Origin of the sequence: Enterococcus eurekensis, from assembly GCF_042654605.1 — a bacterium.
GTDB classification, from domain to species: Bacteria; Bacillota; Bacilli; order Lactobacillales; family Enterococcaceae; genus Enterococcus_I; species Enterococcus_I eurekensis.
The window spans coordinates 1-57,671 of sequence record NZ_JBHSGT010000014.1 but is presented as its reverse complement, the minus strand read 5'-3'; the positions used below and the strand labels follow the sequence as shown (position 1 = coordinate 57,671).

Sequence of the window (57,671 nt, the reverse complement as noted above, 5' to 3'; positions counted from 1 at the left end):
ATCTGCCATCTCGTGAGCCATTTTCATCAGTTCCTGAATAACCTCTTCGTTTGAAAGCATTCCATTTAAATAAGCTTTCATAGCACTAGAAAGCAAATCAGAAAATTTTTCTGATTTTACAAGATTAGTTCTCTTATACAGAGAAACTTGTTCAGCGATTAGTTTTTTTAACAACTCAACGGCAATATTTTTTTCCTTCATTTTGGCAATTTCATCAAGGAAATTAGGATCAAAAAGAGAGAATCCTGTATCTATATCAGAAAATAAATTGATAACGCCTTCACTTTTAATACTAGATTTCAGTAAATCGTTAATCCGTTGATTTATTTCTTTTAGAGATAAAGGCTTGCCATCACTAGTTATTCGGGTAAGAAGTGTTCTAACTGCTTCAAAATAAGCAGCTTCAAATCGTTGTTCAGGATTTAATAGAGATCGACAAAGTGAAAGAGCTTGACGAAGCAATAATGCCTGTTTAATATACTCTTCTTTTTGCTTCTCTTTTCTAACATCCGATAAAAAATTAACCCCCGCACTGATTGTTTTTGCTCTTATTAAGTCTGTAGCAGTCTCATTCATAAACGTTGAATAATTAAAACCGTGAAAAATATCGCGACAGACCTCTAACTTCTCTATAAACTTAGGTAATGCTGTTTCGGCGATGTTAGGATTTCCAAAATTCCCCTTGTCTCGTTTAGTATAGTCATTCATCGCTTGTCGAAGTGCACCTGCAATACCAACATAGTCGACAACTAAACCGCCTTCTTTGTCTTTATATACACGATTAACACGCGCGATAGCTTGCATCAAATTATGGCCGCTCATCGGCTTATAAACATACATTGTCGCAAGACTCGGGACATCAAAACCTGTCAGCCACATATCGACAACAATCGCAATTTTAAATGGATCAGTATCATCTTTAAATTTTTTTGCCATTTCATCTTTATGTCTTTTATTTCCAATAATATCATGCCAGTCTTCAGGGTCATTATTCCCAGACGTCATCACAACTCCAAGTTTCTCTGTCCAATTCGGTCTCTTCACAAGTATTTTACGATATATTTTTATTGCAATAGCTCGAGAATAGGCAACAATCATCGCTTTTCCTGTTAATTCTTGCTCTCGGTTTTCTTCGTAATGCTGAATAATATCATCAACTAAAGCCTCCAGTGTTTGATCAGCTCCAAGAATTGATTCCATCCGGCCGAGCTCTTTTTTACTCTTTTCAATCGCATAATTATCTGCATTTTCTGCCATAACTTCGTATTCTTCATCAATTATTTTCAGAACATTGTTATCCAACCTTAGATGAATTACTCGGCTTTCATAATAGACTGGACGCGTTGCACCGTCTTCGACTGCCTGTGTCATATCATATATATCGATATAATTACCAAAGACTTCCGTCGTTGATTTATCTTTACTTGAAATCGGGGTACCAGTAAAACCAATATAGGTAGCATTCGGTAAACTATCCCGAATTTTACGGGCAGCACCTATTTTAATTTGTCCTGTATTGGCATCGACCTTCTCTTCTAGTCCATATTGACCTCGATGAGCTTCATCCGCCATCACGACGATATTTCTACGTTGAGATAAAGGTTCAGCTGACTCTTCAAATTTCTGCATTGTAGTAAAGATAATACCATTGGATTCACGACCATCAAGTAAGAATTTCAAATTAGCACGATCTGTCGCTCGAATAGGACTTTGACGTAAAAAATCCTTACACTTAAAAAACTGGCTAAAAAGCTGCTCATCTAAATCATTTCTATCTGTTATTACGACAATTGTCGGAGAACTTAATACTTGCTGAAGCATATGAGCATAAAATACCATTGATAAAGATTTCCCACTTCCTTGCGTATGCCAAAAAACACCACCCCTACCATCGCTTTGAGTTGCTGAAAATGTAGTATTAACCGCCTTACGCACCGCGAAATATTGATGATATGCTGCAAGAATTTTCGCCTCACCTGAAAAACAGATAAAATTTTTTAAAATATCTAAAAATCGATTCTTTTCAAAAATCCCTTCAATGAAAGTATCCCACTGAGCATATTGAGTATTTTCGTAACTACCATCCACAGTCTTCCACTCCATAAAACGGTCTTCACCTGCTGTAATGGTCCCTGCTTTGGAAATCGCTAAATCACTCATAACATTAAATGCATTGTAATTAAATAAACTAGGTATCTCTTTTTGATACATTTTTAATTGTAAATAGGCATCCGAAGCATTTGTTTCTTCACGAGATGGGCTTTTCAGCTCAAATACAACAACTGGAATACCATTTAGGAAAATAATGACATCTGGACGTTTTTCACTGTGTTCAATTACTGTCCACTGATTAATAACTGTAAAAATATTTTTTTCAACGTTATCAAAATCAACCAACTTTACAATATCATTATTTTGTTTCTCTTTATAATAATACGAAACTTCAATACCATTTTGTAAATAGTCCATAAATACTTCATTCTTTTGAATTAAGGATGCATTGTCAAATCTCATTAACTTACTTACTGCTTCCGTAATCGCTAAAGATGGTAAAGATGGGTTTATATGTGATAGAGCAGGTACTAATTCATCAAAATAGAGTGATTCTGTATAGTCTCGTTGGACATCCGGACCATAGACATGAATATAGCCCAACTCTTCTAAAAGTTGAATGACTGCATTTTCAAAATTATCCTCTGCAAATGCCATAGGTTACACCTCCTGTTTTCTTAATTATTGGAGTACAATTTCTTCTTAATTTTATTGGATATAAACAAATCTAACTAGGAATAGCTGTATTTTTTGTTACAAATGGTTATGAAATTTTTGATTAATATATTTAGCATAATGGTAAATCATCATTTAATTGAGCTTGCAGTCAGTCTTTGGAAAGAACGTTTTTCAGAACAGGAACCTAATGGACAGTTAGGTGAGATTATTGAATTATTTGATTCAAAGCGTATCCCACTATCTAGCAAACAACGAGAAAAGATGGAAAAAGTGTACCCTTACTATGGAGCTACTAGTTTAATGGATTACGTAGACGACTTTCTATTTGAAGGCACATATCTTCTTTTAGGTGAAGATGGTACTGTGATTGATCCAGAAGGATACCCAATACTACAATATATTTGGGGAAAGTTTTGGGTCAATAATCACGCTCACGTTCTTCAAGGTAAGAATGGCTTTAATGTTGAAAGTCTTTATGTCCTTTTAAAGACTACATACGTTTCTTCAATTGTTACTGGAGCGGTTCAGTTAAAAATAAATCAAACAAACCTTAAGTCGATAAAAATTTTTATTCCTCCCATAGATGAAATTTCTAGCTTTAATGAAACAATTGAACCAATATTTAAAAAAATACGTAATTCAACAGATGAGATAGCATCATTAACAGAACTAAGAAACTCATTACTGACAAAACTAATGTCAGGAGAAATACCAGTGGCTGATTAAGCTACTAAATGATGATTTAACTTCTTGTTATTTTCAATTTTATTATCTAAAACTCTTAAAATTCGAGCTATTTTTCTTTGAGTATCTAATCTAGGTAAAATAATTTCTAGATTTTCTATATCACTTGGTTTTATAGAAGGATAGGCAGATGTACTTTGCTCTCCAATTGAATGGAGTATTTCTGTCACTTTATTTTGAGTTAAAAAATAATAAACAAACTCACTATCTGCTTTCAGTTCATCAACTGTTATCACTGTAAATCCAGTAGATACTAACATATTAGGTACAATATTTTTAACAATTCCATAATGTAATTGATTAGGCCTCACTGTTGAATACAAAATATCGTTTAATTTAACTTTTCTTCTAGCTCGACTCGGTAATTTATTCTTTTCCACTATAATATGTTGATATTCATCCACCTCATCCTCTGTAAGATTTCCTGTATCTAAATAATTTACAAAATCCCACTTTTCAGCTAACGAATAAGTATTCACATTTGTCTGAATTATATCTTTCAATTTAATTCTTTCCCACTGTTCCGTCATTCAATCTCTCCCTATCCTATGAACTTACGATGTGAATTTTTCACATTCGTTTGATTAACCATCGCATAATGCATGGTCGTATCTATTTTTACATGCCCCAGCAAGTGTTGTACTTGCTCGATAGGCATTCCTTTATCAATCGCTCGCGTAGCAAGTGTTCTTCTAAACTTATGAGGATGGATTTTATTCAAGTCCGCTCTCTTGCCAATTTCTCTTAGTCTTGTTTCAACGCCACCTATCATGAGTCGATTAAAAGGATTTGATAAAGTAACAAATAATGCTGGATTACTGTCTGTCCGACTGTCGAGATAATTAAGTAAATGTATTTTTGTTCTGGCATCAAAGTAAACAATACGTTCACTACCACCTTTACCTAAAACAACACATTCTCGTTCGAAAAAATTTATGTCTTCTCGATTAAGTCCAACTAGCTCCCCCACACGCATACCCGTTGAAGCTAGTAAATCAATCATCGACAAATCTCGAATTTCATCACAGGTATCCCTTAATAATTCCAATCCTTCATCAGATATAGTCTCTTTTATTGGTTTATCAGTCTTTATTTTATGAATCCTACGAACAGGACTTTTCAAAATATAATCTTCATCCTCTAACCATCCAAAAAAACTGCTAAAAATTCGACGCATATTATCTATTGTTACTTTACTTGATTTGCGTATTTTTTGATAATTTGCAAGGTATCCTCGTAAATTATCAGTAGTAATTTCTCTAATAGGTTGATCTATTTGCTCAATCATCTTGCAAACAGTCATCTCATAGTATTTTAAAGACTTTTCAGAACATCCTTCTACACGCTTGGCCGAGATAAACATATCTAATAAACATCGATTATCCAGTTCTTCTTGATTTAATGATGTTACCATTGTAATTTCCAATGAATTGAAGCTATTTGTCAGCACTATTCTTAGTTTTTCCAACTGTTGATATGATAAACAATTCGCCATTTCATTTTGAATTTTTGTAATTAACTTATCTTTCATGTTTTCGACCTCTTTTTTATAAATTTTAGCAATAATTAGAGGCAGAAGACAAGTAAATCATCATTTAGTCGCTTAGCTGGTCGCTGAGATTTTGCCAGACATCAATTTTGGAAGTAAATAATCTTTAATTTCAATTAACTTCAAATTTTCTTCGGTTATTGACTGAATTGTTGAAAAGATTGGACCAATCACCTTGTTGAATTCTTCAATGACATTTTTTTCTGGCATGTAAAATTCATATTTTTTTAAGATATCCGTCTTTAAATTTGTAAATACACTCCCGTTTCCAAGCTGTATTAGATTCGGTCTAATTGCTTGGAAAAATAAGTATAGGAACTCATTCGGAAGTTCAGATTCGGGAAAATATAACCATCCATCATGTATACAACTTTCAACAGATAAAATTTTTGGAATTCCTGGTGTAGCACTGTTAGATAATACTAAGGAACCCGGCTTTAAAAGTATAGTTTTTTTCAAGCCTTCCTCACGAATACGTTCCCTTATGTTATAAATAAATGGAGAGTCTAAAGAACTTACGTCGGATATTTTTAGCCATCGGTATCCTTCTTTTGATAGAAAATTTTGAATGGGTCTGGGTGATCCGCCTCTTTTTATCTGTACAAAGTCTCCAAGCACACCTTTTTTCCAATTACTGGGTATTTTCCCATTAAATTGTTTCAAATTAATAAACCTATCATTAAAAATAGAAGTGGCTATCTGTTCTAAATGATGATTTATCTTCTCGTTTTCAGCAATTAGATTATCCAAACTTAGAAATAATCTTGCAATTTCGTCTTGTTTAACACTTTCATCCGGAAATGAAATTTCAATTTCATCAAGTAGCCGTTGTCTGTTTAATTCTGTCTGGCCTGTTGACCCTTCTTGTAAACTTTCAATGACTTTTTGCTGTGCTTTTAAAGCATAACCCAGATATATTGGGTTTATTTTATTAGAATCAGCTCTAACAATAATCATATGTCCATCTACTGTCGTAGCCTCAGGAACAGAAAAAATCTGCGCAATTCGTCCTGCAGTACCAACCCCTGTTGAGTTTATAAGTACATCATTGCTTATAATCATTTTGTCTACAGGCACTTTTTTCTTCAATAAATCATTTAATCGAGATAATTTATAATCAATTTTAAAATTACGATTTGTCTTTTGGTTCAAAACAACAATGGTATCTTCCGTTTTATTTTGAGCATATTTAGGTGGAATACCTTTTCCCACGAATTTTACTAATTCTCGAAGCGGTGCTTTTTCATAATTAGAAATCAAACCCTATCGCCCCCAATCGTTCTTTAATTTCTTTCTCTAATTCATGAGAACGTAAAAACATCTCAGATAATTCTGATGTCAACCGTTCCATTTTTTCTTCAAAAGGTTCCCCATCATCTGCTTGCTCTTCAATCCCTACATAACGACCTGGAGTTAGAATATAATCTTGTTTTTCAATATCTGCTGTCTCTACAACCGCACAAAAACCCTTAACATCCTCAAGAGTTCCATTTTGAAACGCTTCAAAAGTATCCGCAATCTTCTTAATATCGTCATCACTAAAATCACGATGTTTTCGGTCAACCAATTCACCCATTTTTCGTGCATCAATAAACACTGTTTTGCCAGTCTGCTTTTTATCACGTGAGATAAACCATAAGCAAGCTGGAATTGTGACACTATAGAAAAGATTTGCTGGTAAAGCTACAATTCCTTCAATTAAATCTGCTTCAATAATATTTTTACGGATGTCCCCTTCCCCACTTGTTGCTGTTGAAAGCGAGCCGTTAGCTAAGACTAATCCAATTTTACCACCAGGCGCTAGATGAGAAATCATATGTTGAATCCACGCATAGTTCGCATTCCCTTTTGGCGGTGTTCCATATGTCCACCGTCTATCACCTTCCAATGAAGACTCCCACCAATCAGAAATATTAAACGGTGGGTTAGCCATAATATAATCTGCCTTTAATGTTGGATGTAAGTCTTTCAGAAATGTATTGGCGTGATATGGACCGAAATTTGCTTCTAATCCACGAATAGCCATATTCATTTTTGCCATTTTCCATGTATCTGGATTAGACTCTTGTCCATAAATTGAGAGATCATTTATATTGCCACTATGTTCTGTAATAAATTTTGCAGACTGTACGAACATTCCACCAGAGCCACATGCCGGGTCGTATACACGTCCTTTATACGGCTTTAGAATCTCAACAATTGTTTTAACAATTGAAGTTGGTGTGTAGAACTCCCCTCCGCCTTTGCCTTCTTGCGCCGCAAACTGTTCAATGAAATATTCATATGCTCGTCCTAGTAAATCTTTCTCTTCATTTGCATCATGCATGTTGATATTTGTAAAAATATCAACTACATTACCAAGTACTCGTTTATCAAGATCCGGATTAGCATAGATTATGGGTAATACGTTCTTTAGTGTTTTGTTTTCCTTTTCAATTGCTCTCATGGCATCATCAAGTACAATGCCAATCTCTGGCGTGTATGATTTTTCAGCGATTAGTTTCCAACGAGCGTTTTCTGGAACGAAGAAAACATTTTTTTCCATGTATGCATCACGATCTTCTTCGTCACCATATCCTTCTTCAATTAATTCTTGATAACGATGCTCAAATGCATCTGAAACATACTTCAAAAATATTAAACCAACTACAACTTTCCTATATTCTGATGATGAGACATGATTACGCATCGCATCCGCAGCTGCCCATAATTCTTTTTCAAACCCTATTTTTGCATTTGTTTGTTTTGCCATTATCACTTATTCCCCTATTTAAATTATTTTTGTAATTAATGATTTAAAAAATAGATAAATATCATAAATTTCTTCTTGTTTTAACAAAAATATCACATGATAAAACCCTCACTTATATAGATATTGGAAAAAAACAAATCAAATAGACATTTTGACTTGTTTCCCACTTTTTTCTTCAGCTATTTTACATAAAAAGCTATTACTTTTATCATATACTACTTAGTCTTTAAAGGAAATCTTTATTTCATCAAGAAAAAAAGACTATTCTAAAAATCCAATAAAATAATTGTCGTTACAAAAAAAGAACCACACAAGCACATATCTACTCACATGGTTCTCTCTTCTCTATTTCGCTTCTGTCACTTGTCCTGTCGCATAATCAATGATATAGCCTTCTTGTACATTATATAAAAAGACGTTATACGTCACTTCTTCATCTTCGACACATTGAACTTCCATTTGCACACCACGAGCGGTTAATTCTTGATCTTTAAAATATGGCGTCACACGGTAGCGTACGTAATGATTGGTTTCTCTTAAGTGAGCTGCAATTTGTTGTTCAATGTCTTTCATTTCTACTTGGTTAAAATATTCGGTCCCGGTCATCAAGTTTTTCCAGTTAGCATTTTCGCCCGTGAATTGATGGCCGATTAAATGTGAGCGGTTATAGATCATATTACCGTTTTTCATTTTCTTTTGTTTCCAACCACTTGGATAAACGTTTGAGATACTTTCTCTGTCTTCTGTCGGCATAAAGTCTTTATGCAATAATGCATTTGCTTGTCCTACACGGTTTAAAGCATCTAAATTGGTAAATGTTTGCCAGTATCCTTTTTCAGTTGATAAATCATTTAAAGTAAATTCTGGGACGTTTTGATTTAATTCTACGACCGCATGTTTGCCGTCATAGTCTGGTAAGACTTCTAAGCTTGCATAGTTTAATGGTTTTTCTGGGTTAAATTTAAAAATATTCGCAATCGACTCTAAATTATTTGGATCAAACTGATTTAAATCAATTTGCCCTGCCGTTGCTGTAAAAATAATTAGGGCCACAATACCAAATAAAACCCCTTTTGTTTTTGTTACGTTTCTTTGTTTCTTTTTTGCCATTTATTTCATTCCTTTTTTGTTCATAGAAAAAGCGAGAATCCAAGATGAACTCTCGCCGATTTTACTTTTTTAATTATTCGAACTCTTTACCATACACGTCATCGACTGTTTGATTTGGGTCGATTACGATGTATAAACTTTTTGTTTTTTCGCTAACGCGTGTTGATTGATAAACGTTATCTAGGCCTTCAGTTGATTTGTCTTTGTATGGGAAGTAAACCAAATCTGCTTTACCAGTTTGATAAATGATTTCCATACGTTCGATATCTTCATATTTTAGCGCACGGCTGAACATTCCTAGCTCTAAACCACCTAAATTAATATCGTGTGTTTTAACATGATCACCTTCAGAGTAGATTTCAATTTTGAAACCTTCACATGGGTGAATCTCAACGAAGTCACTGCCTTTAATTCGGCCAAAACTTGTGCTAATTTGTTTGATCCATAGATCGCCAATATAACGACGGTCGATTGTCCATGTTTCCCCATTACGGAATAATAATTTTAAAGCTTTCATTTCTCTTGACATATTGAACGCTCCTTACTTATTCATAATCATTTACTACACACTTAGTGTACCATACAAAAGAGTGGGGGTAAACAGTTCTAGTGCGAATTAGTGAAATTTTTAACAAATTATTTATTCTTTTATTAATTGACTGAAATGCGTGTCTAGATAGTCAAATAGCGCTTGTGTATCATTAACAGTTTCTCCATTTAATACAGCTGTTTCACAGACTTCTAACGCTTCTTTTAACCACTTTCCACCTTTTTTTTGGTAGTGAGTCATCAAATCATTACCGTTGACTGCGAGATCGGCTAACGCATGAATCGGTAATTGATTGTAGGCCTCAATATAAAGAGTTGCTTCATCTTCTAATTGATAATAAGGCAACAGGCTTTCAACAATTGAAATGGTTTCTTTTTGTAATTCATATAATAATGCTTTTGAGTAGCCTTGTTCTTTACGCCATTGTAAACCTTTAAAAGCTTGTTGGACTTGACGTATGGTTTGATTTGAACATTTCCAAGCTTTTAAAAACTGACGAATATCTTGTTCTTCAAGCAGTAAATGATCGATTAATAAAACCCACGCTTGAACTTCACTCGTTAATTGCATCGCTGGCAATTCTGAAAATACTCGAAGTTGTCCAGAACGGCCTTTTAATTCTGGGCAATATTCAAAGCATTTTGTTTCGATAAACATTTCGATGCCTAGTTTTCGATTTTTTCCTAACAGCAATTTAACAAATTCAATTGTCACCCGTTCAACTGAAATTTTTTCTAGCAGTGCATGATTTTCGATAATGGACTCTTTGGTTCTTTCTTCAAAAGCAAAACCAAGTTGACTAACAAATCGTAGGCCGCGCATCATTCTCAGAGCATCTTCATGAAACCTTTCATAAGGATTTCCTACTGCTCGCAAGACTTTATTCTCTAAATCTGCGAGCCCGTTAAATAAATCAACAATCGTGCCATCTTCTCGTAAAGCAAAAGCATTAATCGTAAAATCACGGCGTTTCAAGTCTTCTTCTAATGAACGAACAAATTCAACTTGGTCTGGTCGGCGAAAATCTTGGTACGTCGATTCCGTACGAAAAGTCGTAATTTCGTAGTTTTCCTCATCTGATAAAACTAAAACCGTGCCGTGTTCAATTCCAACATCGATTGTTCGTGGAAAAATACTTTTGATTTCAGCTGGAAACGCACTTGTTGCAATATCGACATCGTGAATCGCTTGTCCAAGCAAAACATCACGGACACTACCACCGACAAAATAACCTTCATAGCCGGCTGCCTCAATCCGTTTTAAAATCGGGAGCGCTTGTTCAAATTCCCTTGGTAACTGGGTTAATTTCACACTCTCACTCCTCTTCTTTTGTTCGGCCATCTTTTCTTTCAAATCGAAATTGATCGCGACGATTAAATTTATCCATATTTTTTTCAAAAGCCTCTGTTAGATCGATGTCTAAGGCGTTAGCCATAATAATCGACATGATAAACACATCGCCCAACTCTTCTGCTACACTATTGGGTGCTTCATCAGCTTTCTTTTTCTTTTCACCATAACTATGGTTGACTTCTCGAGCCAACTCCCCGACTTCTTCTGTAATTCGTGCCAAAAGCGCGAGAGGGGAAAAATAGCCCGTTTTAAATTGTTGGATATACGCATCGACTTCTTCTTGCATTGAAGCCAATGAGCGGTTTTCTTCTTGCATTTTCTTCACCTCATCCCTATATTATCAAAAGAAATCAGGAATTCATAGAAAAAGAAAATTGTCCGAAACATTTTTTCGTGATACATTTAGTCTAGCAACTTTTAAAAGGGAGGTAGGATGATTTTGAAGGACATTTTCTCCTTAAAAACAATCAAAGATTTTATTTTCATTTTACTCGGCACCGCTATTTTTGGTTTTACCGTAATTTTTTTCAATATTCCCAATGACTTAGCCGAAGGAGGCATTACCGGAATTACGCTAATCGGTCGCTCCTTATTCGGAATTAACCCCGCGATTACGACTTTACTACTGAACGTCCCTTTGATTATAATCGGACGAAAACATCTCGGTGTGCGTTCATTTTACTACACGATCCTCGGGACTTTCGGGCTATCTTTTTGGCTGGCGTTCTGGCAAAAAGTTCCCATTGCGATTGATTTAAATCATGATATTTTGATTGCCTCTTTATTGGGTGGTTTAATTGCCGGTTTTGGTGTCGGATTAGTCTATAAAGTGGGTGGAACAACTGGCGGTAGTGATATCATCGCCCGAATTTTAGAAAAATATTGGGGCATTTCAGTTGGACGTTCCCTATTGATTTTTGACGTCATTGTACTAACTGCCTCACTGACTTATATTTCTTTAGTCCAAATGATGTACACCTTGATTTATGCTTATGTCTTTTCAAAAGTAATCGATTCAATTATCGATGGTGGTTACTCAGCCAAAGGAATGTATATTTTATCGAATCAAAATTTTGAAATCGCACCCGTTTTAATGAGTGAATTAGAACGTGGCGTGACCTATCTTGACGGCGAAGGCGCCTATTCAAGACAAACGAAAAAAATGATTTATATCGTTCTAACCCCACGAGAAGTTCCCGAAGCAAAACGAATTGTGCATGAATTTGACCCTTCCGCCTTTATTTCAATTATTAACGTCCATGAAGCACTCGGTGAAGGTTTTGGTTATTTACGACCACAAAAAAATCTATTTAAACAAAGAAAAAAACAAAGGTCCTAATCAGGCCTTTGTTTTTTTCTTTACTGCAAAACTTCTTTTTGATTCAACAATTCTTTAACTTGTTGGGTGAGCGTTAAAAACTGTTCTTGATTACCTTGCTCCAACGCTTGATCAATTTCTTGATAAAGTTGTTGAATCTGATTGTCTAACGCATTTTGTTTAAAATAAGCATCGACTCGTCCAACCATTGCTTCATCCAAGTGGTCGTTCCATTTGTAGAACTTATTATCTTCTAAAACAGCGACATAAAGCGGATTATCCCAAGCTTCAGGGAAGATACATTCTAAATAAAGTGGATTCTTCCAGTTAAAACGAATTTCATGGAAAATTTGGTCACTATCTTTATACGTTCGATTATCAATATATAAAGTCATCGATTGATCCGATACACTCGAGCTACGGACACTAATACCACGCGGCGTGTGCTGGGCGTTTTCAACAAAGTGGACATTTTTTAAGATCGCTTCATGTGTCAATAAGTAGTTTAAAATCCATGACACCTCACGACGAACAAAAAATTCATGCGTGATTAACCAAGTCAAAAAGCGCTTTTTGTCTGCGATATCGATTGCCATTGTTATCTCCTACCTTTCCTTGACTATAAATCTTCAAAAATAGATTGTGCTTCTAAATCTCCTGGTTCCATCGTTAAATATTTCGACAACATGGCACGTGCTTCGTCTAATCGGCCTTCTTCGCGTAAGAACAAACTATATTCACGTAAGAAATCAGCTTCTTCACCTAATGCGAAAAATGCCTCATCGTAAAACTTAGCTGCTTGTTCGTAGTCTTCCAAGTGGTAATAAGCTTGTGCTAAATTCCAAAGAGCGTACGGATGGTCAGGATTTTCTAATTCCTCAATCGTTTCAATTGCCTCTTCATACATTTCTTCATTTAAATATAAATTACTTAAAATTAAACGTGTTTCATCTTCCTTATCGCCCGTTTCTAAGGCATCAATTAAATACTTCTCTGCTTTGTTACGATCATGAAGTCGATAACTATTTTCAGAAGCAAAATGATAAAAGTCAACTTGATAAGGATTTTGCGCAATTCCTTCTTCAATTACTTCTTGTGCTTCTTCTAAACGTTCTTCATGTTGCAACGCTTCTGCTAAGTACAAGTAGACCCCTTGGTATTCTGGATCCAGCTGACGGACTTTCTCTAGTGATTCAATCGCTTTTTCATGTTCATGCAACTGCAAATTAACAAAAGCTAATTGGAACAAGGCATCAGCGGTTTCTTTTTCTTCTAAGGCAGCTTCTAAATACGGAATCGCCTCTTCAAAAGAGCCTGACATACTCAATAATGTCCCAATCCGTTCAATAATCGAAACGCCAATCATCTCTTTTGTATTTGCGGCCAACAATGTTTGATAGTGCTCGTAAGCTTCTTTCCATTGTTGATTTGAAAAATAAAGTTCAGCTAGCGCAAATTCAATCAATGGCTCTCCTGGTAATAACTGTTGTGCTTCTTTTAATTTCGCTTCACTGACTTCTGGAATCCCTAAAATTTGATATAAATCTGCTGTAATTAGTAGCGCTTGTGGGTAATAATCACTTGTTGGCGCAATCGTTTCTAACATTTCAAAAGCTGTTTCAATTTGGTTGTTTTCAATTTCAATCTCGATTAATGGGAGTAAAAAAGATTCTTTTTCCTCAGGTAAACGTTGTGTTAAAGTCTCATAAACATTTTTCGCTTCTTCTAAAAAACCAATGGAGAGTAACACTTCACCCAGTTCCATCAACATTTCCACTGAATCTTTTTTTAAGGCCTCGTTTAATTCAATATTTGCTTGTGGCAAATCTTCATTATCGATAGCAGCCATCATTTTTTCACTATGCGTCATTTTTCATTACTCCTTATATTTCGACAAATTTGTTGGTACGTTTCAAATGCTTCAATCAACTGTCGTTCCTCGACTTTTTTCGACTCACCGAGTACACCAGCTTGCTTTAGCGTCACTAGCTCTGCTTTTTCACCAATTCGTTGCAAGACGTTTTCTAAATATTCAGCCATTGATATTTGTTTAGGAAAATCAATCGGAAAACCTAAGTGACTTAGCCATATCATAAAGTTTTTCATCTGAAAAGGCCAACGATTCACCGTTTTGTCCCAAAACAGCTGCAAGATAAAGCCCAAGAAACGCTTCATATTCTCTGAAAGTAAGTGACCATTCTCCGTTTGATAAAAAGCTTGTTCAAAAGCTCTACCGTAAGATTCGATTTCTAGGCCACTTGCTTGATAATGCGTCGTTAATTCATCAATCATTGCCGTAAATTTCGTAGTTCGCAACTGTTTGGGATTCGGATATTGCTTGAATAATTGCAATAACATCGGATAATCACAAAGAAACGCTGTTCGAATAAAGACTTGTAGGTCAACTAAACGGCCTTCTCGTTGCGGAGCCACCATCGTTTGATCCAGAAAGATTCGTTGCGGTAAATTGGCTTGTTGTAAAATAGGTAACGTATTTTTTCGACTGATCGTGCATTCAGCAACTAAGCTTTGCGCATAACTTTGAAAGGAAATCGGAATCGACCAGTATTCCCCTTTTAAGACGCTGACTTTTTGTAGAAACCCAGTTAGCTCAATCACGCCAGTACTGCCAAAAGCCACAAAAAGGTAATCGGCTTCAGTCGAAAAAGTGTCTAAATAAGCAAGTAAACTCGACCACTCTTCTAGAGTATTGACATACAATTGATTCCGAAAAATATACCAGTCTACGGGATGATTCAAAAACAGTTGTTCCATTTTTTCAAAGAAACGATCATAGTAGCGCTGATTGGTTAGAATAACAATGTGTTTTCCTTTCAACCATTCTCGTTGCACACTCGTTGACAAAATTTCACCATACGTAATCACGGTTTCCAAATTTTCATTGCGGTATTGGATTTGCATCGCTATCACCAACCTTTGTCATCTTGCTTAATTATAACATAGCCCACATTTATAGACCAAATCAATGCCACCAAATTTTTCCAGACAAAAAAGGACTGTGACCTAAGCCACAATCCTCTTTCATTTATACGTATACGAAATTTTGATTGATGAACGGATGAAAAAAAGTCTATTCTGAGCATCTGGAAGTAAATTCGAGCATTGTGACTTTCTACTCCTCAATTAAACAAGTAATGCAAATAACGAAGGTTGTTCATTTAAACGAATATGACTCGGATCAAACGTGGCAATTCGCTCAAAAAGTGGTGGAACATCGGTCGTTTGTTTCGAAAGAATTCCTAAAACAACCGGACCTGTCCCTCGATTAATGCGTTTCGTATATTCAAAACGGGTAATATCATCGTTTGTACCCAGCACATCATTGACGAATTCTTTCAACGCGCCTGGACGTTGCGGAAAATGAATCACAAAGTAATTCATTAAGCCTTGATAAATTAATGAACGCTCTTCGATTTCAGCCATTCGACTGCTATCATTGTTGCCCCCACTAATAATACACACGACCGTTTTGCCTTGAATCGCTGATGACATTTCTTCTAAAGCAGCAACGCTTAGAGCACCCGCAGGTTCGGCTACAATCGCTTGTTTACTATACAATTCGAGAATCGTCTTACTAACAAGCCCTTCATCGGTTGCAATTAATTGATCGACAAAAGCCCGTGCATGTTGGTAGTTCAGCTCACCAACTTCCTTAACGGCTGCGCCATCAACAAATTTGTCAACCGCCTCCAAAGCAATTGGCTGTCCAACTTCAAAAGCTGCTGCCATCGAGGCCGCCCCTTTTGGTTCCACACCAATCATTTGAGTCGTTGGCGAAACGGCTTTAAAATAACTGGCGACGCCACTGATTAGTCCTCCACCACCAATTGCTGAAATAACCATGTCAGCAGTGATTGCCTGTTTCGCTAAATCCTCGACAATTTCTAAAGCCACCGTTCCTTGACCAGCAATAATTGCTTGGTCATTGAACGGATCGATAAAGGCCATCCCTTGAATTTTTGCATATTCACGAGCCGCTTGGGCTGACAAATCAAAATTGTCACCAACTAGCTGAATCGTCACCCAAGGACCTCCAAAAAATTTAACTTGCGAAATTTTTTGCTGTGGTGTCGTTGTTGGCATAAAGATCGTTGCATGAATCTCTTTTTCACAACAAGAGTACGCCACACCTTGCGCATGATTTCCGGCACTCGCACAAACCACGCCCCGACTCAATTCTTCTGCCGACTTTTGTTGAATCGCATAATAAGCCCCACGCAATTTAAAAGAGCGCACACGTTGCAAATCTTCCCGTTTCAAATAAATTTGGGCATCGTATTTTTTTGACAAGTAAGCATCATATTGTAAAGGTGTATGAAGTACGGCACCATTAAAACTTTGATAAGCAACTTCGACTTGTTCTTTCGTGACGTAACTCAAAAGCTTCACCTTCCCTTTTTACTCTGCTGCTTTAACAAATGGCATCATCTTACGTAATTCATCACCGACTGTTTCAATTTGATGCGCTTTACGCGTTTGACGCATGTCATTAAAGTTTTTAAACCCTTGGGCATTATCATCAACGAAACCTTTGGCAAAATTCCCGTTTTGAATATCGGTTAAAACATCTTTCATCCGATCTTTAACGTCTGCAGTAATAACACGTGGACCTGACACGTAATCACCGTACTCGGCCGTATTTGAGATTGAATCACGCATTTTACCAAAACCACCTTCATAAATTAAATCGATGATTAATTTTAGTTCGTGACAAACTTCAAAGTAAGCCAATTCCGGTTGGTAGCCACCTTCAACTAATGTTTCAAAACCAGCTTCAATTAAACTTGTTAAACCACCACATAAAACCGCTTGTTCACCAAAAAGATCGGTTTCTGTTTCTTCTTTAAAGGTCGTTTCTAAAACACCAACACGAGTAGCGCCAATGCCTTTAGCATAAGATAAAGCTGTTTCTTGCGCATTGCCTGTGGCATCTTGATAAACCGCATAAAGCGCTGGCACAGCAAAGCCTTCTGTAAAGGTCCGGCGAACTAAATGCCCCGGTCCTTTTGGTGCAACTAAAAAGACATCAACATCTGCTGGAGGAGTAATGACATCAAAATGAATATTAAATCCATGAGCGAAAACCAATGAATTCCCCGCTTCTAATGATGGCGCAATTTCATTTTCATAAAGCGCTCCTTGAATTTCGTCTGGCGCTAGAATCATGATTAAATCGGCTTTTTTCGCTGCTTCTTTGACTGGATAAACTTCAAATCCATCTTCTTTCGCAGCTTGCGCTGATTTTCCTTCACGTAAACCAATAATGACATTGTGACCGTTATCGCGTAAATTTTGCGCATGCGCATGCCCTTGGGAACCATACCCAACGATTGCAATTGTTTTTCCTTTTAAATTATCTGTCGCCACATTCTCATCATAATATACTTTAACCATTCTTTTTTCCTCCAATAATGTTTGTATTTTTTATCCTCTTTGTAATCCAGTGATGCCTGTTCGTGCCAATTGTTTCAAACCATAAGGACGAAGCACTTCAATACATGCATCAATTTTCTCGTGGGTACCAGCCACTTGAATCATGATACTTTTTTGTGCAACATCGACAATATCTGCACGAAAAGGCGCAATTACTGCCTGAATCTCTGAACGAATTGCTGTCGGTGCATTGACTTTAATTAAAGCCAACTCCCGTTCAATATGTGGGTCGCATGAAATGTCTAAAACTTTAAAGACCTCGATTTGCTTATTTAATTGCTTAATTACTTGCTCGAGTTCTGCTAAGTCTGTCACATTCACGACAATGGTCATGCGCGATAACGCTTCTTTTTCCGTCACACCAACTGAAATACTTTCGATATTCACTTGACGGCGGTTCAAAACACTCGTTACTCGGCTTAAGACACCTGATTTATTTTCTACTAACGCAACGATTACTCGCCTCATAACCCTTCCACCCCAATCATTTTATGATTTGGCATACCCGAAGGCACCATTGGTAACACATGCTCCTCGCTCGAAATAATCACTTCAATTACTTGTGGACCTTTATATGTAAAAGCTTCGTTCAAATCCTCTGTTAACGTCTGAGGATCGACTAAGCGAGTACCCTTAATACCATATGCTTCCGATAGTTTCATAAAATCTGGTTGAGAATTAAAAACTGAGGCTGATAAGCGATTTTGATGGAAACGCTCTTGCCATTGACGAACCATCCCAAGAGACCCGTTGTTCAAAATTACAAACTTTACATTGAGTTCGTATTCATTTAAAATCGCTAGCTCCTGATTGGTCATTTGAAAACCACCGTCACCAACAAAGACCACCACATCTCGATTGCGATGAGCAAATTGTGCCCCAATCCCAGCCGGAATACCATAGCCCATCGTGCCCAGTCCGCCACTCGTAATTAATTGTTTCGCAAAATTGAAAGGATAATACTGCGCCACCCACATTTGATGTTGACCCACATCGGTAATAACAAAAGCATCACCATTCGTAATTTCACCAATGATTTCAATCACCTTTTGCGGCTTAATTTCACTTGTATTGGCTCGATCGTAACCGAAAGGATGATTGTTTTTTCTTGATTGACAAAGCTCTTGCCAGTCAGTCATTTCAATTTTTTGATATGGATAATCTAACAAATGTTCTAGCGCAACTTTCGCATCTCCCACAATTGGAATATCCGTTTGGATGACCTTACCAATCTCAGCAGGATCAATATCAATATGAGCAATCGTCGCATGTGGCGCAAATTCCGATGGACAAGAAGCCAATCGATCATCAAAACGACTGCCAATATTCACAAGAAAATCGCATTCTGCCAAAGCCATATTTGCAGCGTAACTACCATGCATCCCACCCATCCCTAGAAAATAGGGTGAGCTAGTTGGGACAATTCCTAAACCTAATAACGTGGAGATAACCGGCAATTCATATTTTTCAACAAACTCACGAAGTAACCACTCTCCTTGAGCTGCCGTCACCCCCGCACCAATTAGTAACAACGGACGCTGCGCTTGCTGTAAACCAGCCATCAAGCGCTTAATTTGGCTAGTCGATGGATTTAAATTGGGTTGGTACGTTGGTAAAGAAACAATTTGTTTGGCATCATCTGCTTGCGTCACTTTTAAGGTCATATCTTTTGGTAAATCGATTACGACAGGCCCTTTCCGACCAGTTGTTGCAATATGAAAAGCTTCAGCTATCGTTTTTTCTAAATCATTGATGTCCCTGACTTGATAATTGTGTTTCGTAATCGGTAAAGTAATCCCTAAGATATCAGCCTCTTGAAAAGCGTCTTTACCAATCACCGGACTTGCTACCTGACCAGTAATCACGATTAAAGGCGTGGAATCCGCCATTGCATCGGCAATTCCAGTAACTGCATTCGTTGCCCCCGGACCACTCGTTACTAACACAACACCCGGATTCCCAGTTGATTTAGCATAGCCTTGCGCTGCATGGACGGCCCCTTGTTCATGCCTCGTTAAAATATTAGGAATTTCAGCATCATATAAGGCATCATATATTGGCAAAACCGCACCACCTGGATAGCCAAAAATCAGTTCAACTGATTGTTTCTGTAAACAATGAATCAATAGTTGAGCACCAGAATATATTTGCTTCGTCGCTTCTTCCGTCTGTACATTCTCCATTCTAGTTCCTCCTATTTTTCAAACCCTTTTAATTTTTATTTTCTACCTGTTATCTAAATTCAAATAAAAAAGAACATCCTTCTAAAAACTTAGAATGGATGTTCTTGTAAAAGAATCCCATTCCATAACACGAATAGGACTTAAACAATCAGAGCAACATTCGCTCTGCGTTCCAAGTCCCTACCTAATAATGACTAATAATAAGTATAATTTATTCGTGTTCATCGAAATCGTCCTCTCAAACTTAATTTTTCTAACTTTTTTATAATATATCCTTAATCAAATTAAAAGTCAATGAGTTTTGTCAGAAAATTTGAACTTTTTAGAGAAAGAAAAAAAATCCTTTGAGAGATCAGAGGATTTTTTCGAAAATTGGTAGCATTCAAATCAACATGGCTCTAATTTCAATCCACTCAACCTAAACAGGTTGAGACTAGTCAAATGTTTGACCTTTACCAACGATTTGTCCTTATTTCAATCCACTCAACCTAAACAGGTTGAGACCTGCATCTTCTGCTGCCCAACTGTCTAACACTGCTTATTTCAATCCACTCAACCTAAACAGGTTGAGACTCACTCGTTTTTTCCAGTTGATCATCAGTAAAACCATTTCAATCCACTCAACCTAAACAGGTTGAGACAGCGCTATTTTTGGCTTTAACATGCGGTACATTATATTTCAATCCACTCAACCTAAACAGGTTGAGACTCGTTGGAAGATTTTTGATCTAATGGCAAAACGTATTTCAATCCACTCAACCTAAACAGGTTGAGACCAAACTAGATGCGAATATCGTGTACACCGCTTGGATTTCAATCCACTCAACCTAAACAGGTTGAGACAACCAAAATGCAAGCGTCTGTTGATGGATTGCCAATTTCAATCCACTCAACCTAAACAGGTTGAGACGTTTAGAGGTAACTTATTCGAAATTAACTAAAAAAATTTCAATCCACTCAACCTAAACAGGTTGAGACCAATGGCAAACGTGATTGCATTTAGGCAAGTTGCATTTCAATCCACTCAACCTAAACAGGTTGAGACTGAAATTCGATTACTTTGGCGTTAGCACACAAGTATTTCAATCCACTCAACCTAAACAGGTTGAGACAATGTCAGTCTATCAACTATGATAGTTGGGCAAGCATTTCAATCCACTCAACCTAAACAGGTTGAGACGTATTCATAAATTCGGTGACCTGGACGAAGACGTATTTCAATCCACTCAACCTAAACAGGTTGAGACAGCCCTACAAAAAGACAAGCCTTACTTGTTTAACATTTCAATCCACTCAACCTAAACAGGTTGAGACACATTTTGTATAATCCGCCGAAAATGCCGATGGTATTTCAATCCACTCAACCTAAACAGGTTGAGACACAATTACATATCCATTGCCTAAAATCGCACCAGGATTTCAATCCACTCAACCTAAACAGGTTGAGACGCGAAGTAATCAGTGGTACAAGTGGCGGCGGATTATTTCAATCCACTCAACCTAAACAGGTTGAGACGCTTACCTCGATATCGCAAAAAATCGTGTGGGAATATTTCAATCCACTCAACCTAAACAGGTTGAGACAAGAAAACCATGTTTTGGTGTCATGTTACAGCGATATTTCAATCCACTCAACCTAAACAGGTTGAGACCGTTATTTCTAAAGGGAAGTTGCCAGGCAAGAGAAATTTCAATCCACTCAACCTAAACAGGTTGAGACATTCTTTGGCAACATGTCTAACATTTAGATTTGCTATTTCAATCCACTCAACCTAAACAGGTTGAGACGGTGTGGCAAGTCTCACGTAGTACCATCAAGAACAATTTCAATCCACTCAACCTAAACAGGTTGAGACAACCATCTTTTGTTTGTGTTGCTGGCGTGTAATTCGATTTCAATCCACTCAACCTAAACAGGTTGAGACTGTACATCTTTAAACTTATCGATTAAAGCATAATCATTTCAATCCACTCAACCTAAACAGGTTGAGACATCGGTAGCCGTTTCGTCCTCGCTTTGGATTTCAATTTCAATCCACTCAACCTAAACAGGTTGAGACGACCTCGTGAAACTTTCTTCGCGAAACCATCGTTATTTCAATCCACTCAACCTAAACAGGTTGAGACCACTTGGCCTTTTGTTGTAAAATTCAATACAACTATTTCAATCCACTCAACCTAAACAGGTTGAGACATTTTTAACATCTAGATTGATAGATGGGGAAATCATTTCAATCCACTCAACCTAAACAGGTTGAGACACTTGCGTACTTTTTCCCTCTGTTCACGAATGAGTATTTCAATCCACTCAACCTAAACAGGTTGAGACTAATACGTAACGCTTTGCCGATTCTAAATAAAAAATTTCAATCCACTCAACCTAAACAGGTTGAGACCGTGCCAAACTTTTCTACTATTTTTCCTGACAAAATTTCAATCCACTCAACCTAAACAGGTTGAGACGGTATCCCATAGATAAAAACAAAATCGATGATGTATTTCAATCCACTCAACCTAAACAGGTTGAGACGATATCGAAACAACAGAAGAATCGTTGAAAACGCTACCTAAAATTTAAGTTCTTAATAATGTTTTTTTAATTTTTCAAATATACCCTATAAATATCTATACACACATATTATATAAATAAATGTTTTTTTGTCAAACATTAGCAAGCGCTTTCTTATTTGTGAATCACGAACACCTTTTTGAAAGGTTTTAACTACATCTAAAAATAGAATACAAATCATACAAATATTATATTAAGTTGTTAAGACTTTTTCACTTTTCTAAATAAAGATATAAAATACTCCGTTGAGAATGACAATTACTTTATAAAAATTTAGTTTGACAAGATTTTTTCAAAAATAAAAAGACCTTTCTATTAACAATAAATAGAAAAGTCTTTTTCAATTCACTTAGAAAAATAGAAAAACATAATTAATTTTCAATCCACACATCACTCTCTCAAGCAACGTGACGTTTTACCATTCAAAAAAACCGCTGAAACCTACGGTATCAACGGTTCAAAAAACTTCTTTACTTAACAGCGTCTTTAAGAGCTTTACCTGGTTTGAATGCAGGTACTTTGCTTGCAGGGATTTGAATCTCTTCACCAGTTTGTGGGTTACGTCCTTTACGTTCTGCGCGAGTACGTACTTCGAAGTTACCAAAACCGATCAATTGAACTTTTTCACCGTTAGCTAAAGCTTCTTGAATTGTTGAAAATACCGCATCTACTGCTGCAGTTGCGTCTTTTTTTGTTAAGCTTGTTGCTGCTGCAACTTTTTCGATTAATTCTGCTTTGTTTGCCATGGATGGTTTCACCTCCTGAAAATTGTTTTGATGTCTTACTTTTCACACAGTTGAGTGGTCCAACTGTGTAGTAAATATTGACTTAACCCATCAATATTATGATATAACGTTATCACATGAACCTTGTAATATCAAGGATTTTCGCATTTTTATACCATTTTTTTTCGTTTCTATTGTTTCCTTTGTCAAACACTGAAAACTATGGTAAAATCTTTATTTTCTTCTACGAGAAATGATTCGAATTGGCGTTCCTTCAAAGGTAAAAGCCTTCCTAATTTGGTTTTCTAAGAAGCGTGAATAAGAGAAATGCATCAGTTCTTCTTCGTTCACAAAAACAACAAAGGTTGGTGGTTTGATTGCTACTTGCGTTGAGTAGAAAATCTTCAAGCGACGGCCTTTATCTGTTGGTGTCGGATTGATTGCAACTGCATCCATGATCACATCATTTAATAATGCTGAAGGGATACGCATGCTTTGATTTCTACTTACTTCTTCAATCAATGCTGGTAATTTATTTAAACGTTGTTTCGTTTCAGCTGAAACAAAAATAATTGGTGCATAATCTAAATACTGGAATTCATCACGAATTTTTTCTTCAAATGCTTTCATTGTATGGGTATCTTTTTTGACAAGGTCCCATTTATTAACGACAATCACCATACCACGGCCAGCTTCGTGCGCATAGCCTGCAATACGTTTATCTTGTTCGCGAATGCCCTCTTCGCCATTAATGACGAATAAAACAACGTCGGAGCGTTCAATCGCTCGCATCGCCCGCATTACGCTATATTTTTCAGTACTTTCGTAGACTTTTCCGCGTTTACGCATTCCAGCCGTGTCAATCATAATAAATTTTTGACCGTTATCATCAACAAATTCTGTATCGACCGCGTCACGCGTTGTTCCTTCGATATCAGAAACAATCACACGCTCTTCTCCTAAAATGGCGTTGATTAATGATGATTTACCGACATTGGGACGGCCGATTAAACTAAATTTAATAATGCCTTCTTCTTCCGGTTCGATTTCTGTACTAAAATGTTTTACTGCTTCATCTAAGACATCACCTAAACCTAAACCGTGGCTTCCAGAAACTGGATAAGGTTCGCCTAGTCCTAATGAATAAAATTCAAAAATATCATTACGCATTTCTGGATTATCGACTTTATTCACTGCTAAGATGACTGGCTTATTACTCTTGTATAAAATTCGTGAAACAAACTCATCTGCGTCTGTCACGCCTTCTTTTCCGCTTGTCACAAAAATAATGACATCTGCCTCATCAATCGCAATTTCTGCTTGGTGCTTAATTTGTTCCATAAATGGCTCATCGCTTAAATCGATTCCGCCTGTATCAATAATACTAAATTCTCTACCTAACCACTCACCGGTAGCGTAAATTCGATCTCTTGTAACACCAGGAATGTCTTCTACAATAGAAATACGTTCTCCAGCAATACGGTTAAACAAAGTCGATTTACCTACGTTTGGACGGCCGACAATGGCAATAGTTGGATTTGACATGTTAATCCCCCGTTATTTTTTATTTTCACCAGAAGGGATCGCTCAAATCTCCTTCTCCTGACTTTCAACTAGTCTAGTTTACCTAATGATAATGAAACTTGCAAGTATTCCACAAAAAAAGAGCCGTGATTTCTCACAGACTCTTCATTATTCTTAATCTTCTTGGCTTTCTTTTAAAGCATCGCCTAAAATATCACCCATTGTAAAGCCTGTAGACTCTTCTGGCATTACATAAGTGTCTTTAGCAACTTCTTCTGGTTCTTCTTCTTTAGCTTCTAAGGCTTTGATACTTAAAGCAATTCGGTGTTCAGTTGGATTCACTTCTAAAACCTTCACTTGAATTGTTTGGCCTTCTTGTAAAACTTCATGTGGTGTTGCAATGTGTTTGTGCGAAATTTGAGAAATATGCACAAGTCCTTCAACTCCTGGGAAGACTTCTACAAAGGCACCAAAGCTCGTTAAGCGTTTAACCGTTCCTTCTAGAACAGTACCTACAGCTGCTTTGTTTTCGATGTCTGTCCAAGGTCCAGGCAATGTATCTTTAATTGATAATGATACACGTTCAGTTGTTGGATCGACAGAAAGAACAGATACTTGTACTTTTTCGCCAACTTTTAAAGCGTCGCTTGCTTTTGCAATATGCGTATGCGCAATTTCAGAGACGTGAACAAGTCCATCGACGCCACCTAAATCAATAAATGCACCGAAATCAGTTAAACGAGCAACAGTTCCTTCGATTTGGTCGCCTTCTTTAATTGAAGCTAACAATTCTTCACGTTTTGATTCTTTCTCAAGCTCTACAACTGCTTTATGAGATAAGATCAAACGATTTTCAGATGGTTCGATTTCAATAATTTTGAAAGTCATCGTTTGACCTTTGTAGCTTTCAAAATCATCAACAAAGTGATCTTCTACCATGGATGCTGGTACGAAACCACGTACACCGACATCCACAACTAAACCGCCTTTGACAACATTTGTAACTGGTGCTTCAATGATTTTATCATCTTTAAAGTCTTGTTCAATTTCTTCCCAAACCTTTTTCGCATCTAAGCGACGTTTTGACAATAAGTAACTGCCGTTTTCTTTATCTTTCCCAATAGCAGAGATTACAACTAAATCAAGTACATCTCCAACTTTAACTACTTCATTAATATCCTCAACAGGTAAAGTTGATAATTCTTTCATTGGAACAACACCTTCAACACCTGCACCTTCAATTCCGACAACCGCTTGTTTGTCCTCAATTGCTAGTACCTCGCCTTTAACGATATCCCCAACATTTACTTCTTGGAAATTGCTCAATGCCGATTCCATTGTTTCATTTCCAGATTCCACATGATTGTTTTCAAATTCTGTCATGACTAGTGCCCTCCTACCAACGATTTCTATATTTTTACAACTCACATAGTAAGTGTATGCTATTCTTAAGAAAAAATAAAGCGATTTCTTGCGTTTTCGTTAAAAAGAATTGATTTTTTGGACAATTCTCTCATTTATCACTAATTTAAACTTTTATTTAATTAAAGCTTGTTTATGCTCGACGATTTCTTCAATCCTTTTTACCACTTCAGCAATGGATAAACCAGTTGTATCGACTAAAAATGCATCCTTTGCTTGTTTCAATGGTGAAACTTCTCGAGTAGAGTCTAGGTAATCTCTTTGCTCAATTTCTTTTTTAAGTGTTTCAAAATCAGTTGCAATCCCCGCTGCTTGATTTTCTTTAAAACGACGCTCCGCACGTTCAAGGACACTCGCCACTAAAAAGATTTTTACTTCAGCATTAGGTAAGACTGCCGTCCCAATGTCACGACCGTCCATTACAACTCCCCCATTTTTAGCAATTTCTTTTTGGACTTCGACTAATTTCTCACGGACACCGGACCAGGCAGAAACTTCCGAAACACCATTTGTGACATCATTTTGACGAATCGCCTCGGTCACTTCTTGCCCAGCTACAAAAACTTTTTGTCCTGCAACGGTTTGTTCAAAAGAAATGGGATAGCGCTCGACTAAGTCCACTAAGCCTTCCTCATCAGAAAAAGAAATTTTATGTTGGATAGCTAAATAGGTTACGCTACGATACATTGCTCCTGTATCAGTATAAATATATCCGTAATTCTTAGCTAAGATTTTGGCAACGGTACTTTTTCCTGACGAGGCCGGCCCGTCAATGGCTATGTTAATTTTATTCATTTGTATACTCCTTGTTTATCTAATTTACGCGAAAAAAACCGCCGCGACGGTTTTTTATCGAATCCTTAATTGTTGTCCTGGTGTTAAGAAGAAATTATCTGCTGTCATACCGTTTAAGCGATACAACTCATCGACAGAAATCCCTGCACGTGCTGCAACGTTATTTGGTCCTTCACCCGCTAACACCTCAATGTAATCACCTTCCGCATTTTCAGGCGTTGTTGGTGTTTCTGGTGTTTCCGGCGTTTCAGGTACCGTAGGCGTTTCCGGTTGTGCTGGTGGTGTAACTGGTTGTTCAGATGATTGCGTTGATTCTTGTGTTTCTGAACTCATTGAAGTACTTGACTCTGTGCTGCTTGATTCTGTTTCTTTTGTCGTACTTTCAATTGTCGAGCTACTTGATTCAATCGTTGATTCGATCGTCGGTGCTGTTTCAGGTTTATTTTTTTGGAATAAAACCCAAGCACCCGTTCCAATTGGGATTGCTACGATTAAAAAGATCAAAATTAATACAATCGTCAAGAAAGTTGTATTGGATTTTTTACTATTACGCTTGGCAGAACGTGAGTAAGTCTCTTCACCTTCTGTATCGTAGATGGGTTGTTCCCATGGCTCATTCATCTCATTCTGTTGATTTTTGTTCTTGTTTTTTCTGCTCACTGCTTTACCCTCCCACTCTCTTATCGCCGTATTATACCATAGAGAAATGAGTCATGTCTTACAATTTTAAAAGCTTTTTTATTCTTTAAACATTCTTTGTAAAATTGCTTGCCAATCCTCTTCATTTTTTATAATCTCAAAAGGTTCTACGGATTTATCTGGTATTGTTGCACCATGAAAATCACAACAAATCGATTCCTCAAGGTTATTTTCACCCATTGCCGCTAATAAAAAAGCTCTGCGACACCCTGGGGTCTCTATATACTGTAACATTTGTTGTAGTTTTTTTTGTTTCTGATGCTCATTTTCTTTTAAGGCATCGAGAAAAAGGGACATGCCTTCTCTTTTTCCTTGTTGATGCCATTTCAACTGAAGCTCATCAAAGACGTTTTCGACTTTCATCCCTAACATTTGTTCGAAATGCTCGCGTTTTTCCTGATTCGACTGATGAAAAAACCGATGAATTTGTTCATCTCCCGGCTGATAAAGTAATAAACTATAACTTTGTTCTTGATCGCGCCCGGCCCGGCCGATTTCTTGAATGTAGTTTTCCATACTATCTGGCAAATCGTAATGAATCACGTAACGAATATCACTTTTATTAATGCCCATCCCAAAGGCATTCGTCGCTATTAAAATGTGCAATTCCTGATCGTGAAACTGTTTTTGTAAAAGCGATCGTTGCTGATAGTCTAAGCCCCCATGATAATAACCGACAGAATAAGTAACTTTTAACCTATCATACAATCGCTCAACTTGTTTGCGGGTTGCACAATAAATAATGGTCGCACCGGCAATTTTTTTTAATGTTTCTTCTAAAACAGCTTCTTTATCCGTCGTTTTTTCGACAAGTAAAGCGATATTCGAGCGATTAGCGGATTGTCTGAATACAATCGTTTTCTCCCCAATTAAAAATCGTTTAATATCCGCTTCGACTTGCGCATTAGCGGTCGCAGTTAAAGCTAATGTAACCGGATGATTTAATTCGGCTTTTATTACGCCTAAGTTACGATATTCTGGTCGAAAATCAATGCCCCATTGTGAGACGCAATGCGCTTCATCCACGACAAAGAGAGCAATTTTTTGTTGCTTTAAGCGTTGTAAGACATGCGGCTGTGATAACATTTCAGGACTTAAAAAAAGAAACTTAAATTGTTCCAATCGTTGCAAAATATAAGCTTTTTCAAAGTCTTTTAGTGTCGAATTCAAGGCGACTGCTCGTTTTTCCCCGAAGGATAGTAGCGAACTGACTTGATCTTCCATTAAAGAAATCAAAGGCGCCACAATCACTACGAGTCCCTCTTGTAAATACCCGGTCAATTGGTAACAAAGGCTCTTACCATTGCCGGTCGGTAAAATCCCTAACGTATCGTTTTTCATTAATAATGATTGAATAATTTCTTTTTGGCTTTCCCGAAACGAATCATAACCAAAATATTTTTTCAAGGCTTGTTCTAACATCACAATCCTCTTTTCTGTTTAATTTGATACAAACGCAGCTCAAAAAAAGAAAAATCTGATTCCCCTAAGAGTTCTTTATACGAATAATTCCAAGAATCCGCCGGTAAATGACGGAATTGTTCAAAAGCTTCCGCTGAAATTAGCTGTTCAAAAGGAAATCTCGGATCAACAAAAGCCCATTCAATCAAATGATCATGCAATGTTCCCGGACGAATGTGACGTTTGTGGCAAATTTCTTCGACCGAATTACCTGACAGAAACATTTCTTGCGACAATTGTGCACTTTGGTTCGCATTAGCCAATAAAATGGGTTGAACAAATTGGTACAGTAAAAAATCCGGATGTAGCTCTAATTCAGTAAAAAAACGATGGCGCATTGCTGATAAGTATAACTGGTTCCAAGGAAATTCTTGAACCTCATTTGGTAACAGCTGGAAAAAAGCCGCACCATTTTGTTGAAAACCAATCAGACTTCGTGCTAAAAAATCAGCATTTTCTTGCGATAGTGCTGAAAATAAGCAACTTAATTCCTCGAAAATGCGCTGATTGAGCTCACTCTTATGATTGCTCACAAACTGACGCGTTTTTGCTAAATAGTAGGGTGAATTTTCAATCGGTAAATAGTGCTTACTCTTACCTAAATAAGAGGCTACTTGAACTAAAAATTGAATCAAACGCCAAACTTCGCTTTCTTTTTTACCATAGCGATAATAGTCAATTGTCTGAATAAAAGTCGGGGTTTCGATTGAATCCTCTGTTATGAGTTGCCAATAATTCGATTGGCTTGAGACACATTCAATCTTTTTTTCAGCTTCCAATTGTTTTAAATGAAGCGTTAATTCTTTTTCCGTTAATTTAGGAAAACTACCAAAATAAGGTAATAAATCATTAAAAAAAGCGTAACTTAACACCGATGTCGTTCGTCTACCAATTAGTAGCTGATAGAGCGTCGTCGACTTTAACTTGTGGTTTTGTAGAAATAAGGCTAAAATAAATGTATTCATTTGGACCTCCAGAAAGTGGTGATACGATGCCTCAATTATGTAAAATTATCCCTGAACGCTGTATTGCATGCGGTCTTTGTGCCGTTTATGCTCCTGATACATTCGATTACGACGACGAAGGAATTGTCCTGTTCGCCCAAGATCCAAGCGCGCATCAGCAGTTTATTTCAGAAGAAAATGCCAACCAGGTACTTTTAGCATATCAAAAATGCCCGACTCGTGCCATTGTTATTGAGAAATAATCGCTTTTATTGATATATTTATTTACGCAAAAAAGCTGGAGACTGTCATTTCTTTGACAATCCCCAGCTTTTTTGATTTAAATCGATTGGTGTTTATTAAAATGTTGTTTACGAGCTAACCATGGTAATAATTTAGCATGTAATACTAAGAAGACACTCGTTACGATACTGCCTTTAATTAAATTAAATGGCAATACCCCAATTACAACATAACTTGCTAAACTCATTCCTAAGAACTGATCTGACGTAACACCAAAGAACATTAGGTATAACGGTGTGATTACGAAATAGTTTGCTATGCTCATGAGTAAACTCATTGCTAAAATGCCAATCGTTGTCCCAATTAATTTATTAAATTTCGCTGTTCCACGTCGGAAAAAATAATAAATTGGTAAAGTAAAGACGACCGTTGCAATAAAACTTGCCACGTCACCTACAAGGTTTTGCGGTGAAAGTCCAGTCGTAATCGTATGTAAAGTTGAACGAATCAACGCCGTTACAACACCCGCTAAGGGCCCGTATAAAAACATACTCAACAAGACGGGAATATCACTGAAATCGACTTTTAAGAAAGGAAACATTGGTAAAATTGGGAAAGCAATAAACTGTAAAACTAACCCCATTGCTGCAAACATTGACACCGACACCATTTTTTGAACTTTGTTACTCATTTTAAAATCCTCCTAATTTGTTAGGAATCATCTTCAAACGTCCTTAGTACTGCGATTTACAAAAAAGATACCCTACTTTTCTCTACAGAAAAATAGGGTATCCGAGATTGTATGCAAAAGCAATCTAAATACGCCCTATCTTCTCTTATCCAGACTGTACTGTCGGTATTGGAATTTCACCAATTCAGCCACTTTTTAATTAAAAAAAGCAGGTCGTGGACTATAACCACCGGTCGGGAATTTCACCCTGCCCTGAAGACGAACCTTATATTTTTTTATTACATTTCTAGTATACCTATTTTTGTGAAAAATGCAACTAGTTTGAATTCTGAAAATTATTTACTTTTTTTCGCAAGATTTAATAGTTGGCTCACTTCTTTTTTAGATAGGATACGGTAATCTCCTGGTCGTAATTTTTCTAACGTTAAATCGCCGTATTTTTCACGTTTTAATTTTTGAACAGGTAGCCCCACTGCATTTAACATGTTTTTAACTTGATGGTTTTTCCCTTCATGAATGGTTAATTCCACAATACTTGTACCTGACGTAATATCATTTGATAAGATTTGGAATTTAGCAGGTGCCATTTTTTGACCTTCTATTTTGATGCCCCGTGTTAATGGTAAAAGTTGTTTGTTTTCTGCTTTCCCTTTAACTTTAGCCACATAAACTTTATCGATTTCGTATTTTGGATGTGTCAATTTTTGTGAGAAATCCCCATCGTTAGTTAAAATCAATAAACCAGACGTATCATAATCTAAACGTCCCACAGGGTAAATACGCTCGCGAACACTCGGGAAGAAATCCGTTACCACTCGACGGCCTTTATCATCAGCAACGGCTGAGATTACACCTCTTGGTTTATAAAACAAGTAATATACTGGCTCTTCTTGATAAATTGGAATATCATCGACAGCAATTTGATCTTTCCCACTGACTTTTGTTCCTAATTCTCGAACAATTTTTCCATTAACTTTTACTCGACCGGCAAGAATATATTCTTCGGCTTTTCTACGTGATGCCACACCTGCATGCGCCATGACTTTTTGTAATCTTTCCATTTATTCGTCTCCTTCATTTTCGGACTGTAACGATTCATTTTTAAAACGATCAAAAAATAAATCTTTGGGCATTTCATCAGACAATTCTTTTTCCATTTCTTTAATATCTGGTAAATCATTCATCGATTTCAAACCAAAATAATCCATAAAGTAATCCGTTGTACCATACAAAATCGCACGTCCCGGTCCATCGACTCGCCCTTGCTCTTTGATTAACTGTAAAGCAGTCAGACGTTGAATTGATCCAGATGATTTGACGCCTCGAATTTGTTCCACTTCAATTCTAGTGATTGGTTGTTTATAAGCAATGATCGCTAGTGTTTCAACTGCAGCTTTTGATAATCGGTTGGACATCGGTGATTGCGCGTAACGAGTCAGTAATGGCGCAAATTCTTTTTTTGTGGTTAAAATGAATTGGTTGCCTACTTCTAAAATTTGCAATCCTCTTGTTTGATTTGTTTCATATGAGTGATTCAATTCTTGAATTAACGGATAAACGCTTGCCGTAGTTATTTCTAGTAAATAACTTAATTCCTCTAGCTGTATCCCTTCATCCCCAACAACAAATAAAATCGCTTCTAATTCACTTAATTTATTCATTTGGTTCTCCTATTGCATAAAGCATAATTTCATCATAATTTTCTTTTTGTTCGACATGAACTTTTTTATTTTTCATCAATTCTAGTAAAGCTAGGAAAGTTGTAACCATTTCATTTTTACTATACGTCATAAAAAGTGAGCGTAACGCTCGACCTTGATGACGTTCTAATTGTTGAATTTCTCCTTCTATCCAAGCCATTTTTTCTTTAATCGTCGCGGTTTCCGTTGCGATTGTTGTTTGTGTCGGCGTATTTTGTTTTCTTGTTTCTAACATATGATGGAAGGCTAAAAACAAATCTACTTTGGTCAGCTGATTACTGGCTAATGAAGGCTCTTCTTCTTGCTTAAATTGATCAACGTTCATCGGATCTTTCGTCAAATATTGACTACGTTCTTCCGCTTTTTCAGCTAAACGATCGGCAACGTATTTATATTTTCGATATTCCAACAACTGATTAACAAGGGCCTCGCGTGGATCTTCTTCAAAAAAATCTTCTTCTGGTTCATATTCAATATCAACAATCGGCAACAAGGTTTGGCTCTTAATTGCCATCAGTGTTGCAGCCATGACTAAGTATTCTCCTGCAACACTCAGTTCAAATTCTTTCATTGTTCGAATGTATTTCATATATTGTTCCGTCACTTCGGCAATCGGAATATCATAAATATCAATTTCTAATTTCTGAATTAAATGGAGTAATAAATCAAGCGGACCTTCAAAAATATCTAATTTAATTTTAATTTCTTGCATCTTGTCACCTTCTTGTCTCTCTTAGGCTCTTGGGAAATATTGTTTATATACTTCTGTCATTCGTTTTTTCGAAATATGCGTATAAATCTGAGTCGTTGAAATATCCGCATGACCAAGCAATTCCTGAACCGTACGCAAATCTGCTCCATTTTCTAATAAATGCGTGGCAAAGCTATGGCGTAATGTATGAGGGGTTACATTTTTATGAATGCCAGCTTCACGAACAAGGATTTTTAAATTTTTCCAGATTCCTTGTCGACTTAAGCCCGTTCCTTGACGATTGACAAATAAATGGGTTTCATCGGGTTGCTTAGCTGTTAAAAATGGCCGAGACTCTTCCAAATAACGAGTAATCCAATCAATCGCTAAATCACCCAAAGGGACGATTCGCTCTTTATCACCTTTACCAATCGTTTGTAATAATCCCATGCTCAAATGCAAATCTTTCAACTCTAAGTTTACTAACTCGCTCACCCGTAAACCTGTCGCATAAAGTACTTCTAAAATTGCACGATCACGGATACCTAATATTTCGTTTGTATCCGGTGCTTCAATTAATTGCTCCACTTCGGATAAACTTAATGTATCCGGCAATCGTTGGGCTTTTTTAGGCATTTCAATATGCTGCATCGGATTATGATCCGTATACCGCTCTTGTCGTAAAAATTGATGAAATTGTCGTAGACTAGTAATCATGCGGGCAATCGTTGCCGCTGATTTTTGCTCATTTTTCAAAATCTGTAAAAAATCAATCACTAAAAAACGATCAATACTTTGCCAATCAGTCATTTGCTGTTCAGTTAAAAAAACAAAATAGCGTTCCAAATCTCTTTGGTAGTTGGTTTTGGTATTTTCGGCTAAGCCGCGTTCAATCGTTAAATAGTGCAAATATTCTTCGATTTGCTCTCTCATGTCTTCACCCACTCTCAACTCCTTATCATACCAAATTTTCACCCTTTCGAATAGTTCACAAAAGAAAAAAGCGAAAACTTCTCATTAGAGTCGGTTTTCGCTTTTATTTTTTTTTTGGCACTCTCGACAAATCCCATGAAAAGTTAAGCGATGATCTTTAACAAAAAAAGAAAAATCACGTTCAACAATTTCTTCGACGTCTCTTAATAAGTCTTCTTCAATTTCTTCAATATTTCCACACTCTAAACATAATAAATGATGATGGAAATGGGTTGCGCCTTCTTTTCTTAAATCATAACGGGCAACGCCATCGTCAAAGCTAATTTTATCGACCACTTTAATATCCGTTAAGATTTCAAGTGTCCGATAAACAGTCGCCAAACCAATATCTGCATTTTTCTTTTTAACAAAGAAATAAATTTCTTCTGCTGATAAATGGTCCTTTTCATTTTCTAATAAGACTAATAAGGTCGCTTCTCGTTGAGGAGTTAATTTAAATCCTGATTCATGTAATTGTGTCTTCGTTTTCTTTAAAGAATCTGTAATATTCATTTTTCTCTCACCCTTATTTATAATGATTCTAATGTATAATCTTTGTACACAAGAACTATTATAAAGTAGCGACCTCAAATTAACAAGCGAACAACAGAAAACTTTTCATATTAAGCATTTTTCATTCTCAATTAGATACACAATGAGAATGCTATTTATCTTCAAGTTCAATTATTGATTTTCTTCTACCATTTCGTTGTCTGAGTTTTTAATATCATCCGGGAATCTCGCTGTGTCAAAAACTTCTTGATTTAATACATCAATATAAGTGACATCCATTTGAATTTCTTCTTCTGTTCGACCATCTAATACCTGATAGAATAATGAATAAAAGACTAATCCCAACACACCAAAACCATCAAAACTATTTTCAAAAGCCTCTCGATCAACAGAGACTTTCAGATTTCGCAATTTTTTATCAAAAGTCAATTCTTTAAATGAAGTAAAGTTTTCGTCATTCAATAATTCGTTAATAACGTCTTCAGCACCTGTCTGCATTTCTTGCAACATTTCCTTATGCTTAGCTTTACTCATTGTAAACGTGATTGAACCATCTGCATTTTCAACTTTTTTTGAAATACCGTTCTCTTTATCCTCATCGGTTAATTTTAGCACCTCACCCATTTCTTCGCCTTTTTCAACGAACATCGCTGGCAAAGTAACTTCGACATTTAAAAGCTTCTTATCTACCTTAATAGATTGTTCAGCTGATTGATTAACCTCTTCTATCTTATCTTCGCCTTGAGACGAATGATTCGTGCTACCTGCTTCAGAACTACAAGCACTAATCATAAGAAAGAGACTCGTTAGTACCAACAAACGCAAACATTTTTTCATAATACCCTCCCAATTTCGGACTAAAAATCAGTCGAATTAATCAATGCTTTCTTCTGCTTTTTGTGTTAAGCGCGTAATCCCATCTTTTTGTTCAATTAAGCGTTGTTTCATTAAATTCCCTAAAGCACGTTTGAATTGCCCTTTACTAATACCAAACATTTTTTGAATATCTTCTGGTGCTGACTTATCAGTATAATTCATTTGATGTTCAGGCGCTCTTGTTAAGAAGGCTAAAATCATTGACGCATCATCGCCAATTGCTTCGTGTGCTCTTGGCTTTAATGAGATATTTAGCACCCCATCTGGGCGCACACCAATCACACGACCTGAAACTTCTTCACCTAGACGCGGTTCTTGATAACGCTCAGACGGATGAATAAAGCCTAAGTAGTTATCTTCTGTAATGATGAAGCTTCCGACCATTTTTAAACGGTAAACCATCCCTTTAATATCTTTATTTAAGAATGTCTCATCTCCAGCACGACCCATGGCTTGGAAGAATTTCTCATCGGCAATTGTGCCCCATAAACGATCTTTGTCATCGACTTTCAAGGCGATCATCAATTTGTCACCTTTTTTAGGCCATAATTCGCGCATTAAAGGCAATTCGTCTGAAGATACGGCAACGTCTTTATCTTTTAAGCCGATATTAACGAATACACCCAAATCGCGACGTGAATCGGTCACTTCACCAATGGCATATTGGCCTTTACGACTTTCTGGTAAAACCGTCGTCAAACGCCAGTCTTGATTTTGATTTTGATAAGCAAAACCTTCGACTGCTTCGCCTAATTTATGCTCGCCTTCTTCTTTATCTAAGCGAAAAGTTATGCCCTCTTTTTGGACAAAGTAAGCTTTTTCGTTTTCATCGATAATAATACCGCTAAAAATCGATCCTGTTAATTCTTTCATATTTATTTCCTCATTCCTTCTAGATTTATCCGATTAAGCGAATAAGTGCTATTGTTATAATACCTGTAATCACAATCTTCATCAAATCTTTTGTATAATATCCGACTAAAAATGTGGGAATACAAGCAAGTGTTTCTTCTAATTTTAATCTTGGTAGTCCCCCGTCTTCGATTGTTAACAAACTTTGGAATAATAAAGCCGCTAAAATACATAATGGCAAGTAATCTAACACTTGACGAAAACGTGGTGAAAAGGTGACATTTCTTGAAATGACGAACGGTAAAATTCGTGGTAGCCATGTAACCAACCCCGCACCTAAAATTAATAACCAATAATTATTTGTCATTCATTATGCCTCCAATCGTTGCACCAATGATTGTCGATACGATGACGGCAAATTCTGGTGTTGTCCAAATCATTAATAAATACAAACTAGCGCAGACACTAATTAAAACAAGGATTGTTTTCTTAACACCTCGTTTTAATTCTGCTTCCATTTGAAATAGAAACAAACCTAAAAACATTGCTACTAAAGCAAAATCCAAGCCAAAATTTTCTGGACTTGATATGAAACGGCCGAGTATCCCGCCTAAAACAGTGGAAACCACCCAAACTGCATAAGCTAATAAATTAAGGCCGTTCATCCAAGGAACACTAATTGGACGATTTTGTCGCGTATATGTCGTTAACACCCCATATGATTCATCCGTTAAGAGCGAACCGATGCCTATATTTTCAAGCAAACCCGCTTTTTGAAAATAAGGAGCCACCGAAAGACTCATTAAAAAATGACGTAAATTAATAAAAAAGACTGTCACTATAATCGATGAAATTGGCGCTTGAATTGCCAACATGCCACAAATAATAAATTGTGCACTGCCGGCATAAACAATCAATGACATCAAAAAAATTTGAAAGACACTTAAACCAATTCCTTTACCAACAACTCCCATGGCAAAACCAATGCCTAAATAACCTAGAATAGTCGGGACACAAGCCTTAACCCCATCGCGAAACGATGGCTTGAATTCCGAAACTTCCATTAAAAAACCCCCTTATTTTTCGTGATAAGTGTATTTACCTATCATATCGAAAATAAGAGGGTCTCACAAGTATTTAATTAACCGCCATTTCCTTTAAAATAACCTGTTTTGGCATTAATCGTGACTAAGTACGTATCACTCTTCGATGCATTTGTTGCATATAAATGATAGTAGCCTTCGCCATTTTCAATTCTAGCGGGTACGACGTAAAAACGACCAGCAACAATATTTCCACGACTCATTAATGTATCAATGACTTGATCATAGACACCTGGTGCCCAAACCCAAGCCGGATTATTTACATCATTGATATCACTTTGACGCGAACTAATAATTGGTTGATTGTTCCGATTCGTTGGTGTGTTTGGACTTAAGATTTCTGAAGCCGAATATTGTTGTTGAAGCGCTGCTTGACGCTCTTCTTCTGCTTTTTTCTCAGCAGCAATACGTGCAACTTCTTTTTCTTGCTCTTCTCTAGTAGCGAGTGCCTTTTCAATTGGTTTTAATTGATTTTGTAACGTTTCTTTCGTTGAAATATCAAATAATTCATCAACTTGTTTCTTAGCCATATCAAAGTCTTTACGCGTTAAGGCTTTATCCAGTTTTTCATCTTGATAAAAGCGGCTAATGTCCTCAACCGCTAATTTAGCAGATGTTACTTTTTGAACTTCAATCTTCCCATACTGTAAGGCTTCATTAAATAATGTGGCAAAGGATCCTTCACCAGAAATGTTTTCTATGACAATTGGGCTTTCATCTTTGATGTGAACATCTTGAACTAATTGATTGCCGACAATGATTGGTGCCGTAAAATAACTGTTCAAGCTTTCAATTTTGGTTAATTTTGTATATAAATCTTGAACGATTGGATCAATTTCAGTATACGCTTCTTCTGAACGATACGGTTCTAATTTTTTTTGCGTCTCTTTTAACATCGCTAATGTTTTATCTGGTTTGACAAATTCGTGGTCATCAGCTAAATAAAAATCAAGTAATTGTGCCTTCGCTTCTGTCAGCTCGCTATCAATACGTAATTGTTCTTGACGAGCAGCTTCAGCCTTTTGTTGGGCATCATAATACATCCAGCCACCACTGGCTACTGCAATTAGGCCTGCTGCCGTTAATGTATATATGAGTTTTTTTCGGTTTTTTTTCAGCGATGGTATTGGTTGATCAGAAACAGTCGCTTCTGATTTTGATTCTACTTCTGATTCGTTTAAAATGATATCCGAAGTGACTTCATCTATCGGCTCTTCTCTTACAATCACTGGTTCTACTTGCTCAGCTACTTCGACTTCTTCCACAACTTCTACCGACTCAACTGTCTTTTCAGATTCAGCCTTTTCCTCAAATTGTGAAATGAGCGATAACGCTTTATCAATTTCTGAAATGTGTGAATCTTCGATAACCGCTTCTTCACTAACGGGTGCCGTTTCAGTCAGCTCAACAGTTGGCTCTGAAATTTCTTCACTATCTTGTGAAGTCTCTGATTTCGCTTGGTTCGCTAACTCATCCGTCGATTCCGTTACTTTAAGCATTTCTTCTACTTCGACAGCAGACGCTTCTTCATTTGAAGTTATTTCTTCTGTTATTTCTTCTGTTATTTCTTCTGCTTTTTCTTGATTTTTTTCAATCGCTGCTAAAAGCTCATCTTCTGGTAAACCTTCGCGATGGCGACGAATATAGGCCGCCAAAATCGGGTTATCTGACAGTTCATCTTCTTCAATTGAAGCAGAATCGTTCGTCTCTTTTTCTTCTTTTATCGGCTCAGAATCACCTTCGACTGAAACTTCTTCTGCAACTGGTTCTTCCTCTTCTTCAATAACCTCGTTAAAATGTTCCATCACGGAACCTAAGGGTATGTCTTGATAGTTTGACCAGTTAATATTATCGTTGATTTCCTCAACTACTGGTTGAGTCGTTTGAATTTCTTCTGAAACATTTTCGTTTAATTCTGCTCCACAATTTGGACAAATCAATTGATCCTGTATGGGCTCGAATTCACAATGAGGACATTTTTTTATCACATTCTTGACTCCTTTTTCATTATACAGAAATAAATCTAACATAATTTCTGCAATTATAAAAGACTTATTCGATTACGTTTACATTAAGTTCCATTGAGTACCCACTATTTAACTGTAAGCTATCATAAGAAAAAAGACTGTGATCAAGGACCACAGCCTTTTGAAACTTGTTTATTCTAAGAAGTCTTTTAATTGTTTTGAACGTGATGGATGGCGTAGTTTACGTAAAGCTTTTGCTTCAATCTGACGAATCCGTTCACGAGTGACACCGAAAACTTTGCCGACTTCTTCTAAAGTACGTGTACGACCATCATCAATTCCGAAACGCAAACGTAAAACATTTTCTTCACGATCAGTTAATGTGTCTAAAACATCTTCTAATTGCTCTTTTAGTAATTCATAAGCCGCGTGTTCTGCTGGACTTGTTGCATCGCGGTCTTCGATGAAATCACCTAAGTGCGAGTCATCTTCTTCACCAATCGGTGTTTCTAATGAGACTGGCTCTTGTGCGATTTTTAGAATCTCACGAACTTTTTCAGTTGGTAAATCCATCTCTGCACCAATCTCTTCTGGTGTCGGTTCGCGTCCTAAGTCTTGTAGTAATTGTCTTTGGATACGAATCAATTTATTAATTGTTTCAACCATATGAACTGGAATACGAATGGTTCTTGCTTGGTCAGCAATCGCACGTGTAATTGCTTGACGAATCCACCATGTTGCATAAGTCGAGAATTTAAATCCTTTACGGTAATCGAATTTTTCAACAGCTTTCATTAATCCCATATTTCCTTCTTGGATTAAATCTAAGAACTGCATGCCACGACCAACATAACGTTTCGCAATACTTACAACTAAACGCAAGTTCGCTTCCGCTAGTTTTTGTTTTGCTTCTTGGTCGCCTTCCTCGATTTTTAAGGCTAAAGCAACTTCTTCTTGCGCTGTTAATAAAGAGACACGACCGATTTCTTTTAAGTACATACGAACAGGATCATTGATTTTGATACCTGTTGGGGCAGATAAATCTTCATGTGCCGTTTTCTTTTCTTCTTTTTCATCTTTTTTCAAACTATGAATAGAAGGTTCCCCATTTTCATCAACAACGCTAATGCCTGCATCTTCAACTTTTTGAATCAGTTGATCCATCGCATCTGCGTCTAATTCATAAGGTGTTGCCAATTGATTTGATAACTCATCATAAACGACTTGACCTTTGGGTTTATTTTCTTTAATAAATGCTACGACCGCTTTATCGTAGGCTACTTTCATTTCTTCTGACATGAGAGAAGTCCCCCTTTATTGTGCTACTGCTTTTAGTTGCTTTGTTAAATTAATAATTTCAATCGCAAGTTCCAATTCTAACTGTTGGTTACCGGTTTGACTCGCCATTTGTTGCTGCAGTCTTTTTGCTTGAATTTCTTCTAACAGCGTTGATTTTTGAAGCATGCGTAACAAGTCTTGTAACTCTTGCTCATTGCTCTCCTTAGGAACATTCAAACTAGCGATTTGGATAACGAGTTGTCTCAATTCTTCCTTTTGTAAAAAATCTAAAAAACGGGCGACATCAAATGTTACTTCCGTTGCTAAATACGTATCGAATAACAAATACAATTCCTGATAGTTCTCATGTGGAAAATTGACAGGATAATTTTTGAATCGCTGATTAAAACCTTCTTCATTAAAAAGTCGGTATAAAAGTAATTCTTCCGCCTTTTCAATTTGCGTTTTTTTGCGATGAATCACAGGTTCGGTATAAACCTCTTGCGGCGGTTCTATCGCGTTTGGTCGATTGGCTAATCGCTGTTGACGATTTTGCTGTTTGATTTGGCGCAATTGTTGTTGCAAGGCTTCTCGGCTGACTTTAAATTCAGTTGAAAGCTGCGTTAAGTAGCGATCTTGTTCAATTAAGGAATCGACTGCGACTAATTCTTCCAAAATCATATCCAAATAATCCAGTTGCTCTTTATCATTGGCTAAGTTTCGATTCAATCGATGGTAAGCCATTCTAAAACTAAAGACCGTCTCGCGACCGTGTTTAGCCAGCTTAACAAATGCTTCTGCTCCGTATTTTCGAATATAATCGTCCGGATCTAAACGCTCTGGAAAACTCAAAATCGCAATATTTAAACTACTAACTTCCTTGACTAAATCGATGCCTCGATTTGTCGCTTCAATCCCGGCATTGTCCCCATCATAGGCAAAAACAACACTTGATGATAAACGCTCAATCGCAGCCACTTGCTGGTGGGTTAAACTTGTTCCCATCGTCGCAATCCCATTTTGAATTCCTGATTGCCAAGCCGCTAAAACATCCATAAACCCTTCAAATAAAATTGTTTCGCCTTCTTTACGAATCGCCCCTCTAGCTTTATCTAAGTTAAAAAGGATTTCACGCTTATTAAAGATTTCTGTTTCCGGACTGTTCAAATACTTGGCTTGATTCTCTGCTGAAAAATCTTCTGTTTCGAACCAACGTCCTGAAAAGCCAATCGTTTTCCCTTGTGGATTACGAATCGGAAAGACAATTCTTTGGTAAAATCGATCAAGCAAGCTTCCATCGTCACGTTGAACAAATAAGCCTGAATCAGCTAGCGGTCCCATCGAAAGTTCTTCATTTTGAAAAACTTTTTCTAAAAACTCTCGTTGAGCAGGCGCAAAACCAATCTCATATTCGGTAATAAGTTCTTCCGTTAATCCGCGCTTTAATAAATAATTAAGTGCAGCTTCCCCCATCGCAGTATTCATCAATAAATGATGATACACTTCGGCGGCTTTTTCATGTAATGTAATCAGTTGTTTTGTTTTTGAAGAGTCACTTGATTCGAAAGACTTTTGTTGAAATCTCTCATCAACTGGGATTTGTTCAATTTCGGCCACTCGAAAAACCGCTTCAGAAAAACTTAAGCCTTCAATTTCTTCCATAAAGCGAAAAACATTTCCACCTCGACCACAACCAAAACAGTGATAAAACTGTTTATCTTCTGCGACAGAAAAGGAAGGCGTCTTTTCATTATGAAACGGGCATAATCCGGTGTAATTATGACCACCTGATTTTTTTAATTGAACGTATTGACCAATAATCTCGACAATATTTGTACGACTACGAATATCATCAATCACTTGCTCTGGAATTCTCGCCACAGTTGACTCACCTCCTGGGAGTAATGTTCAGAAGCTTGTCTTTTTATCGGTAAAAAATCGCACTAATCAATATCAGCGCGATCTTAAAAACAGACAGTTTTTTACATATTCCATCTTATCATAAATGTCAAAATTTTCAAGTCTTTTGCATAGTCGTTTTCAAAAGACCTGAATTAAGAAATTATTTTTTCCAATTCTTGAAAAAACATGATTTTTTGTTGGTTCCATCGAACTTTTTCGGCATAGAACATGTTACCGCCATTATGGTATAAGTAACCACCATTGTGTAACAAGGCTGAGGTGTGCCAGTAACGATAACGCGTGTGCGTCGTATTTCCTAGTTGCGGCGCCAAGATATCACCTGAATACTGATCGGCCAAATCGACGGTATTGATTCCGCCGTTTTCGGCAATATAGTAAATATAATCCAGACCAAAATTATAGGCCTGAACCGCGGTCCATAGATCAACTCCGTTTTCCTGCCCTAATATCAGGGCTTGTGCAAAGTACTCGACTCCTTGTTGGATACTATCTTCAGCAACCATCATTTTACCGGCTTCCCCATAAGCACTTTCCGAACTTTGCATGGGATCGTCACCTAGGCCTTTTGATTCGGTGTAAATCATACTTAAAATGATTTCTTTATAAGAATCCAAACCATACTCTGTGACTTTTTGACTGACTTTTTCTTCGAGTACCATTACTTGTTGATACTCTCGATAATTCTTTATAAAAAGATACGATGTCCCACCAAGAAAAATAAAAAATAACAGTATGAAAAGACGGAATAAACGTTTTTTTCTTTTTCGTACTCTCATGACATCCCACCTCTTTACTGACTTTCAGCCTACTATTTTTCTTTCCATGAAACCATTTATTGTTAAAAATAAAAAGAATTCTTAAGTTTTATAGTTTATTTTGAATTGCTTCAATATTTTTAATCATGACTGATAAGGTACCATCTGGGTTATTCACAAACTCAATCAAATCTGGATTGCGATAGACCTCTACTGGAACAATCAATTCGATACCATTTGATAATTTTAATTTCTGCTTGCTAAATTTCTTTTCCGAAATTTCTTTCACTTCTTTAACCATTTGTTTTTGTTCGACAAATCCTTTTTCTACAACTTCCGCTTGAAAAGCCAGTTTGGCTGACACATTGTCTTTAAAGGCTTTTTCGGCAATTTCTTCAGTATCAATATAACCTGACTCTTCAATGGTTTCAAAGACCGCCTCTTGTACATTGGCTAATACATCATAAGTAGGCGTTTCAAATTTATCACTTAATTTTTTAGCCACTTTTTTTATCACATTCATGTTTTCATCAAGTGACGGTAACGGTACAGATTCAATCACCTCTTGCGAAAAATACAAGCGTTTATCACCAGAAAAAGTATATTTTTTTTCAATGAGTTCATACGATAAATCCGACAATTTAATCGTGATGCCCTCATCTGGTTTTTGTGTTTTTCCAGCTAAAATAGCACGATTTAAAATCAATTTATTTTCTAATCCTTGATCATCTAATTCCGTAAAGTGCGTATACGCTTCTTTATAGTTCACTTTAATGAACGCGACTTGTGTCTCAGCCTCTTCTTCATATAAAATAACGAAAACATCGCTATTTGGCGCATCTTCACTATTTTTATAAAATTGATACCAGTGATTCACGAACTGCTCGCTAAAGGCGACGAATTGCTCTTGCGCCATTGGTAGCATGCGACTAATTTCAGAATCTTCAACTAGCGTTCCCGTTTTTGTCTGAGCACTCGATAGCTTACTAATTTTCTTCGTTAAATATTCTCTAATAAATTCAGCAGTTAAATCAAGTTCCACTTGGGAAAAAACTGGATCTCCCGCTTCTCGATCAATTAAATGCAAGACTGCTTTTTTTAAATAAACATCCATTTTACTTTCGACTCCTTTGTCTAACTAATACAGTATACCTAAATTTTTTTAAAATGAAATCCTCCTTTTGATTTTTTTACATTTCACAGAGTATGGTATAATCAAAAGAGCAAATATGAAAATGGAGGACAGGATGAATGACTTTCGATCAATTAGAAACATTAAGTGATGAGGTTAAAACAACGTTCCAGCCTGAGTTTATCTTCCTTATTTTTCCAGATAAGGTGCAACATTTTCCTGCACGTGATTGGCAAATCGGACAATTTCAGGACGCATTAACACAACATCTAGGAGCAAACTATCAACTTGAGACATGGAACGGGATGGTTGTTGCTCGCTCTCGTCAAAAAGAAGTTCTTGCTGTATTACCCAGATTTCATGATTTAACAGAATTAACGCTTAAAAAATCAATTGATTCTTAGAGTTTTATCATTTTACCTTGACTTTTTTAACGAAATTCGACTTTTTCATGAAAACTACTTTTAATTTTCAGTTTTTTTGCCTATAATTTATCAGTATTGAAAGGGGATTACTATGAAAAAGAAACAACTAGCAAAATTAAAACAACAATTCCGTCCATCCTTTGATCAAGCTCGTCATCAATTATTTAGAGAAATGGAAAAACAAGCACTAGCATTGTATGACTTACCGGTCAAAGTCGGTATTAAATTGGACAATAAATCAGAAATGGCCATTGAATTTTTAGGAGAAACAACTCGTGACCAAATTATTTCTGTACCTTTAGATGAGAACTTCAATGTTGTGGTTAAACGTATCCAACATTCTGAAAATGGTTTGTTAGAACGTTTCAGTCAAAAACTAGTTGAAGAGTTCGCAAACTATTGGAACGCTACTCTTCGTTCAGATATTACTAAAAAAGAAGAAGGCGCTGGAGTCATTGTTGAAGAAACGAAAGAAGTGACAGAAGAAGCAACAGCACCTATCGTTGAAGAAACAGCTGTTGTTGAAGAGCCCGCTGTAGAAGAACCAGTCGTTGAAACAGCGCCTGTCGAAACTGCTGAAGGATCATTGCTTGATGCATTTAAAGAAGCCATCTCGAACTTCCCTAAATTTGCGGTTGTTCAAGGCGAAGATGCTGTAACGGTTATTGAAAAAACAGCTAAAGAAGATCGTTTATTAGCGACGATTTCAACTGTTGAAGCGAATCAAGTAACAATTGAACCTGCTCTTGAGCGTAAATATAAGTTAAAATTAGAAGTCATTCCAGTTATTGAAGACTTCGCTAGCAAAATGCCTTTAGCATAAGCAAATAATTAAAAACCGAAGACAAACGTGGTCAGCTATAATATAGCGACACTTTTGTTTTCGGTTTTTCTTTTTCTTATCGTAATTCTTCTAAAATTTGTCGTGCATTGGCTTCATTCATCAACCCTAGTTTCAAACAATCGGCTACTTTTTGAACTTCATCTCCAGTCGCTCCCACACTAATGGCTAACGATCTTGCTTGTAGAGACATATGTCCTTTTTGAATCCCTTCTGAAACAAGCGCTCTTAGCGCCGCTAGATTTTGTGCTAAGCCGACTGCTCCAGCAACTTCGGCCAGTTCTTTAGCCGAAGAAACCGCCAGCATTTGCAAAGCAACTTGCGCCTTTGGTAAAACTTTTGTGGCACCACCCACTATTCCTAAAGCTAACGGTAACGCTAATTCTCCCTCTAGCCCTTCTTCACTCATCGTCCAACGACTCAATCCTTTATAGCGACCTGATTTTGCCGCATAAGCATGTGCCGCCGCTGAAAAAGCCCGCGTATCGTTACCTGTTGCTAATACAAGTGCCTCCATTCCGTTCATTATGCCTTTATTATGCGTCGCTGCACGATATGGATCCAGTTGAGCATAAGTCGAAGCTGCTGCAATTTTCTCAGCTACCTCTCGACCGTTCTCACATCCCAATTGTTCAAACGGAACAAGACAACGAGTTGTTAGAATAGCTTCTGTAGCGTAATTACTTAAAATACTAAACAATATTTCTTCATCGAACCACGAACGAAATAAGTTTGCGACCCCTTCTAACACCGTATTCATCATATTCGCACCCATTGCGTCTTTCGTATCCATAACAAAATCAACTGAAACAAAGGATGGATCTTCAGTAAAAGTCCGCACAGAGACATTTTTTAGACCACCCCCACGGGACACGATGGACGGATAACTCTTTTCGGCTTGCTCAAAAATCGCTTCTTGCCGCGATTGGATTGTTGTTTTGATCACCGTTGCATCGCGAACATTCATAAAAACAATTTGCCCCCGTAAGTCTTTCGTCAGCATCTCACTCGTAAAACCACCTGCAGCCGCAACCATTTTACTGCCATTACTACAAGCCGCAATCACAGATGGTTCTTCAGTTGCTAAGGGCACGAGGTATTCCTTTTGATTAACAATCACATTCAAAGCCACACCTAAAGGAATTGGAAACTCACTAATTTGATTTTCAATTAAATGATTAGCGACTTGAGAATCAAGTACGACTTTCTCCAATTCTTGTTTCATTTCTACTGTTATTTTCCCTTGTTCTTCTAGCTGCGTTAAACGTTCCTTAGGTAACAGTTGATAAAATTTTTTCCCCATTTGACTCATCTACTCCTTATTCGTTGATTTTCTCTCGTTAACTATATTTTAACGAAAAAAAACGTCACAATCGTTATTTCTAACGTTGCCTATGCTTTTTTGTATCCTTATTGAAGCTTATCAACTAATCTTTCAGACACAAACACTCAATTGAACTATAGCATGTGCAGTAAAAAAAACAAATAATCTTTTAAATTTCTTTCTCTGCGTTCCGATTTTTTAATAAACTTTAAAATCTTATCATTTTTTTCGATTAAAGTAATTTTTTGTGGTAAATTAATAAGGATAGAATTTCAAAGGAGAATGTCAATGAACGTTGGGATTGATAAAATTAATTTTTTTGTTCCACCTTATTATGTCGATATGACCGATTTAGCAATCGCGCGCGATGTCGATCCTAATAAATTTTTAATCGGGATTGGTCAGGAACAGATGGCCGTATGTCCTAAATCACAAGATATTGTCACTTTTGCAGCCAATGCCGCAAAACAAATACTCACACCAGAAGACTTAGCAGCCATTGAAATGGTGATTGTTGGTACAGAAACAAGTATTGATGAATCAAAAGCCTCTGCTGTTGTCTTACACCGCTTATTAGGGGTACAACCTTTTGCACGTTCTTTTGAAATCAAAGAAGCTTGTTACGGTGCAACGGCTGGACTTCAACTGGCCAAAAGCCATGTATTAACGCATCCAAATAGTAAAGTTTTAGTCATCGCTTCTGATATTGCAAAATATGGTTTACACTCTGGCGGTGAACCGACGCAAGGAGCCGGTGCCGTGGCAATGCTTATTAGCCGTGATCCTCGTATTTTAGTTTTAGAAGATCAAAATGCGATGCTCACTCAAGATATTTATGATTTTTGGCGCCCCATTGGTCACCCACATCCAACAGTCAATGGCCCACTTTCAAATGCTACCTATATTGAATCTTTCCAAAAAGTCTGGCATTATTACCAAGAAAAATACCAACGCTCTTTAGCCGATTTCGATGCATTAGCCTTCCATATTCCTTACACTAAAATGGGCAAAAAAGCCTTACTTTCCATTTTAGAAAGTGAAACTGAAAGTGAACAGGAAAAAATATTAAAGGCCTATGAAGAAAGCATTATTTATAGTCGAAAAGTTGGAAATCTCTATACAGGCTCTTTGTATCTCGGACTTATTTCGCTACTAGAAAATGCAACTAGTTTAGCGGCAGGTAACCGAATTGGTTTATTTAGCTACGGTTCTGGTGCGGTTTCTGAATTTTTTAGTGGCATACTTGTAGAAGGTTATGACGCTTTCTTACAAAAAGAAGCCCATCAACAATTATTAGCCAATCGCCAAAAATTAAGCATCGCTGAATATGAAGCCATGTTTGAAGATCAACTGGATATCAACCAATCGAATACTTTTGAAGATGACTTACCGTTCAGTCTTGTTTCCGTTGAGGAGACGATTCGTACGTATAAACAATAAAAAATCATTTCTTTTTGCACTTTGACCTTGTTCTAGGATGAACTTTCGAACAAGGTCGTGCATTGAGAAATGATTTTTCTTTATATTTTTTCTGTTTTCGTTAAATGGGTTTTTCGTACTTTACCAATCACTAGTGGGACAAGCTCACGTTTAATTTCGCTATATTCTAATCCAAACCAGTTTTCAGGCGTCGTTGCGTAACGTTTAATAAACAATTTTGCTTGCATAACTTGTCGTTCCCAACGACTTAATTCCGTATTATTCGATAATGATTCTTGAATTAAAACAAATTGGAAATCACCGACTTTGCGACCAGGCATAATCGAATACCTTTGAGGTTGTTCAGGCAATCGCCCTTCCTTCATTAAATCAATAATGATTTGTCGAATGTAAACATTGACCTCTTGGTTGACACGAAAACCGAGGTATAATTTTACCTTAACGATAAAATCTGTGCCGAGTGTATCAACCGCATAAGATTGAGTGTAAGGTTCATCAGTCACCACCACATTTACGAACCAATAAACTTTTGCTCGTTTTGGCTGCTTATCAAGAATGGAATATAAAAATTGTTTCCCTATCAAATCGCCTTCCATTCGCGGCACAAGGAATACCGCATTCGTTTGAAACATTGGCACGCTTTGATCTTGTCGAAGCGCCTCTAACTGAGGAATAAACGTCTTTAAATCGACTTCTTCTGCTTCTCGTTCCTCGATGCTATTTCCCCATTGCCAGATGGTCATTACAATAATAATCATGATAGCCATTAAAATTGCGACATAACCTCCGTGGAAGAATTTCGAAGCACTTGAAAGAAAGAAAATACTTTCAATAATGGCAAAGAAAGTCGTAATTAATAAGGACCAAATTTTCGAATGTTTTTCTTTAATTAAATAAAAATACAGTAAAATCGTCGTCATTAACATCGTAATCGTAATTGATAGTCCATAGGCTGCTTCCATATGAGTCGACGTCTGAAAGGTCAATACGATTGTCGAACAAGCAAGCCATAGCAAGAAATTAATTGATGGAATATATACTTGCCCAATCGTTGTTCCTGGATAAAGCAATTTTAAACGCGGCCATAAGCGTAATTTAATTGCTTCAGAAACGAGTGTAAACGAACCTGATAATAATGCTTGTGAAGCAATAACAGCCGCTACCGTCGCAAATAACACACCGAATACAAGCCAACCTTCCGGTAAAATCATAAAGAACGGATTGAGATTCTCAACTTCTAAATACAGACCCTCTTCAACAGCGTTATTTAACCAAGCTCCCTGCCCTAAATAATTCAAAATAAGACAAACTTTAATGTAGGGCCAACTAAAATAAATATTACGTTTGCCAACATGTCCCATATCTGAATACAGTGCTTCTGCACCTGTTGTCGCTAAGAAAATATTCCCTAAGATTAAAATCCCTAAATGGTTATCTGGATTTAAGATTAATTGAATGGCATACATTGGATTTAAGGCACGAATCATCGATAAATCTTGGCTGAAGTTCATTAAACCTACACTACCTAAAAACGTAAACCATAAAAACATTACCGGTCCAAAAGCTTTTCCGACGACATCGGTCCCAAAACGTTGGAGCCCAAATAACACAAGTAAAATCACTAATGTAATAATAATAATGACATTTTGATTATTCCCAAACGTTTCATAAAATAAGGGGACACCACGCAACCCTTCGATTGCTGTTGTCACGGTGACAGCTGGTGTCAACACGCCATCAGCCATCAAGGCAGCGCCACCGATCATTGCTGGAATAATCAAATATTTCCCTTGTTTTCTTACAAGTGTATAGAGTGAAAAGATACCACCTTCCCCATGGTTATCAGCATTTAAAGCAATTAATACATATTTTATTGTCGTTAATAAAGTTAATGTCCAAAAGATTAACGAAATCGTTCCTAAGATAAAGTCTTGATTGATTGTTTGAAGACCGCCATTTCCTTCAACAATTGCCTTCATTACATATAAAGGACTTGTTCCGATGTCGCCATATACGACACCCATTGCAACAAGTAAACCTGCTGCTGGTAATTTCCCTTTTTTACTCATTTTTCTCCCTAACTCCCTTAATTTTTCATCGATTCAATGTAAATAAACTCAAAATGAAACACTTCAAGAGATATCATCTTATCAAAAAATAATATCTTTAAAATGTTTTGATGGTCCATATTTCAAAGAGTTCAACTTTAGATGAATGCCTGTATTATCTATTTTTTTAAGGTCAGGGTCAACCCAAAAAAGTTAATTATAACTATGGTTTCCATTCACTTTTTTTATGATAAAAAAAGATGACAGCCGATTAGACTATCACCTTACTCTTGCTTCATTATTTATTTTTTTATCGTCAACGTCATTGCATTTAAAGCAACAATAACTGTACTTAATGACATTAAAATTGCACCGACCGCTGGACTTAGTACAATCCCAACTGGTGCTAAAATTCCGGCTGCTAAGGGGATCGCAATCAGATTGTAACCTGCCCCCCACCACAAGTTTTGGACCATTTTACGACGAGTCTGCTTTGCTAAATCAAGGAAACGTAGAATGTCCTCTGGATTACTATTCGTTAAAATAATATCTGCTGAGTCCAATGCAACGTCTGTTCCTGCACCAATCGCAATTCCGACAGTCGCGCGAGCTAAGCTTGGTGCGTCATTAATCCCATCACCAACCATCGCAATCCGCTGTTCTTCGCTCACAAGTTTTGTCACAATCGCTTCTTTATCTTCAGGCAAGAGTCCTCCTTGGAAATTCGTAATCCCTAAATAATTGGCAACATTTTTGGCAGCTTCTTCATTATCGCCTGTCAGCATAACAGGTTCAATTTTACGTTCAATTAGACTTGCAATAAACGCTTTAGCTTCTGGTTTAACTTTGTCACCTAAAGCAATCAAGCCAATTAACTGATCCTCAATCAATAAGTAACTAATCGTATTTCCTTGCTCTTGATATTTTCCAATAATCTTTTGATCAACGACTAAATCTAAACGTTCCAAAGCCTTACCATTCACAATTTTAACTTGTTTCCCTTCAACGATTCCTTGTAACCCAATCCCTGTTAAATTTTTTTCTTCGGTTGCTTGATAAAAACTAATTCCTTTTTCCTTGATATGGCTCATGATTCCTTTGGCAATTGGATGGTTCGCTGAAGCTTCCAATGCACCAATGTATTGAAACATTTCAGTGATTGTATATTGTTCATTCAATAGTTCTGCACCAGTAACAGCAAATGAACCTTCTGTTAAAGTACCTGTCTTATCTAAGAGTACTTTATCAATGTCATGGCCGTTTTCTAAAGCCATACGATTTTTTAACAATAAACCATTCTTAGCTGCAATCGATGTTGAACGAGCAACAACCAAAGGAATGGCTAAACCTAATGCATGCGGACAGGCAATGATAAAGACGGTTACCATTCGCTCTAACGCCAAGGGTAAATCACCTAAGATAAGCCAAACAGCAAAAGCGCTTAAACCGACAGTTAAAGCAATATAAAACAACCATTTTGCCACTTTATCTGACAAGGCTTCTAATTTGGATTTCTCTGACTGGGCCTTGCGCACCATTTCCATCACTTTCGCTAAATAACCGCTTTCGCCCGTTCCAGTTACGCGAATCTGTATAGTACCATCGCCATTGACCGAACCTCCGATAACTCGATCATTGACTTTTTTTACCACACCACGTGATTCGCCGGTAACAGCCGATTCATCCGCAATCGATGAACCCTTTTCGATAATACCATCGGTTGGCATTTTATCACCAGCTCTGACAACTAATGAATCACCTTCATGGACCATTTGTAGTGAAACAGTCTCTTGCTCCCCATTGTCCTTAATGCGAGTTACTTCATCCGGTAACAATTCAGCCAATTTTTTTAAGGCGTCTCCAGCATTAGCAACTCCATTCATTTCAATCCAATGGCCAAGTAACATAATTACGATTAAGGAAGCCAGTTCCCAAAAGAAATCCATTACATGATGATGGCTAAATTGATTAATAACAAAAGCGTACAGACTATAAATGTAAGCCACGGTAATCCCCATTGAAATCAACGTCATCATAGCGGGATTTTTTGCCTTTATTTCCATTTTAGCGCCACTTAAAAATGGTTGCCCTCCGTATAGAAATAAAATAGTTGCTAATATTAATACGAGCCATTCTGATCCAGGAAATTGAAATTGAAACGGTAAATCAACACCCATCATAGGGGAAATAAGTAAAATCGGGATTGCTATGATAAGTGACAACCAGAATTTTTGTTTGAAATTTCCATGATGCATGGAATGATCCATTCCCTCATGATCGTGACTATCCTGGTTATGATGATCGTTTCCCATCTGATGATCACTGTGCGAACTTTCCATCGTCATCGAATGATTATTATGATGATGTTGGTGATTAGAATGTGCTTGAGGTTGCTCCATATGATGCTGTTCGTGGTGATTATGTTCTTCTTTCATATTACTTTCCTCCTCTACTTCTAACGATTACATACGTAATCTACAAAACAACTATAATATTATCAGTCATTTATGTCAAATAATTCACTCGTTCAAACATAAAAAGAGATTGCACTAAGCTTACACTTAGTACAATCTCTTTTTATCTATTTAACTGGGGTAGCTGGATTCGAACCAACGCATGAGGGAGTCAAAGTCCCTTGCCTTACCGCTTGGCTATACCCCAATAAAAAAGGCGAACGAGGGGAATCGAACCCCCGAGTGTCGGAGCCACAATCCGATGCGTTAACCACTTCGCCACGATCGCCATGACTATTCTCTCGAAGCGATTAATCTCGCCTCAACAGTTTCTTATTATACACCAGTTAATTTAAATTACAACCTCTTTTTTGATTTTTTCTTTTTATTTTCATGTTATCTTACTTAAAATAATAAATCTTCCAAAACCTATTAAATAGTGGTTTTAGAAGACTCATCATTTTGTAATACACGTTATCTTTCAATCATCATTTTCTTTTATTCTTCTTTTTTCCAGAAATCTGTAATCGCGCCTTTAGATGAACTTGATACGATATGGGCATACTTTCCAAGTACGCCACGTGAATGTAATGGCGGAATTACGAGCGCAGATTGTCGTTTTATTAACTCCTCTTTCGTGACAGCCATCGTTAGCTCTTTGGTGTCTTGATCGATTGTTACCATATCACCTGTTTGAAGTAGCGCAATTGGTCCACCATCTTGCGCTTCAGGGGCAATATGTCCAACAACTAATCCATAAGTACCGCCTGAAAATCGTCCATCGGTTAAGAGAGCTACCGTCTCCCCTTGTCCTTTCCCTACAATCATACTTGAAAGTGAAAGCATTTCAGGCATACCTGGACCTCCTTTAGGTCCAACATAGCGGACAACAACTACATCGCCATCGATAATTTCATCTGATAAAACGGCTTGAATCGCTTCTTCTTCTGTGTTAAAGACTTTAGCAGGACCAACGTGACGACGAACTTTTACGCCTGAAACTTTAGCGACTGCTCCATCTGGTGCTAAATTCCCATGTAAAACAATTAGTGGACCATCTTCACGTTTAGGCCTTTCTAAAGGCATAATAACTTTTTGTCCTTCAGTTAGAGAAGGAACATCGGCTAAGTTTTCCGCAATCGTTTTTCCAGTAACCGTTAAGCAGTCGCCATGAATAAAACCTTTTTCAAGTAAGTATTTCATCACGGCTGAAACACCACCAACTTCATATAAATCTTGAAAAACGTATTGACCACTTGGTTTTAAATCTGCTAAATGAGGAACTTTTTCTTGAAAATCATTAAAATCATCTAACGTTAAATGAACATTAGCGGCATGCGCCATTGCCATTAAATGTAAAATCGCATTCGTCGAACCACCTAAAGCCATGACAACTGTAATCGCATTTTCAAACGCTTTACGTGTCATAATGTCTTTCGGGTAGATTCTTTTTTCTAATAACTTCAAGACTGCTTCACCTGCAGCTTCAACATCGCGTAACTTGGCTTCTGTTGTTGCTGGATTGGAAGATGAACCTGGTAAACTCATTCCCATTGCTTCAATTGCAGAGGCCATCGTATTTGCCGTATACATGCCCCCACAGCCCCCAGGTCCTGGACAAGCATTGCATTCAATCCGACGAACTTCTTCAGCTGTCATATCGTTATGATTCCATTTACCAATGGCTTCAAAAACGGACACAAGATCAATATCTTTTCCATCCAATTTACCAGGGGCAATGGTACCACCATAAACAAAAATTGCTGGAATTTCGGTATTCGCAATCGCAATCATACAGCCCGGCATGTTTTTATCACAGCCACCAATGGCTACAAACGCATCACAGTTATGACCGCCAACAGCCGCTTCCACAGAATCTGCGATAATATCCCGAGAGGGTAGTGAATAACGCATACCAGGCGTGCCCATCGCAATTCCGTCAGCTACCGTAATCGTACCAAATTGAACTGGCCAACCACCTGCTGTTTGAACTCCTTTTTTAGCTAACTTACCTAAATCATGTAAGTGAATGTTACAAGGCGTATTTTCAGCCCACGTGCTAATCACACCAATAATCGGTTTTTTAAATTCTTCATCTCCCATACCTGTAGCACGTAACATCGCTCGGTTTGGTGATTTAACCATACTGTCATATACATTACTTCGAATTCTAATATCTTTTTTATGATCTTTTGTCAATCGAAAAACGCTCCCCTCAAAAAAGCTTGATATAATTGTCAGTATTTTCATACTATTTGAATTACATTCTAACATAAAAATGAAAGGAATCTAGTAATAAAATGAAAAATAGATGAATATTCTATTGCAAAAATTTCGTTTTCATGAAAAAATGAGAAGCATATTGAAGTTTAAAGATGGAAGGATTTGATAAGTATGAGAGATGATATCAAAATTAATGAACGAGCAAAAGCGATTAGCAATCAATTAATCGAAAAACTAGAACAAATTTACGACCCAGAAATCGAAGTCGATATTTATAATTTAGGGTTTATCTATGAAATTCAACTTGACGAACAAAATCATTGTGATATTACCGTTACTTTTACAGGTATTGGTTGTGAATGTATCGAATCCGTTCCAATCGAAATCGAAGCTGCTCTTTTACAAATACCAGTAATTAAAAGTGTCGAGGTCCATATCGTCTGGTCCCCTGCATGGAAAATCACTCGTATTAGCCGCTTTGCACGAATTTCATTAGGAATCAATCCAGGTTAATCTAAATGCCTTTAATCGATAGTTATGTGTCGATTAAAGGCGTTTGGATTATATTCTCATGAAACGCTTTTTATAGTAGGTTTCAGTAAATGCCCAAAATATAAAATATTTAGAAACCTACTTTTATATTTTCAATCCAAACTAAATATTGTATGAGTACATTAGATAATTTTTTAGTTCCATCACTTCTCAAAAACTATATCAAATAAAACTTCACTTTCTTGATATAGCGGAGCTTCTCTTTTGCAATACAATGATAGGTATCAATTCTCTGATTATTAAGATGGTACTCATACAATTCTTCAATTTCAGCTACCATTTACATAGAAGCAACTGAGAGTCGTAATGAGAAAGTAATGGAAAAATTCATCAGCTTTATGTCGTCAAGTTGATGAATTCGTAGTTACTTCCGTAGTTAGTTTGATTTTCCTCTCTAAAAAAATAGCAAAAAAAAATACATCAAAGGTCTTATAAACCTTGATGCATCAGTAATACCGACGGCCGGGTTCGAACCGGCACGCCCTCGCGGGCATTGGATTTTGAGTCCAACGTGTCTGCCAGTTCCACCACGTCGGCGAATTAAATAAAGTAAAGGCGGTAACCGGATTTGAACCGGTGATGAAGGTTTTGCAGACCTCTGCCTTACCACTTGGCTATACCGCCATTATCTCTAAAAAAACTGGGGTAGCTGGATTCGAACCAACGCATGAGGGAGTCAAAGTCCCTTGCCTTACCGCTTGGCTATACCCCAATAAAAAAGGCGAACGAGGGGAATCGAACCCCCGAGTGTCGGAGCCACAATCCGATGCGTTAACCACTTCGCCACGATCGCCATGGCAGGGACAGTAGGAATCGAACCCACACTAACGGTTTTGGAGACCGTTGTTCTACCTTTAAACTATGTCCCTATTATAATAAAAAATGGAGGAGAGTGGATTCGAACCACTGAACCCGAAGGAACGGATTTACAGTCCGTCGCGTTTAGCCACTTCGCTACTCCTCCATAATGGCGCGAGACGGAATCGAACCGCCGACACATGGAGCTTCAATCCATTGCTCTACCAACTGAGCTACCGAGCCAATACTGAGTATCTTGTATTTATTAAATTTTAATAAAACGGTCTGGACGGGACTCGAACCCGCGACCTCCTGCGTGACAGGCAGGCATTCTAACCAGCTGAACTACCAAACCAATGGGGGTTAACGGGTTCGAACCGCTGACCCTCTGCTTGTAAGGCAGATGCTCTCCCAGCTGAGCTAAACCCCCATTTAAAATGATACAATGATCCGTACGGGATTCGAACCCGTGTTACCGCCGTGAAAGGGCGGTGTCTTAACCGCTTGACCAACGGACCATACTAATAAGATTACGGAGAGTAAGGGATTTGAACCCTTGAGACAGTGTTTACCATCTACATGATTTCCAATCATGCTCCTTCGGCCACTCGGACAACTCTCCAGGCTTAAAAAAGCAATTTACTCTTCTTTTTTCTCAATTGAGAACTCCGGCAGTAGGACTCGAACCTACGACATCATGATTAACAGTCATGCGCTACTACCAACTGAGCTATGCCGGAATATTTTTAAAACAGCGTGGCGACGTCCTGCTCTCACAAAGGGAAACCCTTCACTACAATCGGCGCTAAGAAGCTTAACTTCTGTGTTCGGCATGGGTACAGGTGTATCCTTCTCGCTATCGCCACCACACTATTTAATTCTTGAGTAAAATTTATTCACTCAAAACTGGAATTGAAGATGGAATTTCAAACAAATCGAAGATTTTTTTATTTTATTTGGTTAAGTCCTCGAACGATTAGTATCAGTCC

Annotated in this window: 48 protein-coding genes, 14 tRNA genes, 1 rRNA gene, 1 pseudogene, 1 CRISPR repeat array and 1 riboswitch (1 of these 66 running past the window's edge); of the genes and pseudogenes, 7 read left to right on the top strand and 57 right to left on the bottom strand. The window is 37.1% G+C overall.

Annotation, left to right across the window (positions count from 1 at the left end; all coding sequences use genetic code 11):
* Window positions 1-2,709: the 5' portion of a type I restriction endonuclease subunit R gene (locus tag ACFO3L_RS02100; RefSeq protein WP_379963340.1), read on the bottom strand. 375 nt of this gene lie to the left of the window's left edge; the window shows 2,709 of its 3,084 coding nt (coding positions 1-2,709); it begins with the start codon at window positions 2,707-2,709; the stop codon falls past the left edge of the window.
* Between the two features lie 102 nt (window positions 2,710-2,811).
* On the opposite strand from ACFO3L_RS02100, the gene ACFO3L_RS02095 reads away from it, so the two are divergent.
* On the top strand, window positions 2,812-3,456 hold the full coding sequence (locus ACFO3L_RS02095) for a restriction endonuclease subunit S (protein WP_379963395.1): 645 nt from the start codon (window positions 2,812-2,814) through the stop codon (window positions 3,454-3,456).
* Here ACFO3L_RS02095 and ACFO3L_RS02090 read toward each other — a convergent pair.
* The 8 genes from ACFO3L_RS02090 to ACFO3L_RS02055 all read right to left on the bottom strand — a co-directional run bounded on the left by ACFO3L_RS02090 (window position 3,453) and on the right by ACFO3L_RS02055 (window position 11,104).
* Window positions 3,453-4,004 carry a restriction endonuclease subunit S gene (locus ACFO3L_RS02090; protein ID WP_379963338.1) on the bottom strand — a complete coding sequence of 184 codons (552 nt, stop codon included), beginning with the start codon at window positions 4,002-4,004 and terminating at the stop codon, window positions 3,453-3,455. The genes ACFO3L_RS02095 and ACFO3L_RS02090 overlap by 4 nt on opposite strands.
* Window positions 4,005-4,015: 11 nt before the next feature.
* Window positions 4,016-5,005 (bottom strand): site-specific tyrosine recombinase/integron integrase, encoded by a 990-nt coding sequence (gene xerA, locus ACFO3L_RS02085; RefSeq protein ID WP_379963336.1) that lies wholly within the window; start codon window positions 5,003-5,005, stop codon window positions 4,016-4,018.
* A 72-nt stretch (window positions 5,006-5,077) separates the two neighbouring features.
* The gene (locus tag ACFO3L_RS02080) at window positions 5,078-6,283 is read right to left on the bottom strand and encodes a restriction endonuclease subunit S (RefSeq protein ID WP_379963334.1); all 1,206 of its coding nucleotides are present in this window, start codon (window positions 6,281-6,283) and stop codon (window positions 5,078-5,080) included.
* The gene (locus ACFO3L_RS02075) at window positions 6,273-7,775 is read right to left on the bottom strand and encodes a class I SAM-dependent DNA methyltransferase (protein WP_379963332.1); all 1,503 of its coding nucleotides are present in this window, start codon (window positions 7,773-7,775) and stop codon (window positions 6,273-6,275) included. The genes ACFO3L_RS02080 and ACFO3L_RS02075 overlap by 11 nt, the downstream gene beginning before the upstream one ends.
* A gap of 345 nt (window positions 7,776-8,120) precedes the next feature.
* On the bottom strand, window positions 8,121-8,885 hold the full coding sequence (locus tag ACFO3L_RS02070; protein WP_379963330.1) for a DNA/RNA non-specific endonuclease: 765 nt from the start codon (window positions 8,883-8,885) through the stop codon (window positions 8,121-8,123).
* Window positions 8,886-8,958: 73 nt separating this feature from the next.
* Window positions 8,959-9,414 carry a hypothetical protein gene (locus ACFO3L_RS02065; protein ID WP_379963328.1) on the bottom strand — a complete coding sequence of 152 codons (456 nt, stop codon included), beginning with the start codon at window positions 9,412-9,414 and terminating at the stop codon, window positions 8,959-8,961.
* Between the two features lie 111 nt (window positions 9,415-9,525).
* Window positions 9,526-10,746 carry a CCA tRNA nucleotidyltransferase gene (locus tag ACFO3L_RS02060; protein WP_379963326.1) on the bottom strand — a complete coding sequence of 407 codons (1,221 nt, stop codon included), beginning with the start codon at window positions 10,744-10,746 and terminating at the stop codon, window positions 9,526-9,528.
* Between the two features lie 4 nt (window positions 10,747-10,750).
* Complete coding sequence (locus tag ACFO3L_RS02055; protein ID WP_379963324.1) at window positions 10,751-11,104, bottom strand: nucleotide pyrophosphohydrolase; 354 nt, start codon at window positions 11,102-11,104, stop codon at window positions 10,751-10,753.
* 117 nt (window positions 11,105-11,221) lie between these two features.
* On the opposite strand from ACFO3L_RS02055, the gene ACFO3L_RS02050 reads away from it, so the two are divergent.
* Window positions 11,222-12,127 (top strand): YitT family protein, encoded by a 906-nt coding sequence (locus tag ACFO3L_RS02050; protein WP_379963322.1) that lies wholly within the window; start codon window positions 11,222-11,224, stop codon window positions 12,125-12,127.
* 20 nt (window positions 12,128-12,147) lie between these two features.
* Here ACFO3L_RS02050 and ACFO3L_RS02045 read toward each other — a convergent pair whose 3' ends face one another.
* The 14 genes from ACFO3L_RS02045 to ACFO3L_RS01980 form a co-directional block, all read right to left on the bottom strand.
* Entirely contained in the window at window positions 12,148-12,702 is a 555-nt protein-coding gene (locus ACFO3L_RS02045) for a YpiB family protein (protein ID WP_379963320.1), read from the bottom strand.
* Between the two features lie 23 nt (window positions 12,703-12,725).
* Window positions 12,726-13,976, bottom strand: a complete 1,251-nt coding sequence (locus tag ACFO3L_RS02040; protein ID WP_379963318.1) for a tetratricopeptide repeat protein — start codon at window positions 13,974-13,976, stop codon at window positions 12,726-12,728.
* Complete coding sequence (locus ACFO3L_RS02035) at window positions 13,973-15,028, bottom strand: hypothetical protein (protein WP_379963316.1); 1,056 nt, start codon at window positions 15,026-15,028, stop codon at window positions 13,973-13,975. Before ACFO3L_RS02035 ends, ACFO3L_RS02040 begins: the two co-directional genes overlap by 4 nt.
* Before the next feature lie 222 nt (window positions 15,029-15,250).
* Window positions 15,251-16,507, bottom strand: a complete 1,257-nt coding sequence (ilvA, locus tag ACFO3L_RS02030) for a threonine ammonia-lyase IlvA (RefSeq protein WP_379963314.1) — start codon at window positions 16,505-16,507, stop codon at window positions 15,251-15,253.
* An 18-nt stretch (window positions 16,508-16,525) separates the two neighbouring features.
* Window positions 16,526-17,521 (bottom strand): ketol-acid reductoisomerase, encoded by a 996-nt coding sequence (gene ilvC / locus ACFO3L_RS02025; RefSeq protein WP_379963312.1) that lies wholly within the window; start codon window positions 17,519-17,521, stop codon window positions 16,526-16,528.
* Window positions 17,522-17,551: 30 nt separating this feature from the next.
* Window positions 17,552-18,028, bottom strand: coding sequence for an acetolactate synthase small subunit (gene ilvN, locus ACFO3L_RS02020; protein ID WP_379963310.1), 477 nt, complete (start codon window positions 18,026-18,028; stop codon window positions 17,552-17,554).
* Window positions 18,025-19,743: a biosynthetic-type acetolactate synthase large subunit gene (gene ilvB, locus ACFO3L_RS02015; protein ID WP_379963308.1), complete on the bottom strand. Its 1,719-nt coding sequence runs from the start codon at window positions 19,741-19,743 to the stop codon at window positions 18,025-18,027. The genes ilvN and ilvB overlap by 4 nt, the downstream gene beginning before the upstream one ends.
* A gap of 401 nt (window positions 19,744-20,144) precedes the next feature.
* Window positions 20,145-22,273: direct repeats of the CRISPR family, unit length 33 nt; unit sequence ATTTCAATCCACTCAACCTAAACAGGTTGAGAC.
* Between the two features lie 509 nt (window positions 22,274-22,782).
* The gene (locus ACFO3L_RS02010) at window positions 22,783-23,058 is read right to left on the bottom strand and encodes an HU family DNA-binding protein (RefSeq protein ID WP_204654232.1); all 276 of its coding nucleotides are present in this window, start codon (window positions 23,056-23,058) and stop codon (window positions 22,783-22,785) included.
* A 213-nt stretch (window positions 23,059-23,271) separates the two neighbouring features.
* Window positions 23,272-24,582, bottom strand: a complete 1,311-nt coding sequence (der, locus tag ACFO3L_RS02005) for a ribosome biogenesis GTPase Der (RefSeq protein ID WP_379963306.1) — start codon at window positions 24,580-24,582, stop codon at window positions 23,272-23,274.
* A 153-nt stretch (window positions 24,583-24,735) separates the two neighbouring features.
* On the bottom strand, window positions 24,736-25,944 hold the full coding sequence (gene rpsA, locus ACFO3L_RS02000; RefSeq protein ID WP_379963304.1) for a 30S ribosomal protein S1: 1,209 nt from the start codon (window positions 25,942-25,944) through the stop codon (window positions 24,736-24,738).
* 153 nt (window positions 25,945-26,097) lie between these two features.
* Complete coding sequence (gene cmk / locus ACFO3L_RS01995) at window positions 26,098-26,778, bottom strand: (d)CMP kinase (RefSeq protein WP_379963302.1); 681 nt, start codon at window positions 26,776-26,778, stop codon at window positions 26,098-26,100.
* Window positions 26,779-26,832: 54 nt separating this feature from the next.
* A complete protein-coding gene (locus ACFO3L_RS01990; RefSeq protein WP_379963300.1) occupies window positions 26,833-27,438 on the bottom strand; it encodes a LysM peptidoglycan-binding domain-containing protein in 606 nt (201 codons plus the stop codon).
* Between the two features lie 78 nt (window positions 27,439-27,516).
* On the bottom strand, window positions 27,517-28,899 hold the full coding sequence (locus tag ACFO3L_RS01985) for a RecQ family ATP-dependent DNA helicase (RefSeq protein WP_379963298.1): 1,383 nt from the start codon (window positions 28,897-28,899) through the stop codon (window positions 27,517-27,519).
* Window positions 28,899-29,903, bottom strand: coding sequence for a helix-turn-helix domain-containing protein (locus tag ACFO3L_RS01980; RefSeq protein WP_379963296.1), 1,005 nt, complete (start codon window positions 29,901-29,903; stop codon window positions 28,899-28,901). Before ACFO3L_RS01980 ends, ACFO3L_RS01985 begins: the two co-directional genes overlap by 1 nt.
* A 26-nt stretch (window positions 29,904-29,929) precedes the next feature.
* Between ACFO3L_RS01980 and ACFO3L_RS01975 the strand changes: the two genes are divergently transcribed.
* Window positions 29,930-30,145, top strand: coding sequence for a ferredoxin (locus tag ACFO3L_RS01975; protein ID WP_379963294.1), 216 nt, complete (start codon window positions 29,930-29,932; stop codon window positions 30,143-30,145).
* A gap of 77 nt (window positions 30,146-30,222) precedes the next feature.
* Here the strand turns inward: ACFO3L_RS01975 and ACFO3L_RS01970 are convergent, their stop codons facing one another.
* The 15 genes from ACFO3L_RS01970 to ACFO3L_RS01900 all read right to left on the bottom strand — a co-directional run bounded on the left by ACFO3L_RS01970 (window position 30,223) and on the right by ACFO3L_RS01900 (window position 44,560).
* Complete coding sequence (locus tag ACFO3L_RS01970; protein WP_379963292.1) at window positions 30,223-30,816, bottom strand: ECF transporter S component; 594 nt, start codon at window positions 30,814-30,816, stop codon at window positions 30,223-30,225.
* A 133-nt stretch (window positions 30,817-30,949) separates the two neighbouring features.
* A riboswitch (FMN riboswitch) is annotated at window positions 30,950-31,080 on the bottom strand.
* Between the two features lie 71 nt (window positions 31,081-31,151).
* Window positions 31,152-31,877 carry a pseudouridine synthase gene (locus ACFO3L_RS01965; RefSeq protein ID WP_379963290.1) on the bottom strand — a complete coding sequence of 242 codons (726 nt, stop codon included), beginning with the start codon at window positions 31,875-31,877 and terminating at the stop codon, window positions 31,152-31,154.
* Window positions 31,878-32,477: an SMC-Scp complex subunit ScpB gene (gene scpB, locus ACFO3L_RS01960; RefSeq protein WP_379963288.1), complete on the bottom strand. Its 600-nt coding sequence runs from the start codon at window positions 32,475-32,477 to the stop codon at window positions 31,878-31,880.
* Window positions 32,470-33,228 (bottom strand): segregation/condensation protein A, encoded by a 759-nt coding sequence (locus ACFO3L_RS01955; RefSeq protein WP_379963286.1) that lies wholly within the window; start codon window positions 33,226-33,228, stop codon window positions 32,470-32,472. Before ACFO3L_RS01955 ends, scpB begins: the two co-directional genes overlap by 8 nt.
* 21 nt (window positions 33,229-33,249) lie before the next feature.
* Window positions 33,250-34,140 carry a site-specific tyrosine recombinase XerD gene (gene xerD, locus ACFO3L_RS01950; protein ID WP_379963393.1) on the bottom strand — a complete coding sequence of 297 codons (891 nt, stop codon included), beginning with the start codon at window positions 34,138-34,140 and terminating at the stop codon, window positions 33,250-33,252.
* A gap of 84 nt (window positions 34,141-34,224) precedes the next feature.
* Entirely contained in the window at window positions 34,225-34,692 is a 468-nt protein-coding gene (fur, locus tag ACFO3L_RS01945; RefSeq protein WP_379963284.1) for a ferric iron uptake transcriptional regulator, read from the bottom strand.
* 171 nt (window positions 34,693-34,863) lie between these two features.
* Window positions 34,864-35,529, bottom strand: coding sequence for a hypothetical protein (locus ACFO3L_RS01940; RefSeq protein ID WP_379963282.1), 666 nt, complete (start codon window positions 35,527-35,529; stop codon window positions 34,864-34,866).
* 36 nt (window positions 35,530-35,565) lie between these two features.
* Window positions 35,566-36,441, bottom strand: coding sequence for a CvfB family protein (locus tag ACFO3L_RS01935; protein ID WP_379963280.1), 876 nt, complete (start codon window positions 36,439-36,441; stop codon window positions 35,566-35,568).
* 25 nt (window positions 36,442-36,466) lie between these two features.
* Window positions 36,467-36,787: an AzlD domain-containing protein gene (locus tag ACFO3L_RS01930; protein ID WP_379963278.1), complete on the bottom strand. Its 321-nt coding sequence runs from the start codon at window positions 36,785-36,787 to the stop codon at window positions 36,467-36,469.
* On the bottom strand, window positions 36,777-37,484 hold the full coding sequence (locus ACFO3L_RS01925; RefSeq protein ID WP_379963276.1) for an AzlC family ABC transporter permease: 708 nt from the start codon (window positions 37,482-37,484) through the stop codon (window positions 36,777-36,779). Before ACFO3L_RS01925 ends, ACFO3L_RS01930 begins: the two co-directional genes overlap by 11 nt.
* Window positions 37,485-37,561: 77 nt before the next feature.
* The gene (locus tag ACFO3L_RS01920; protein ID WP_379963274.1) at window positions 37,562-39,511 is read right to left on the bottom strand and encodes a cell division site-positioning protein MapZ family protein; all 1,950 of its coding nucleotides are present in this window, start codon (window positions 39,509-39,511) and stop codon (window positions 37,562-37,564) included.
* 171 nt (window positions 39,512-39,682) lie between these two features.
* On the bottom strand, window positions 39,683-40,789 hold the full coding sequence (gene rpoD, locus ACFO3L_RS01915; protein ID WP_379963272.1) for an RNA polymerase sigma factor RpoD: 1,107 nt from the start codon (window positions 40,787-40,789) through the stop codon (window positions 39,683-39,685).
* Window positions 40,790-40,804: 15 nt separating this feature from the next.
* Window positions 40,805-42,649: a DNA primase gene (dnaG, locus tag ACFO3L_RS01910; RefSeq protein WP_379963270.1), complete on the bottom strand. Its 1,845-nt coding sequence runs from the start codon at window positions 42,647-42,649 to the stop codon at window positions 40,805-40,807.
* Window positions 42,650-42,822: 173 nt separating this feature from the next.
* Window positions 42,823-43,467 (bottom strand): lysozyme family protein, encoded by a 645-nt coding sequence (locus tag ACFO3L_RS01905; RefSeq protein ID WP_379963268.1) that lies wholly within the window; start codon window positions 43,465-43,467, stop codon window positions 42,823-42,825.
* An 88-nt stretch (window positions 43,468-43,555) separates the two neighbouring features.
* Window positions 43,556-44,560, bottom strand: coding sequence for a nucleoid-associated protein (locus ACFO3L_RS01900; protein ID WP_379963267.1), 1,005 nt, complete (start codon window positions 44,558-44,560; stop codon window positions 43,556-43,558).
* 137 nt (window positions 44,561-44,697) lie between these two features.
* On the opposite strand from ACFO3L_RS01900, the gene ACFO3L_RS01895 reads away from it, so the two are divergent.
* Together ACFO3L_RS01895 and ACFO3L_RS01890 are read left to right on the top strand one after the other, a co-directional pair.
* On the top strand, window positions 44,698-44,982 hold the full coding sequence (locus ACFO3L_RS01895) for a hypothetical protein (RefSeq protein WP_379963266.1): 285 nt from the start codon (window positions 44,698-44,700) through the stop codon (window positions 44,980-44,982).
* Window positions 44,983-45,094: 112 nt separating this feature from the next.
* The gene (locus ACFO3L_RS01890; protein WP_379963264.1) at window positions 45,095-45,826 is read left to right on the top strand and encodes a hypothetical protein; all 732 of its coding nucleotides are present in this window, start codon (window positions 45,095-45,097) and stop codon (window positions 45,824-45,826) included.
* A 76-nt stretch (window positions 45,827-45,902) separates the two neighbouring features.
* Here ACFO3L_RS01890 and ACFO3L_RS01885 read toward each other — a convergent pair.
* A pseudogene (locus ACFO3L_RS01885) lies at window positions 45,903-47,138 on the bottom strand (hydroxymethylglutaryl-CoA reductase, degradative); the annotation flags it as partial.
* Between the two features lie 318 nt (window positions 47,139-47,456).
* Here ACFO3L_RS01885 and ACFO3L_RS01880 point away from each other — a divergent pair.
* Window positions 47,457-48,608 (top strand): hydroxymethylglutaryl-CoA synthase, encoded by a 1,152-nt coding sequence (locus tag ACFO3L_RS01880; RefSeq protein ID WP_379963262.1) that lies wholly within the window; start codon window positions 47,457-47,459, stop codon window positions 48,606-48,608.
* Window positions 48,609-48,688: 80 nt separating this feature from the next.
* Here ACFO3L_RS01880 and ACFO3L_RS01875 read toward each other — a convergent pair whose 3' ends face one another.
* The 5 genes from ACFO3L_RS01875 to ilvD form a co-directional block, all read right to left on the bottom strand.
* Window positions 48,689-50,677, bottom strand: coding sequence for a KUP/HAK/KT family potassium transporter (locus ACFO3L_RS01875; RefSeq protein ID WP_379963260.1), 1,989 nt, complete (start codon window positions 50,675-50,677; stop codon window positions 48,689-48,691).
* A 281-nt stretch (window positions 50,678-50,958) separates the two neighbouring features.
* A complete protein-coding gene (locus ACFO3L_RS01870; RefSeq protein ID WP_379963391.1) occupies window positions 50,959-53,055 on the bottom strand; it encodes a heavy metal translocating P-type ATPase in 2,097 nt (698 codons plus the stop codon).
* Between the two features lie 190 nt (window positions 53,056-53,245).
* Window positions 53,246-53,317: transfer RNA gene (locus tag ACFO3L_RS01865), tRNA-Gln, on the bottom strand.
* An 8-nt stretch (window positions 53,318-53,325) separates the two neighbouring features.
* Window positions 53,326-53,398 (bottom strand) — tRNA-His (locus ACFO3L_RS01860).
* A gap of 209 nt (window positions 53,399-53,607) precedes the next feature.
* A complete protein-coding gene (gene ilvD / locus ACFO3L_RS01855) occupies window positions 53,608-55,308 on the bottom strand; it encodes a dihydroxy-acid dehydratase (RefSeq protein ID WP_379963258.1) in 1,701 nt (566 codons plus the stop codon).
* 195 nt (window positions 55,309-55,503) lie between these two features.
* Between ilvD and ACFO3L_RS01850 the strand changes: the two genes are divergently transcribed.
* Window positions 55,504-55,845 carry a metal-sulfur cluster assembly factor gene (locus tag ACFO3L_RS01850; protein ID WP_379963256.1) on the top strand — a complete coding sequence of 114 codons (342 nt, stop codon included), beginning with the start codon at window positions 55,504-55,506 and terminating at the stop codon, window positions 55,843-55,845.
* 492 nt (window positions 55,846-56,337) lie between these two features.
* Here ACFO3L_RS01850 and ACFO3L_RS01845 read toward each other — a convergent pair.
* The 13 genes from ACFO3L_RS01845 to rrf form a co-directional block, all read right to left on the bottom strand.
* A tRNA-Leu gene (locus ACFO3L_RS01845) sits at window positions 56,338-56,421 on the bottom strand.
* Window positions 56,422-56,437: 16 nt separating this feature from the next.
* Window positions 56,438-56,508 (bottom strand) — tRNA-Cys (locus ACFO3L_RS01840).
* A gap of 16 nt (window positions 56,509-56,524) precedes the next feature.
* Window positions 56,525-56,596 (bottom strand) — tRNA-Gln (locus tag ACFO3L_RS01835).
* Between the two features lie 8 nt (window positions 56,597-56,604).
* A tRNA-His gene (locus ACFO3L_RS01830) sits at window positions 56,605-56,677 on the bottom strand.
* A gap of 2 nt (window positions 56,678-56,679) precedes the next feature.
* A tRNA-Trp gene (locus ACFO3L_RS01825) sits at window positions 56,680-56,753 on the bottom strand.
* 14 nt (window positions 56,754-56,767) lie between these two features.
* Window positions 56,768-56,848, bottom strand: a tRNA-Tyr gene (locus ACFO3L_RS01820).
* A gap of 4 nt (window positions 56,849-56,852) precedes the next feature.
* Window positions 56,853-56,925, bottom strand: a tRNA-Phe gene (locus ACFO3L_RS01815).
* A gap of 38 nt (window positions 56,926-56,963) precedes the next feature.
* Window positions 56,964-57,037, bottom strand: a tRNA-Asp gene (locus tag ACFO3L_RS01810).
* Window positions 57,038-57,039: 2 nt separating this feature from the next.
* Window positions 57,040-57,112 (bottom strand) — tRNA-Val (locus tag ACFO3L_RS01805).
* Window positions 57,113-57,128: 16 nt separating this feature from the next.
* Window positions 57,129-57,200 (bottom strand) — tRNA-Glu (locus ACFO3L_RS01800).
* Between the two features lie 15 nt (window positions 57,201-57,215).
* A tRNA-Ser gene (locus tag ACFO3L_RS01795) sits at window positions 57,216-57,304 on the bottom strand.
* Between the two features lie 44 nt (window positions 57,305-57,348).
* Window positions 57,349-57,422: transfer RNA gene (locus ACFO3L_RS01790), tRNA-Asn, on the bottom strand.
* A 14-nt stretch (window positions 57,423-57,436) separates the two neighbouring features.
* Window positions 57,437-57,552: ribosomal RNA gene (gene rrf, locus ACFO3L_RS01785) — 5S ribosomal RNA — on the bottom strand.
* Window positions 57,553-57,671: the final 119 nt, after the last annotated feature.

What these genes read in the sequence shown, in the direction of transcription:
- ACFO3L_RS02095 (WP_379963395.1), top strand. Translation starts at nt 2,812, where the DNA reads ATGGTTATGAAATTTTTGATTAATATATTTAGCATAATGGTAAATCAT.
- ACFO3L_RS02090 (WP_379963338.1), bottom strand. Translation starts at nt 4,004, where the DNA reads ATGACGGAACAGTGGGAAAGAATTAAATTGAAAGATATAATTCAGACA.
- xerA (WP_379963336.1), bottom strand. Translation starts at nt 5,005, where the DNA reads ATGAAAGATAAGTTAATTACAAAAATTCAAAATGAAATGGCGAATTGT.
- ACFO3L_RS02075 (WP_379963332.1), bottom strand. Translation starts at nt 7,775, where the DNA reads ATGGCAAAACAAACAAATGCAAAAATAGGGTTTGAAAAAGAATTATGG.
- ACFO3L_RS02070 (WP_379963330.1), bottom strand. Translation starts at nt 8,885, where the DNA reads ATGGCAAAAAAGAAACAAAGAAACGTAACAAAAACAAAAGGGGTTTTA.
- ACFO3L_RS02065 (WP_379963328.1), bottom strand. Translation starts at nt 9,414, where the DNA reads ATGTCAAGAGAAATGAAAGCTTTAAAATTATTATTCCGTAATGGGGAA.
- ACFO3L_RS02055 (WP_379963324.1), bottom strand. Translation starts at nt 11,104, where the DNA reads ATGCAAGAAGAAAACCGCTCATTGGCTTCAATGCAAGAAGAAGTCGAT.
- ACFO3L_RS02050 (WP_379963322.1), top strand. Translation starts at nt 11,222, where the DNA reads ATGATTTTGAAGGACATTTTCTCCTTAAAAACAATCAAAGATTTTATT.
- ACFO3L_RS02045 (WP_379963320.1), bottom strand. Translation starts at nt 12,702, where the DNA reads ATGGCAATCGATATCGCAGACAAAAAGCGCTTTTTGACTTGGTTAATC.
- ACFO3L_RS02040 (WP_379963318.1), bottom strand. Translation starts at nt 13,976, where the DNA reads ATGACGCATAGTGAAAAAATGATGGCTGCTATCGATAATGAAGATTTG.
- ACFO3L_RS02035 (WP_379963316.1), bottom strand. Translation starts at nt 15,028, where the DNA reads ATGCAAATCCAATACCGCAATGAAAATTTGGAAACCGTGATTACGTAT.
- ilvC (WP_379963312.1), bottom strand. Translation starts at nt 17,521, where the DNA reads ATGGTTAAAGTATATTATGATGAGAATGTGGCGACAGATAATTTAAAA.
- ilvN (WP_379963310.1), bottom strand. Translation starts at nt 18,028, where the DNA reads ATGAGGCGAGTAATCGTTGCGTTAGTAGAAAATAAATCAGGTGTCTTA.
- ilvB (WP_379963308.1), bottom strand. Translation starts at nt 19,743, where the DNA reads ATGGAGAATGTACAGACGGAAGAAGCGACGAAGCAAATATATTCTGGT.
- ACFO3L_RS02010 (WP_204654232.1), bottom strand. Translation starts at nt 23,058, where the DNA reads ATGGCAAACAAAGCAGAATTAATCGAAAAAGTTGCAGCAGCAACAAGC.
- der (WP_379963306.1), bottom strand. Translation starts at nt 24,582, where the DNA reads ATGTCAAATCCAACTATTGCCATTGTCGGCCGTCCAAACGTAGGTAAA.
- rpsA (WP_379963304.1), bottom strand. Translation starts at nt 25,944, where the DNA reads ATGACAGAATTTGAAAACAATCATGTGGAATCTGGAAATGAAACAATG.
- cmk (WP_379963302.1), bottom strand. Translation starts at nt 26,778, where the DNA reads ATGAATAAAATTAACATAGCCATTGACGGGCCGGCCTCGTCAGGAAAA.
- ACFO3L_RS01985 (WP_379963298.1), bottom strand. Translation starts at nt 28,899, where the DNA reads ATGTTAGAACAAGCCTTGAAAAAATATTTTGGTTATGATTCGTTTCGG.
- ACFO3L_RS01980 (WP_379963296.1), bottom strand. Translation starts at nt 29,903, where the DNA reads ATGAATACATTTATTTTAGCCTTATTTCTACAAAACCACAAGTTAAAG.
- ACFO3L_RS01975 (WP_379963294.1), top strand. Translation starts at nt 29,930, where the DNA reads ATGCCTCAATTATGTAAAATTATCCCTGAACGCTGTATTGCATGCGGT.
- ACFO3L_RS01970 (WP_379963292.1), bottom strand. Translation starts at nt 30,816, where the DNA reads ATGAGTAACAAAGTTCAAAAAATGGTGTCGGTGTCAATGTTTGCAGCA.
- ACFO3L_RS01965 (WP_379963290.1), bottom strand. Translation starts at nt 31,877, where the DNA reads ATGGAAAGATTACAAAAAGTCATGGCGCATGCAGGTGTGGCATCACGT.
- scpB (WP_379963288.1), bottom strand. Translation starts at nt 32,477, where the DNA reads ATGAATAAATTAAGTGAATTAGAAGCGATTTTATTTGTTGTTGGGGAT.
- ACFO3L_RS01955 (WP_379963286.1), bottom strand. Translation starts at nt 33,228, where the DNA reads ATGCAAGAAATTAAAATTAAATTAGATATTTTTGAAGGTCCGCTTGAT.
- xerD (WP_379963393.1), bottom strand. Translation starts at nt 34,140, where the DNA reads ATGAGAGAGCAAATCGAAGAATATTTGCACTATTTAACGATTGAACGC.
- fur (WP_379963284.1), bottom strand. Translation starts at nt 34,692, where the DNA reads ATGAATATTACAGATTCTTTAAAGAAAACGAAGACACAATTACATGAA.
- ACFO3L_RS01940 (WP_379963282.1), bottom strand. Translation starts at nt 35,529, where the DNA reads ATGAAAAAATGTTTGCGTTTGTTGGTACTAACGAGTCTCTTTCTTATG.
- ACFO3L_RS01935 (WP_379963280.1), bottom strand. Translation starts at nt 36,441, where the DNA reads ATGAAAGAATTAACAGGATCGATTTTTAGCGGTATTATTATCGATGAA.
- ACFO3L_RS01930 (WP_379963278.1), bottom strand. Translation starts at nt 36,787, where the DNA reads ATGACAAATAATTATTGGTTATTAATTTTAGGTGCGGGGTTGGTTACA.
- ACFO3L_RS01925 (WP_379963276.1), bottom strand. Translation starts at nt 37,484, where the DNA reads ATGGAAGTTTCGGAATTCAAGCCATCGTTTCGCGATGGGGTTAAGGCT.
- rpoD (WP_379963272.1), bottom strand. Translation starts at nt 40,789, where the DNA reads ATGTCAGAAGAAATGAAAGTAGCCTACGATAAAGCGGTCGTAGCATTT.
- ACFO3L_RS01905 (WP_379963268.1), bottom strand. Translation starts at nt 43,467, where the DNA reads ATGAGAGTACGAAAAAGAAAAAAACGTTTATTCCGTCTTTTCATACTG.
- ACFO3L_RS01900 (WP_379963267.1), bottom strand. Translation starts at nt 44,560, where the DNA reads ATGGATGTTTATTTAAAAAAAGCAGTCTTGCATTTAATTGATCGAGAA.
- ACFO3L_RS01895 (WP_379963266.1), top strand. Translation starts at nt 44,698, where the DNA reads ATGACTTTCGATCAATTAGAAACATTAAGTGATGAGGTTAAAACAACG.
- ACFO3L_RS01890 (WP_379963264.1), top strand. Translation starts at nt 45,095, where the DNA reads ATGAAAAAGAAACAACTAGCAAAATTAAAACAACAATTCCGTCCATCC.
- ACFO3L_RS01880 (WP_379963262.1), top strand. Translation starts at nt 47,457, where the DNA reads ATGAACGTTGGGATTGATAAAATTAATTTTTTTGTTCCACCTTATTAT.
- ACFO3L_RS01875 (WP_379963260.1), bottom strand. Translation starts at nt 50,677, where the DNA reads ATGAGTAAAAAAGGGAAATTACCAGCAGCAGGTTTACTTGTTGCAATG.
- ACFO3L_RS01870 (WP_379963391.1), bottom strand. Translation starts at nt 53,055, where the DNA reads ATGGAGCAACCTCAAGCACATTCTAATCACCAACATCATCATAATAAT.
- ACFO3L_RS01850 (WP_379963256.1), top strand. Translation starts at nt 55,504, where the DNA reads ATGAGAGATGATATCAAAATTAATGAACGAGCAAAAGCGATTAGCAAT.